The organism is Pseudomonas sp. (assembly GCF_049653025.1).
Lineage (GTDB): Bacteria > Pseudomonadota > Gammaproteobacteria > Pseudomonadales > Pseudomonadaceae > Aquipseudomonas.
In genome coordinates this window covers 54525-98997 of the sequence record NZ_JBASFM010000024.1, presented here as the reverse complement: position 1 = coordinate 98997, position 44473 = coordinate 54525, and the positions used below count along the sequence as shown (strand labels likewise).

Here is a 44473-nt window from a genome sequence, read left to right as displayed (position 1 = left end):
TGATGCATCAGATGAAGCAAGAGTTGTACGGACGTAAGTCCACCGACATGCAGCGGTAGTTCAGTCGGTTAGAATACCGGCCTGTCACGCCGGGGGTCGCGGGTTCGAGTCCCGTCCGCTGCGCCATATACGAAACCCTCAGGTAGCAATACCTGAGGGTTTTTTATTGCCTGCAATTCCTGCTCGCCTTCTGCAGGCTGTTGCGCGGCAAACTGTCATCTTGCGTTCATCTGTCTTCTCTAGCCTGATTGGCATGCTCTTTGTATTTGCAATGAGCAGTCGCCACGATATCGGCTGGGAGGAGCAGGCAATGGATGACTATCAAGAAGAACTGCTGGATGCGCGCGCCGTTGAGCAAGACCTGCCAGAGCGGGACGAAGATGCCACCGAGCTCTAAGAGCCTGCTGACGATCTGCTGCGCGTCGGCCATCCGGCGTTAGAAACAGCCTCGGAATGCTCATTTACAGCCAGTAAACTGCGCTTCCTCGGCTTTTTCTGCCTTGTCTGGCTCTAGCTCGCGAGATCGTAAACAGGCTCTAACCCGCTCTACGCTGCTCGCGGCGGTATTCACCTGGGGTTTGCTGGTTCCAGCGTTTGAATGCGCGCTGGAAGGCTTCAGCTGAAGCAAAACCGAGCAGATAGGCGATCTCGCCAAAGGCCAGCTCGGTATCACGGATATAGGCCATCGCCAGGTCGCGGCGGGTGTCGTTGAGGATGCTGCGAAACTGCGTGCCTTCTTCGGCCAGCTTGCGTCGTAGGGTCCAGGCCGGTAGTTGCAGGCGTGCGGCGACTTCCGTCAGATCCGGCTCGCGGCCATGCAGCAAGGGACCGAGCAACTGGGTGATGCGTTCGCGCAGGTTGCGCGTGCGGGTTAGCTGTGTCAGCTCCCGCTCACAGATTTCCAGCAGGTGTCGCCAGGTGCTCGGGCAATGCTCGGGGTTGCGCAGATTCAGGCTGTGCTGATCCAGGCGCAGCTGATTGTGCGTGCTGGCAAATTCCACCGGGCAGGCAAACAGCGCGGCGTATTGCGCGGCGTAGGCGGGGGCCTGAAATTCGATCTGCACCTTCTCCACCGGCATTGGCTGTTGCGCCAGTTTGCTGAGCTGTTGCGCCCAACTGGCCAGCACCGAATCGACCACAAAGCGGTTGTAGGCGTTGTACGGGCTGATCGAATAGAAGCGCAGCCAGGCACCGCGGGCATCTTCGTGCAGGCTCGACTGGCCGCGATAGTTGCTGGCATACAGCGGCTCGAAGCGAATCATCGCGCGCGCCGCCTCACGTACCGTCGGGGCCTGCGCGGCGGTGACGCCTGCCAGGCCCAGTTGGCTGAGGCGGCCGGTTTGGCCCATCAGCAGGCCCAGGCCGGGTTCGTGGCATTGTTGAATGGCGGCGTGGCCCAGGCGCATATAGCGGGGAATCGACAGTCGCGCACGGGGTTCGGCCAGGCGCGCGGCATCCAGACCGTAGCTGTCGAGCAGCGGTTGTGGGTTCTGTTCGAGCTTGCGCATGGCATCGGCCAGGCTGTCGACGAAGCCGACCGAGAGGTCGCCGAGTTTTACCCGAGACGCCTTCATAACCAGAGATTGACCAGGCGCGCGCCGGGGCCGTCCTCGGCGATTGCCTGTTGCCCGTCGTGGCTGAGCAGGCTGTGGCCGGCGCTGCCCATGTCCCAGAGTTGCCCGCGCATAAACACGGTGATGCCGGCGGCCGCGCCGCTACTGGCGAGTCGGGCGGGCATCGACAGGCGTTGCCAGGCTTGGCCTTCGCTCAGTTCGCCGGGTTTGAGCTGCACATCCGTTGGGGTTGCTGCGCCGTTATAGCCGCCCCAGGGTTTGTCCCAGTTGCCATTGCCGGTCAGGAAGGCCGGCACGGCGATCAGCTCGACCTGTTGCTGGGCCAGTTGCTGATAGCCAGCGGGGTACCAGCTATCGGCGCACACCAGCACGCCCAGGCGGCCGGCTGGGGTTTCGACTGTTTGCAGTTGAGCAGCGCTGGCGGCGGCCGTGAAGCCTTGTTCTTCACGTATCGGAAAGACTTTGCGTTGCGGCTGCCCGAGCGGTGCGCCGTCGCGGCCAAATACCAGGCTGACATTGAACAGCGGGCCGCTGCCGGTTTCGAGGCGGCCGTCGACCACCTGCGGTTGCGGCAGCACGATGGAGCCGGCGACCAGGGTGATGCCATATTCCTTGGCCAGGCCGCCAAACAGTGCCTGGTAGTCGCTGGCCATCTGCTGCGCCTTCATGCGAAACAAGGCGTCGCTCAGGCGCTCGCTGCCCTTAGCGGCAACCAGTGCACGCAACAGGCGTAAAGGGTTGCTGGCGGCCAGCCAGGCCATGGCCTGATTGACGCTGCTGGCCTGATACAGCTCGGGTTTTTCGCCGCTGGCCACCAGCCAGGTGCCGATATGTTCTGGCAGTACGGCAACGGTCTTGTCGTTCAGCAGGCCGGCGCTGCGTGCGTGCTCCAGGTACGCCGCCAGTTTCAGGCGCAGGCGCGCGCTGCTCTGGTAGTCGCTGGCAAACAACTCGGGTTGGATACCCAACAGGTTGCCGCGCCCGGATGGCTCGCCCTGGTTGGCGGCCAACTCGCTGCGCAGATCACTGAGGTGATGGCCGAGCGCCGGACGCTGCTGCGCCCAATACAGGTAGCCGCCCAGGCTGGCGATCAGCGGCAAGGTGATGCAGAGGTGGGCGAGTCTGGGCATGGGCGGGCCGGGCGCTGTAATAAGGCTGTCAGGTTAGGTGAGTGCTGAAAGCTTGCCAAGTGGCACTGTTCTTTATGATCAATAAGTTGTCACTTTAGGTCATTGAGGCGTTCGGGCTGGCTCTTTATCGTCTAGACCATATCGACTGCGGCCCATTAAGAGGCCGCAGCATTTTCCGTGAAATGCCAACGCCCGATGTGGAGACTTCCATGACTGCTCACTATCCAAACCTGCTGGCCCCGCTCGATCTGGGCTTCACCACGCTGAAGAACCGAACCCTGATGGGCTCCATGCACACCGGTCTGGAAGAGAAGCCGGGCGGCTTCGAACGCATGGCAGCCTACTTCGCCGAGCGTGCCCGTGGCGGTGTTGGCCTGATGGTCACCGGCGGTATTGGCCCGAACGAGGAGGGTGGCGTGTATGCCGGCGCGGCCAAGCTGACCACCGCCGAGGAAGCCGAGAAGCACAAGATCGTCACCAAGGCGGTGCACGAGGCGGATGGCAAGATCTGTATGCAGATCCTGCATGCCGGCCGTTATGCCTACAGCCCTAAATCGGTTGCGCCGAGCGCCATCCAGGCACCGATCAACCCGTTCAAACCGCGCGAGCTGGACGAGGAAGGGATCGAGAAGCAGATCCAGGACTTTATCAACTGCTCGTTGCTGGCCCAGCAGGCCGAGTACGACGGCGTCGAGATCATGGGCTCGGAAGGTTATTTCATTAACCAGTTCCTCGCCGCCCACACCAACCAGCGCACCGACCGCTGGGGCGGAAGCTACGAGAACCGCATGCGCCTGGCGGTGGAAATCGTCCGCCGCGTGCGTGAGGCCGTAGGTCCGAACTTCATCATCATCTACCGCCTGTCGATGCTCGACCTGGTTGAAGGCGGCAGCACCTGGGGCGAGATCGTCCTGCTGGCCAAGGCCATCGAGAAGGCCGGCGCGACCCTGATCAACACCGGTATCGGCTGGCACGAAGCGCGTATCCCGACCATTGCCACCAAGGTGCCGCGTGCGGCCTTCACCAAGGTCACCGCCAAGCTGCGCGGCGAGGTGCAGATTCCGCTGATCACCACCAACCGCATCAACACCCCGGAAGTGGCCGAACAGGTGCTGGCCGAGGGCGACGCCGACATGGTCTCGATGGCTCGTCCGTTCCTCGCCGACCCGGACTTCGTCAACAAGGCCGCCGCCGGCCGCAGCGACGAGATCAACACCTGCATCGGCTGCAACCAGGCCTGCCTGGATCACACCTTTGGCGGCAAGTTGACCAGCTGCCTGGTCAACCCACGGGCCTGCCACGAGACCGAGCTGAACTACATCGCCACCACCCAGGTGAAAAAGATCGCCGTGGTCGGTGCCGGCCCGGCCGGTCTGTCCGCCGCCACCGTGGCGGCCGAGCGTGGCCACAGCGTGACCCTGTTCGACTCGGCCAGCGAAATTGGCGGTCAGTTCAACGTGGCCAAGCGTGTGCCGGGCAAGGAAGAGTTCTACGAGACCATTCGCTACTTCGGTCGCAAGCTGCAAACCACTGGCGTCGACCTGCGTCTGAATACCCGTGTGTCGGCCGACGAACTGGCCAAGGGCGGCTATGACGAGATCATCCTGGCCACCGGTATCGCCCCGCGTACCCCGGCCATTCCGGGCATCGAGCACGCCAAGGTGATCAGCTACTTGGACGCCATCCTGCAGCGCAAGCCGGTTGGCCAGACGGTGGCGGTGATCGGTGCCGGCGGTATCGGTTTTGACGTGTCGGAATTTATCGTTCATCAGGGCGTTGCCACCAGTCAGGACCGCGAAGCGTTCTGGCACGAGTGGGGCATCGACGCCGACCTGGAAGCCCGCGGTGGTGTCGCCGGGATCAAGGCCGAAGTGCATGCGCCGGCGCGCCAGGTGTTCCTGCTGCAGCGCAAGAAGTCCAAGGTCGGCGACGGCCTGGGCAAGACCACCGGCTGGATCCACCGCGCCGGTCTAAAGAACAAGCACGTGCAGATGCTCAATTCCGTCGAGTACCTCAAGGTCGACGACGCCGGCTTGCACATCAGCATTGCCGGTGGCGAACCGCAGGTATTGCCGGTGGACACCGTGATCGTCTGCGCTGGCCAGGATCCGCTGCGCGAGCTGCAGGAAGGGCTGGAAAATGCCGGGCAGAGCGTGCACCTGATCGGCGGTGCCGATGTGGCCGCCGAACTGGACGCCAAGCGGGCGATCAACCAGGGCTCGCGCCTCGCCGCCGAACTCTGACCGATAAACGCCCCGCCTCGTGCGGGGCGTTTTGCATGTGGCTCACAACAATAAGGAGAAGCTCATGTCCAGCAACGTCCAACTTCAACCGGCCGCGGCGGCCACGCTCGCGCAGTGGCATGGCCTGATGCAGAACAACGACCTGCGTGCTCTGCCGGAGTTGCTGCACCCGCAGGCGGTTTTTCGTTCGCCCATGGCGCACAAGCCCTACGCCGGTGCGCCCATGGTGTCGCTGATTCTCAATACGGTTAGCAAGGTGTTTGTCGATTTCACCTATCACCGTGAGCTGGCCAGCGCCGATGGCCTCAATGTGGTGCTGGAGTTCAGCGCCAAGGTTGGTGAGCGCGAGCTCAAGGGCATCGACATGATCCGTTTCGACGAGGCCGGCAAGATCGTTGAGTTCGAGGTGATGGTTCGCCCGATGAGTGGCTTGCAGGCACTTGGCGACGAGATGGGTCGGCGCTTGGCACCGTTTCTCGCTGCCGCGAAAAACTAGGCGGTTGCAGCGAATCCATCACAGTTTTGCCCTGTAGGCGCTTTTTCTGCGGTTTCCCGGCGGGGCGACTGCCAACCCAGTCACATTGCTGCTCGCGGTTTTTCCCCTAGACTTGCCTGAACAAGGGTATAGCGCCTGAAACGCAGGCCTTGCTTGCCCCGTCAGAATGTTGGCAGTCTTGTGGTGTGTGCCATTTTTTGCGTAACGCACACAAGCCAGTCGTAAGCTAAGCGGATTGCCCCCGTTTCGGCCTAGAGGGAAACCGATGAGCATGCAGAACAAGCCGCAGATGGTTGAGGCCGTGATGTTCTTCAGTGAGCGCGGCGGTATCTGCAAGCAAATGTTTTTCACCGAATTCGAGGCCCTGCTCGATGGCGTAGTTAATATGCCCGAGTTCGCCGACCAGCAGATGCGGGTTGCTTATATCTCGATTAATCCGCGCTTGCTGATAAAGGCTGCGGTATTTTTCTATCTGGATTTCGATGAAAAGGGCGCGCCGGATTCCGGTTGGAATATCCCCTTGCAGGCCCTGGCCGAGCGCGCCGGGCGTGGTCCAGACCTGGGTGCCGGGCCGATTCGCCTGGCGTGTCGCAGCCAGTGCCCGGTGTCCTGGCACCAGATGCACCTGTGGGACCCGAGCCTGACCCCAGGCAACAATGACCTGGCCTTGCTGCGCGATGTGGTCAAGCGCAACAGCCTTGGCCTGCTGGTCGAAGATGACAATACCCAGGCTGTTGCCCTCGAACGCCTGCAAATGGCTTCGGAGGACAAGTGGCACGCCCCGGATCCGGCTCAGGATGAGGCGGTCAAGGCCGGCCAGAAGCTCGATCAGGAACACCGCCTGAAAACGGCTCAATTGATCAAGCAGCAACGCCTGCGCATCAGCAGCCTCGGCCAGCAGCGTGAAGAAGAACTGGCCAAGCTCAAGCTGGCCCACGAAGCGCACAACAAGGGCCTGCAAGGGCAGATTCAGGGCTTGCAGCAGGCCCTGCGTCAGCAGGAAGAACACAACGCCAGCCTGAAGGCGCAACTGGCCGTTCAGGCTGCCAGTTTCCAGACTGCACGTGAGGACATGACCGAGCAGCTGCGTGCGCTTGAACTCGATGGCCGCAGTGAGAGCGATAGCCTGCGCGCGCAGTTCGAAGGTGAGATGCAGGCCAAGATTGTCTCGGCGGTGGCCGAGTACAAGGAGCAGATCGCCATCCGTGATGTCGAGCTGGCCTATCGCAGCGAACAGGACACCCAGGCGCTGCAGGAGATCAATCGACTCAAACGCGCCTATGCCGACCTGGCCAGCCAGGGCGGTGACCAGATTCTCGAACGCCTGGCCAAACTCGGCGTGGTGTTCGTGGTGTATCACCCGGGTGCCGGGCACCTGACCATTCCCTTGCAGGATATTGCGGCCTATCAGGACAACCCGCAGGCCTATGCGGCGGCCAAGTGTTTTGTCAGCGAGGAGCAGTACCGTCACTGGTTGGCGCACTACCAGCAGCCGAGTTGCGAGGCGCTGCTGCCCAGCGGCGAACGCTGCGCCATCCCGATTGACCGCATCGACACGCCCAGCCGTTTTGCCCTGGGTGAATCCAATTGCTGCGCGCGACACAAGGCCAGTAGTCGTTTGCGCACTGTCAGTTAACCTTGCCTGTAGTCCTGCCTGACTGGGCTCCCCATGCGCCCTTGCAGCGCATGGCATTCGCGTGGTCGCAGCAAGCCGGGATCGAACTGGCGATGTTGCGCCTGGATCTGCTGGATCCACTGATCAGCGGCAACAAATGGTTCAAGCTGGTTCACCATCTGCTGGCGGCGCAAGCGCTGGCGGCTGAGGGTGTGATCAGCCTGGGCGGTGCCCACTCCAATCACCTGCATGCGCTGGCAGCCGCTGGCAAACGTTTCAACTTCAAGACGGTCGGACTGCTGCGTGGTAACGCGCAGGACACGCCGACTGTGCGCGATTTGCAGGCCTTCGGCATGCAGTTGCACTGGCTGGGTTATGGCGGTTATCGCGAGCGCCACGCGGCCGAGTTCTGGCCGCAGTGGCAGGCGCGCTATCCGGACTTTTATCCAGTGCCCGAAGGCGGTGGTGGCTTGCCCGGTGCGCAAGGTTGCATGGCTCTGATTAGGCTGGTGCGCGAGCAGCTTGCCAGTCTGGGCTGGAGCGATTACGACGCCTGGTGGCTGGCGGCCGGTACGGGTACCACCGCCGCTGGATTGGTGTTGGGCGAGGCGGGTGCGCATCCGGTGTATGCCGCGCTGGCGGTGCCGGCCAGCCACGGGGTTGCAGCGCAGGTGTCGGCCATTTTGCAGGAGGCCGCTGCGCCTGACGCCCATTACCAGTTGTTTGAGGCCAGTCGCGCAGGTTTTGCCAAGGTTGACCCCGAATTGCTGAGCTTTATGCACGCCAGCGAGGCGGCCAGCGGCGTCCCCCTGGAACCGCTGTATAGCGCCAAAGCATTAATGGCGTTGCGCCAGCAGGTCGAGGCCGGTTACTTTGCTCGCGGCAGTCGCCTGGTGTTTGTCCATACCGGTGGCCTGCAAGGCCGTGCGGCGGCTTTGTCGCAGCCACTACAGACGTGCTCGGCCAATTAACACGGCTACACTGACTTTCACCAGCGGAGCCTGGATATTCCATGAGCGAGCCCCTTAACCCCGAACAATTGCGCAGCCTGACGCCACTCAATGTGTTGTCTGAACAGCAGTGGCGGGAGTTGCGCGCGCAATTGGTTCCGCAGCCCTTGCTGGCCGGGCAGTTGCTGTTCCGCCTGGGCGATCAGGCACGGCTGACCTATTACCTGCTGGCGGGTGAGCTGCTGTTGCAGTCGGTCGACGGCCAGGAGCTGCGCCTGCAAGCGGGTAGCGAGGCCAGCTGTCATCCGCTGTCGCCCAGCTTGCCGCGCCTGCATGAGGCTCGCGCGCTGAGCGACGCCAGTGTGCTGGCGCTGGACAGCGCCACCCTCAACCGTCTGCTGACCTGGCGTCTGGCTTACCAAGACCTGCTGCTGGAACTTGGGCAGAGTCATGAAGAGGTCGAGTGGCTGGAGCGTCTGCTGGAAAACCCGTTGTTCGCCAAGGTGCCGCCATCCAATGTGCGGGCCATGCTCGAACGTTTGCAGCGAGTCGAGTTGCCAGCCGGCAGCACGGTGTTGCAGGAAGGTGAGGTGGGCGACAGCTGCTACTTCCTCAAGAATGGCCGTGCCGAGGTGATTCGTGGCGCGGGCAGTGCCCAGCAGGTGCTGGCGGAGTTGGAAATCGGCGCATGCTTTGGCGAGGAAGCGTTGCTGGCCGACAGCCCGCGTAATGCCACGGTGACCATGCTGGAAGATGGCGTGGTGCTGCGGCTGGACCGCCAGGATTTCTTCTCCCTGCTCAAGGCTCCGGTGGTGGATGAGGTGTCATTGGGTGAGGGCTCGCGCCTGCTGGCGGCCGGTGCGCAGTGGCTGGATGTGCGGCTGCAGGAGGAGTACGAGCGTGCGCATGCCTTGCAGTCACTCAACATGCCGTTGCAACTGCTGCGCTTGAAGGCGCGCCTTTTGGATAAAAGCCGCACCTATCTGTGCTATTGCGACAGCGGCAAGCGCAGCACCAGTGCGGTGTTTCTCCTGTCGCAGCTGGGTTTCAGTGCTTATGCCTTGCGCGATGGCGTCGATGCCTTGCCAGCGGTGCAGCGCGATGCCTTGCTCTGCGAAAGCGGCTCGGGTTATCTGGCACGCTCCGGTGGGCGGACCGAACGCAGCCTCTGAGAACCTGTTGACGATCTGCTGCGCGTCGCCCTGCTGCGTTAAAAACAGGCTCGGAATGCTCATGTACAAAAGTACACTCCGCTTCTTCACCTGCTTGACCAGCCGAAGGCTGTTACTAACGTAGCGCCTTGCATGGCTCTAGCTCGCGAGATCGTAAACAGATTCTGATAGGACAGGGCTGGCCACTCGCTAGCGAGCGGTTTGCAGTGGCCAGTCATCATTGACCAGAAACACCCGCTCGCGTTCTTGCCAGATCGCATTCTCCTCAACCATGCGCACCAGCAGCTGTGCGTTGGCATCCGGCGCTAACGCCGCGAGCCACTGCTCGAACTGCGTGCGCGTCCACAGCTCATTCTGTTCGATGCGCGCGTTGGCCAGCCAGGCCTGACGCGGCAGCGGTTGCCAGTTATCGGCACCCTGTTGGGCGGCAAACTGCGCCCAGTCCCGGCGGTGCAGCCAACACCCGCGCAGATGCTGCGGATTGCCGCCCTGTGGTGCGGTGCATGTCTGGTTCCATGGGTAGAACAGGTAACCGCCCAGCCAGAGCGCGGCCTGAACCTGCTGTATATCCAGTTCGGCCAGAGCGCTGCGCGCTTCGTCACGGGCGGACAGGGGCAGCTGGTGGCGGCCCAGGTGGTCGAGTTTGATATCCAGGCGGTCAAGGCTGCCGGGACCTAGCCAGTGCGCCGGGTCGACACCGCTGGCCTGCTGCGGGCCGAGGTACAGCTTGATCGCCAGTTCCAGGTGATGCACGCCTTGCTCGTCGCGCAGCAGCATGTCCAGTTCGCCCAGGGTATGGCCCTGCTGGCGGATCGGCAGGTTGGCGGCCAGCACCTCGATACCGGGTGCGGCATGCAGGGCGAATTGCCAGAGCCGCTCGTAATACAAACCCAGGCGGCGCACCGAGCTTTGGCTCAGCCAGTGCAGCAGGGCACTGCTATCGACATCCAGGCCCAGTAGCCAGTCGGCCAGTTCATTGGGTCTCAGGCTCCAGCCGCTGGCGCTCAGCGGGTGGCGTTGCGGCCAGGGTGTCAGCGCCAGCATGGGTGGTGAAAGTAGCGTCCAGGCCAAATCGCGCACTACGGGTTGGCGCAGTTGGGCGGGCAGGTCGGCGAGCGATGGAAAAGGCGTCATGCTGCGAGCATAGCGCTTAGCGCCTATTTACGATCTGCTGCGCGTCGGCGATACGGCGTTAGAAATGGCCTCGGAAAGCCGCTTGCGGCTAACGCGCTTTAGCGCGGCCCGACGGGCGAGTGAAACGAGTACTGCTCATTTACAACCGTAAACTCCGCGCCCTCGGCCATTCCTGCCTTGTCTCGCTCTAGCTCGCTAGATCGTAAACAGACTCTCCGTCGTTACCAGGGCAGGTCAGCGGTTTGCTGCTGCCGCCAGCTTTCGCCCATAATCGGGGCCTCTAGATCCAGAGCCTGGCGGGAGCACCATGGAGCAATTTCGTAATATCGGCATTATCGGTCGGCTGGGCAGTACCCAGGTGCTCGACACCATTCGCCGGCTGAAGAAGTTTCTGCTCGCTCGCCATCTGCATGTGATCCTCGAAGACTCCATCGCCGAGGTGTTGCCCGGGCATGGCCTGCAAACCAGCTCACGCAAGATTCTCGGCGAAGTGTGCGACCTGGTGATCGTCGTCGGCGGCGATGGCAGCATGCTCGGCGCGGCTCGGGCGCTGGCGCGGCACAAGGTGCCGGTACTGGGGATCAACCGCGGCAGCCTGGGTTTTCTCACCGATATTCGCCCCGATGAACTGGAGCTGAAGGTCGCCCAGGTGCTGGAAGGCCAGTACCTGACGGAAAATCGCTTTCTGCTGGAGGCGGAAGTACGCCGCCATGACGAGGCGATTGGTCAGGGCGATGCGCTCAACGACGTGGTGCTGCACCCGGGCAAGTCGACCAAGATGATCGAGTTCGAGCTGTATATCGACGGTCAGTTCGTCTGCAGCCAGAAGGCCGACGGCCTGATCATCGCCACGCCGACCGGCTCCACCGCCTATGCGTTGTCCGCCGGCGGGCCGATCATGCACCCCAAGCTCGACGCCATCGTCATCGTGCCGATGTATCCGCATACGCTGTCCAGCCGGCCCATCGTGGTGGATGGCAACAGCGAACTGAAGATCGTGGTGTCCAAGGACTTGCAGATCTACCCGCTGGTGTCCTGCGACGGGCAGAACCACTTCACCTGCGCGCCGGGCGACACCATCACCGTGGCGAAGAAGCCGCAGAAGCTGCGCCTGATTCACCCGCTCGATCACAACTACTACGAGGTCTGCCGTAACAAACTGGGTTGGGGCAGCCGGCTCGGCGGAGGCGACTGATGCAGCTCGATCCCGCTCGCGGTTACGACCTGATCGGCGATATCCATGGTTGTGCCAAGACCCTCGAACACCTGTTGGCGACCTTGGGTTATCGCCGCGAGGCCGGCGTCTGGCGGCATCCGCAGCGCATGGCGATCTTTCTCGGCGACCTAGTCGACCGTGGCCCACGCATTCGTGAGACCTTGCACCTGGTGCGCGATATGGTCGCCGCCGGGCAGGCGTACTGCATCATGGGCAATCATGAATTCAACGCCCTGGGCTGGAGCACGCCGGCCGCTCCCGGCAGCGGCCGCACCTTCGTCCGTGAGCACACGCCTCGGCACGCGCGGCTGATCAAGGAAACCTTGCAGCAGTTCGAGGCCTATCCGGCAGAGTGGCAGGAGTTTCTCGGCTGGTTCTACGAGTTGCCGCTGTTTATCGACGCAGGTCACTTTCGCGTGGTGCATGCCTGCTGGGATGACGGCCTGATCGAACCCCTGCGTGCGCAGTTTGCCGATGGCTGTATTGATGAGCCGTTTCTGCAGGCTGCGGCCGGGCCCGGCAGCTTTGCCAATATGGCTTTGGACCGCCTGCTGCGCGGCACCGATATGCGCCTGCCGCATGGCCTGACCCTGACCAGCGACGATGGCTTTACCCGCGCGCACTTTCGCACCAAGTTCTGGGAAGAAGACCCGCAAACCTACGGCGATGTGGTGTTCCAACCCGATGCCTTGCCGGAGTTGGCGGCGCAGGTGCCGCTTAGCGAAATGCAGAAAACTGAATTGCTGAAATACCCCGCCGACCAGCCGTTGCTGTTTGTCGGCCATTACTGGCGTAGCGGCAACCCCGCGCCGATTCGCGACAACCTGGCTTGTCTGGATTACAGCGCGGTGCTGAATGGCAAGCTGGTGGCTTACCGGCTCGACCAGGAAACGCGTCTGGAGGCCAGCAAGTTTGTCTGGGTCGATGTCGAGAGCCCGGAGGCACGGCCATGAGTGCAGTAGCGGCGATGCGCCTGCCAGAGCATGTCGACTTGAGCGGCTTTATCAGCCTGCTACAACGTTTGCAGGTACCCCACCGCGTTGCCGAAGAGGCGGGCGAGCAGGTGCTCTGGGTTCCAGAAGAACAATTGGCTGAGCAGGTGCGCGAGTTGTATGGGCGCTATCCGCAGGGCGATGCCGAGATGCTGGCCGCGCCGCCAGAGGCCGCTGCGAAGGTGCCTGGTTTTATTCAGCAACTGCGCGCGAGTGTGATGACCAGCGTGATACTGGCGCTGACCTTTGCCGTAGCGGCGCTGACCTTGTTGGGCGATCAACTGACTGCGGTGAGCTGGCTGAGCTTTGTCGACTACCGCGTGCAGGGCGACTACATCTACTTCGGCTACCTCAACGACACCCTCGCCAGCGGTCAGTGGTGGCGGCTGCTGACGCCGATGCTGATTCATTTCGGCATCCTTCACCTGGCGATGAATACCCTGTGGTACTGGGAGCTGGGCCGTCGGATTGAGGCGCGTCAGGGGGCCGTGATGCTCTTGGGTTTGACCCTGTTGTTCAGCCTGGCGGCGAATTTCGCCCAGTACCTGCATGCCGGCCCTTCGCTGTTCGGCGGCTTGTCCGGCGTGCTGTATGGCCTGCTCGGGCACTGCTGGATCTTCCAGCGCTTGGCGCCCACGCCCGCGTATCGGCTACCGCCAGGCGTATTGGTGATGATGCTGGCTTGGCTGCTGATCTGCATGACCGGCATCTTCGAGCTGCTGCAGTTCGGCGCGATTGCCAACGCGGCGCATGTCGGCGGGCTGCTGACCGGTTGCTTGACTGGGCTTGTGGGCGGTGCGCTGGCGCGTCGGCGACGCAGTTAGTTCTTCATCAGGCTGGTAAACTGCCACTTTGTATTTGGAGGCGCGTATGTCGTCCTTTCTCGAAGCGATTGAAAACATCACCCCGGAGATCTACCAGAGCCTCAAGCTGGCGGTGGAAATCGGCAAGTGGCCCGATGGCCGCAAGCTGACCCAGGAGCAGAAGGAGCTGACCCTGCAAGCCCTGATCGCCTGGGAAATCCACAACCTGCCGGAAGATCAGCGCATCGGTTATATGGGTCCGCAGGAGTGCAGCTCCAAGTCCGAGCCAGTGGCCAACCTGCTGTTCAAATCCTCGGAAACCCTGCACTGATGAGCGAGCTGGCCCGTGGTGCCCTGAGCAAAATGTCGGTGCAGCTGGATGCGCCGGTGCAATACAGCTTTCGCCTGGGCGATGCATTGCTGCCGGTCAATCCGCTGATCGGCAAGACCCTGCGCCTGGAGTTTCTCGGCGCGATCCACTGCAGCCATTGCGGGCGCAAGACCAAGAGCAGCTACAGCCAGGGTTATTGCTACCCCTGCATGCAGAAGCTGGCGCAGTGCGACATCTGCATCATGAGCCCGGAGCGCTGCCACTATGAGGCCGGCACTTGCCGCGAGCCGAGCTGGGGCGAGCAGTTCTGCATGACCGACCATGTGGTCTACCTGGCCAATTCCTCCGGGGTAAAAGTCGGCATCACCCGCGCCACGCAGATTCCCACCCGCTGGATCGACCAGGGCGCGAGCCAGGCCTTGCCGATTCTGCGGGTCGCCACCCGCCAACAGTCCGGTTTCGTCGAAGACCTGTTGCGCACCCAGGTGGCGGATAAAACCAACTGGCGCGCGCTGCTCAAGGGCGATGCGACCCCGGCCGATCTGTTGGCGGTGCGTAAGCAGCTGTTCGACAGCTGTGCCGACGGGCTGCACGAACTGCAACAACGCTTTGGTATCCAGGCCATTCAGCCGCTCAGTGATCAGTCGGTGGTGCAGATTGCCTACCCGATTGAGGCTTATCCGGCGAAGATCACCAGCTTCAACCTGGACAAGAATCCGCTGGCCGAGGGCACGCTGCTGGGCATCAAGGGCCAGTACCTGATGTTCGATAGCGGCGTGATCAATATCCGCAAATACACCGCTTATCAGCTGGCCGTCCACGAACTGGCCGCCTGACTTACCTATTCGCGAACCCGGCGCCCGCGCGCCGCAGACAAAGGGCCATAAGCCATGCGCACCGAACAGCCGAAGATGATCTACCTCAAGGACTACCAGGCCCCGGATTATCTGATCGATGAAACGCACCTGACTTTCGAGTTGTTCGATGACCACACCCTGGTGCATGCGCAACTGGTGATGCGCCGCAATCCGGCTGCCGGTAGCGGCCTGCCGCCGCTGGTGCTGGACGGTCAGCAGCTGGAACTGCTCAGCGTAGCGCTCGACGACCGCGAACTGAGTGCCGACGACTATCAGCTGAGCGACAGCCACCTGACCCTGCAACCGACAGCGGCCAGCTTTGTGATCGACAGCAGCGTGCGCATCCACCCGGAAAGCAATACCGCGCTGGAAGGGCTGTACAAGTCCAGTGGCATGTTCTGCACCCAGTGCGAGGCCGAGGGCTTCCGCAAGATCACCTATTACCTCGACCGCCCGGACGTGATGAGCAAGTTCACCACCACCCTGAGCGCCGAGCAGCATAGCTATCCGGTGCTGCTGTCCAACGGCAACCCGATTGCCAGCGGCAGCGATGAAGGCGGTCGGCATTGGGCGACCTGGGAAGACCCCTTTATGAAGCCGGCCTACCTGTTCGCCCTGGTCGCCGGTGATTTGTGGTGTGTGGAAGACAGTTTCACCACCATGAGCCAGCGTGATGTGGCGCTGCGCATCTATGTCGAGCCGGAGAATATCGACAAGTGCCAGCACGCCATGGACAGTCTGAAGAAGTCGATGAAGTGGGACGAAGAGGTGTACGGGCGCGAGTACGACCTGGACATCTTTATGATCGTCGCGGTCAACGACTTCAATATGGGGGCCATGGAGAACAAGGGCCTCAATATCTTCAACTCCAGCTGCGTGCTGGCCAAGGCCGAGACTGCAACCGATGCCGCGCATCAGCGTGTAGAAGCGGTAGTGGCCCACGAGTACTTCCACAACTGGTCGGGTAATCGCGTGACCTGCCGTGACTGGTTCCAGCTGTCATTGAAAGAAGGCTTTACCGTATTCCGCGACGCCGAGTTCAGCGCCGATATGCATTCGCGCACGGTCAAGCGTATTGAGGATGTGGCCTATCTGCGCACTCACCAGTTCGCCGAAGATGCCGGCCCCATGGCCCATCCGGTGCGCCCGGACGCCTTTATGGAAATTTCCAACTTCTACACCCTGACGGTGTACGAGAAGGGTTCGGAAGTTGTACGGATGATTCGCACCCTGGTCGGTGCCGAGGGTTTCCGCAAGGGCAGCGACCTGTACTTCGAGCGACATGATGGTCAGGCCGTGACCTGTGATGACTTCATCCGCGCGATGGAAGAGGTCAATGGCATTGACCTGACCCAGTTCAAACGCTGGTACAGCCAAGCCGGCACGCCACGCCTGGCTGTTAGCGAGGCCTATGACGCGAGCGCCAAAACCTACAGCCTGACGTTTAAACAGAGCTGCCCGGCAACGCCGGGGCAGAGTGAAAAGCTGCCGTTCGTGATTCCCGTGGAGCTGGGCCTGCTCGGTGCCAAGGGCCAGTCACTGCCATTGCGCTTGCAGGGCGAAGCTTCTGCGGGTGCTTCGTCGCGGGTTATTGCTATTACCGCCGCCGAGCAGGTGGTTACCTTTGTCGACGTGCTCGAGCAGCCACTGCCATCACTGCTGCGCGGCTTCTCCGCCCCGGTCAAGCTGAGCTTCCCCTACAGTCGCGATCAGCTGATGTTCCTGATGCAGCATGACAGCGATGGCTTCAATCGCTGGGAGGCGGGGCAGCAGTTGTCGGTGCAGGTGCTGCAGGAATTGATCGGCCAGCATCAGCGCGGTGAGCCACTGCTGCTCGACCAGCGCCTGGTCGTTGCGCTGCGCAGCGTGCTGGAAAACCAGCAACTGGATCAGGCCATGGTCGCCGAGATGCTCTCGCTGCCAGGTGAGGCGTATCTGACCGAAATCAGCGAAGTGGCGGATGTCGAGGCCATCCATGCTGCGCGTGAGTTTGCTCGCCAGCAACTGTCCGCAGCGTTGTTTGACCTGCTGTGGCAGCGCTACCAGGCCAATCGTGAGCTTTCGCGCAACAGTGCTTATGTGGCCGAGGCCGAGCACTTCGCCCGGCGTAGCCTGCAGAACATTGCCTTGTCCTATCTGCTGCTGAGCGGCAAGGCCGAGGTGTTGGCAGTTTGTCTGGAGCAGTTCGAAGTCGCCGACAATATGACCGAGCGTCTGACGGCGCTGGCGGTGCTGGTCAATTCGCCGTTCGAGCAAGATAAGGTCGCCGCACTGGCCAGCTTCGCCGACTTCTTCAAAGACAACGCGTTGGTCATGGATCAGTGGTTCAGCGTGCAGGCCGCTTGCGCCTTGCCTGGCGCGCTGCAGCGGGTCGAGCAACTGATGCAACACCCGGCGTTTACGTTGAAGAACCCGAACAAGGTGCGCGCGCTGATTGGCGCATTCGCCGGGCAGAACCTGCTGGGCTTCCACCAGGCCGACGGCAGTGGTTACCGTTTCCTCGCTGATCAGGTGATCACCCTGAATGCACTCAACCCGCAAATTGCCTCGCGCCTACTAGCACCATTAACGCGTTGGGCCAAGTACGGCAGTGCTCGTCAGGCACTGATGAAGGCTGAGTTGCAACGCATTTTGGCCTCTGGCGAGTTGTCCAGTGATGTCTTTGAGGTCGTGAGCAAGAGCCTGGCTGGCTAGATGTTTCAGTAACAGCTAGGTACTCGCGTATTTGGCCGCTGTGAGGGCTACCTCTCAGCGGCTGGCGCGGTATCAATCTTTGGTGTCATTTAGTTTGGCAGTAATCTGTCGGGCGCTATGTGCAATGCATAGTTGCCGCTAATGATGTTAATCGCTCACCTCCCTTGCCAATAGAAGTGTTACCCGTCTCGGGGCAGGTAACACTTTTGTGTTACCCGTCGAGAAGTAAGCAAAGTTTGCGCAAACAAGATTGGGCTGCTTGGCTTGACCTGGCTTTGATTGTTTGAAGCAGTTAATTGCTGTGCAAGCAGGGTGAGTGACGGATCGCGCCAGATGGTAGGACAAAAAAGGATAAAAACAACATTGCACGGCGCTATTTGTATGCGGAATGATCAGTCATAAAATGGATTGCTGGTTGTTTTGTCCGGGCTAATATTTTTTTATACGGTTGTTTGAATTGGCACTATGGTTGCAGGAGCTGTAAGGAATTGACCTCGCCATGGCATATGTCAGGCAGTGAGGTGCGTGTAAACGCGTTGGGGGATTGCCTTCCAATCAACATTTAAGGCCGTCATCAGTACGGTCATAACGTGCCTCGCCGGTTGAGGTGCAAAAAAGATGATCTGTCCACGGAGTAACGTTTCGATGGAAATTAAGTCCCGTAAGCCCGTATTGCGTTTTGCACCTGCCAAGGCAGGTTTTGCCTTTGTCGGCATTCTTCCGCTGTTGGTGGCTGCTCATGCCCAGGCTGTGGAATTCAGCTTCGCCGACAATGAAATCAGCGGCTCCATCGATACCACCGTTTCCTACGGCCAACTCTGGCGCGTACAGGGTCAGGACAAAACCAACAACGATATCAACACCAACGACGGTAATCGAAACTTCGATACCGGCCTGGCTTCTGAAGTATTTAAGGCCACTACCGATCTGGAAGTGACTTACCAGAACTACGGTGCCTTCGTTCGTGGCACAGCGTTCTATGACACCCAGATCATGGACAAACGCAACGACTACTACGACACCAGTCTGGCCTATCAGCCGAGCCAGAACGTGCCGAAGGACAACAGCTTTACGTACGAAACTCGTCATTCTGCCGGCCGCAACGCCGAAATTCTAGATGCCTATGTTTATGGCAACTGGGATGTTGCCGATATGCCGGTCGGCGTGCGCTTCGGTAAGCAAGTATTTAACTGGGGTGAAGGCATTTTCTATCGCGGCGGTGTGAACACCACTAACCCGGTGGATGCTGGTAAGTTCCGTTTGCCAGGTGCTGAAATTAAGGAAGTATTGGTCCCGGTTGAAGCACTGAGCTTTAGCGCTGGTTTGACTGATAGCCTGTCCATGGATGCCTTCTATCAGTTCAACTGGAAAGAGTCGGCGATTGATCCGGTTGGTACTTACTTCTCTGAAACCGACTTGTTCGGTGAGGGTGGTAATACTGCCTATAACAATTTTGAAGATACGGCGCTGGCACCAGCTATTACCGGTTACAGCGCAATTGCAGCCGGGAAAGGGCATCCCAACCCTATTGTTGCAGCGGGACTTTTGGCGGCTGCTAAAAATACTGGCTTGTATAAGAGTGGTGTTAATACGAGCTACGGCGACATCCTGAAAGTTGCTGATGTCACCAATGACATTAACGCCAAAAATGATGGTCAGTACGGTCTTTCGTTTAAGTATATTGCTGAAGAGTTGAATTCTACCGAGTTTGGCGCTTACCTGGTTAACTATCATGCCAAAGAGCCAACCATCTATGCTGATCTGAGTGGCTATGATGGTGTTGATATTACAACCCTTGCGCAGGTTGTGGGTGGTGGCCCTGGTTGCTTTTTGGTTGATGCAAACGCCAACGGCAAACCTGACTGTGTGGAAACTGCAGGCGGGCTAGCAACAGTCGATCTGTTAGGGTCTACTCAAGCTAAGCGCGAATATGCCGAAGATATTCGCATGTACGGCTTCAGCTTTAACACCACTTTGAATGAAACATCAGTTTTTGGTGAGCTTGCATATCGTCCAAATCTGCCTGTAGGTATTTCTGCAACCAACGATTTGCTTGGTGATATTGTTTTGCAAGGTGCTCAGCTTGCGGATACCTCAGGCCTCTTGCCAGGTGCCGGTACTGCACTTGTTGCGGGTCAAGAAGTTATGCTTGATGGCTCTGTAAGCAACTCGCGTCGCCTTGAAGCGTTTAACGCCTCGGTTGGTGCAATCCATAACTTTGGTACCGCCCTGAGTTTTGATTCGCTGTTCGGTGTTGCAGAACTTGCGTCCGAACATCTTCGCGGTGATAGCTTGAAGTATGACTCTGTCACTGGTGAACGTTGCATCGCCGGTCGTGGCAATACCTCTTATGCCAACGATGCGGCAATGGCCAAGCAAGATTGCGCTACCAGCGATTCCTACGGCTACACGCTGGTACTGTCCGGTACCTGGAACGACGTTTATGCGGGTGTAAACCTGTCGCCATTCACCGTGTTCAAGCATGACTTCCAGGGCAACTCGCACCAGACCGGCAACTTTATTGAAGACCGCAAGGCTTATACCCTGGGGCTGCGCGCCAGCTACCTGAACAGCCTGGAAGCCGAAATTCAATACACCGAGTTTATGGGCGCAGGTCAAAGCAACTCTGGCCGCGACCGCGACAACGTCGGTTTGAACGTCAAGTATTCCTTCTAAACATAACTAGAAAATATCGAGTGCCTACGGGCACTCGGTTGATGACTTATCACGGAGAATCAAGATGCTGAAAAAGCACACGCTGATTGGTGCCGCCATTGCGCTGGCGCTGTCTGCTGGCAGCGCGCTGGCTGCAGTTTCGCCTACGGAAGCGGCCAAGTTGGGCGCGAGCCTCACCCCGTTCGGTGCCGAGAAGGCCGGTAACGCGGCGGGCACCATTCCTGAGTGGACCGGTGGTATCACCCAGGCACCTGCTGCCTACAAGACTCCGGGCCAACACCATCCGGATCCCTTTGCTGATGACAAGCCGCTGTTCACCATCACCAAGGCCAACCTGGATCAGTACAAAGCCAACCTGACCCCGGGTCAGATTGCGATGTTCAACACTTACCCGAACAGCTACCAGATGCCGGTTTATCAAACCCGTCGTTCCGGTTCTGCGCCAAAGTGGGTGTATGACAACAGCATCAAGAACGCCAGTACGGCCAAACTGCTCGATGGCGGCAACGGTTTCTCCGACGCTTACGGCGGCATCCCGTTCCCGATTCCGCAGAATGGTGTAGAGGCGCTGTGGAACCACATCGCGCGCTATCGTGGTACCTACATCGTGCGCCGTGCCTCGGAAGTGGCCGTGCAGCGCAATGGCAGCTACTCCCTGGTGACCTCGCAACAGGAAGCCATGTTCAAGTTCTACAACCCGAAAGGGACTGCAGCCGACCTGAACAACATCATGTTCTACTACCTGTCCTTCACCAAGAGCCCGGCGCGTCTGGCGGGTGGTGCGGTGCTGGTGCACGAAACCCTGGATCAGGTTAAAGAGCCGCGTCAGGCCTGGGGCTACAACGCCGGTCAGCGTCGCGTACGTCGCGCACCGAACCTGGCGTATGACACCCCGATCGCTGCCGCTGACGGCCTGCGTACTGCAGACGACACCGACATGATCAACGGTTCGCCCGATCGTTATGACTGGAAGCTGGTAGGCAAGAAGGAAATCTACATTCCTTACAACAGCTACAAGGTCACCAGCCCAGAGGTTAAGTACAAGGACCTGCTGCAAGTCGGTCACTTGAACCCAGCCTTTACCCGCAACGAGCTGCACCGTGTGTGGGTTGTCGAGGGCACGCTGAAGTCTGGCGCTCGCCACATCTACTCCAAGCGCACCCTGTTCCTCGACGAGGACAGCTGGCAAGCAGCGGTGGTTGATCAGTACGACGGTCGTGGCGAGCTGTGGCGCGTATCGATTGCCTACCTGAAAAACTACTACGACCTGCCGACCACCTGGTCTGCACTGGATAGCTTCCACGACCTGCAGGCACGTCGCTACCACGTACAGAACCTGGACAACGAAGAGCCGAGCACCATCGACTTCAGCCAGCCAATTCCGGACGATGGCTACTTCAAGCCTGCCGCGCTGCGTCGTCGCGGCACGCGTTAATCGCCGTGTAGTTTCAGTGAAAGGCCGCTACTGTTGTAGCGGCCTTTTTCTATTTGTGGTCGAACAGGGCGGCAGGGCGCGGGCGGGTTTAACAAAACATAACGTCATGCGCATTGTCAGGCCTTTTGAAAGCTCAGTAGGATAGGTGGACTGCTATCAGGGTAGTGCTACCTATAAGAATAAGGGGGAAGGTATATGAGTGAGCCCATTATGCGGCGCACCCAGGCCGGTCATGCTGTGGGTTTGCCCCGCACGCCGGCGTTCCGCGTTCACTCGCCACTGGCTAAAGCGCTTTCGCTGTGCAGTGTGCTGTCCATGTTGATGCTTGCCAGTGTGCCTTTGCAGGCGCAAACCGCCACTGCCGAAACTGGGGTTTATTCTGTCGAGTCGGCCAAGGCCCAGCACAGCTCACTGCTGGATGTGGTCAGCCTCGGCAAGCGCCTGGTGACTGTTGGTGATCGCGGGCACATCTTGTACTCCGATGACAATGGCGATACCTGGACCCAGGCCAAGGTGCCGACCAAGCAGATGCTTACGGCCGTGTTCTTCCTCGATGAGACGCATGGCTGGGCCGTAGGCCATGACGCACAGATTCTTGCCAGCAGCGATGGCGGTGCCACCTGGGTCAAACAGTTCGAAGACCTGGAACGTGAAGCGCCGCTGCTCGACATCTGGTTCAAAGACCGCAACAGCGGTTTCGCGGTTGGCGCTTACGGTGCCCTGTTGGCTACCACCGATGGTGGTGTCACCTGGGAAGACGTCAGCGACCGCATGGACAACGAAGATGCCTACCACCTGAATGCCATCATCGAGGTCAAGGACTCCGGTCTGTTTGTCGTCGGTGAACAAGGCGTGATGTTCCGTTCTCCGGATTGGGGCCAGACTTGGGAACAGCTGGAAAGCCCATACGAAGGTTCGCTGTTTGGCGCACTCGGCACCGGCGAGCCAGGCGCTCTGGTGGTTTACGGCTTGCGCGGACATATGTTCCGCTCGGCTGATTTTGGCAACAGCTGGCAGCGTATTTCGCTGAAGGCAGCCAACAACGGTGAGCTGGAATTTGGCCTGGCCAATGGCAGCGTGTTCAAAGACGGCAGCATTGTCGTGGTTGGGCATGGCGGCAGCGTGCTGCGCAGCATCGACAAGGGGCATAGCTTCAGCGTGCTGAACCGCCCCGATCGTCTGTCTTTGGCGGGTGTGGCCATGGATAGCAATGGCCGTCTGATCCTGGTGGGTCAGGGCGGGGTGCATGTTTCTGCGCCGACTGATGCCAGTCTTGGCCAACAATAATAAGCTGGGGTAGCGTTTGATGAGTAACCATCACCAGGACAAGGCGAGCTTTCTTGAACGCCTGATTTTCAACAACCGGCCGGCGGTGATTCTGATCTGCTTGCTGGTGAGCATTTTCCTGTTCTATCAGGCCACTCAAGTCCGCCCTTCGACCAGCTTCGAAAAAATGATTCCGCTGAGTCATCCGTTCATTCAGAACATGATGAAGCACCGCAATGACCTGGCGAACCTGGGCAATACCGTGCGTATTTCGGTGGAGGCCAAAGAGGGCGATATCTTCACCAAGGAATACATGGAGACGCTGCGTCAGATCAACGACGAAGCCTTCTATATCCCGGGTGTCGACCGTTCTGGCCTGAAGTCGCTGTGGACCCCCAACGTGCGTTGGACCGAAGTGACCGAGGAAGGCTTTGCCGGTGGTGAGGTGATTCCGCAAACCTACGACGGCAGCCCCGAGAGCATGGAGGAGTTGCGCAGCAACGTGCTCAAGTCCGGGCAGGTCGGCCGTCTTGTGGCGAACAACTTCAAATCCAGCATCGTCGATGTGCCGCTGCTCGAGTCCTATCCTGATCCGAACGATCAGGGCAAGCTGATCAAGCTGGATTACCAGCAGTTCTCCCACCAACTGGAAGAGAAGATTCGCGAGAAGTACCAGGCACAGAATCCCAATGTGCAGATCCATATCATCGGTTTCGCCAAGAAGGTCGGCGACCTGATCGATGGCCTGGTGATGGTGGTGGGCTTCTTCGCCATCGCCTTGCTGATTACCTTCGTCCTGCTCTACTGGTTCAGCTGGTGTATCCGCAGCACCGTCGGCGTACTGGTGACCACCCTGATTGCAGTGGGCTGGCAGCTGGGCCTGATGAATCTGGTGGGCTTTGGTCTCGACCCGTACTCCATGCTGGTGCCGTTCCTGATCTTCGCTATCGGTATTTCCCATGGTGTGCAGAAGATCAACGGTATCGCCCTGCAATCCAGTGGTGCCGATAACGCCCTGATGGCCGCGCGGCGCACCTTCCGCCAGCTGTTCCTGCCGGGCATGATCGCGATCCTGGCGGACGCCGTGGGCTTTATCACCCTGTTGATCATCGACATTGGGGTGATCCACGAACTGGCCATCGGCGCGTCGATCGGTGTGGCGGTCATCGTGTTCACCAACCTGATTCTGCTACCGGTAGCCATTTCCTACCTGGGCATCAGCAAGAAGGCGATCGAGCGCAGCAAGAAAGACGAAGTGGCCGAGAAGCCGATGTGGCGCTTGCTGTCCAACGTTGCCCACCCGAATGTCGCGCCGTTTATGGTGGTGCTCGGTCTGGTTGCCGGGGTCAGCTGCTTCTTCTACCAGAAGGCCTACCTGCAGGTTGGTGACCTCGATCAGGGCGCGCCGGAGTTGCGTCCGGATTCGCGCTACAACCTGGACAACGACTTCATCATCAAGAACTACTCGACCAGTTCGGATGTACTGGTGGTCATGGTCAAGGCTGCACCTGAAGGCTGCTCGGCCTTCAAGACGCTGTCTGCCATGGATGAGTTGATGTGGAAGATGGACAACACCAAGGGCGTGCAGTCGGCCGTTTCCATGGTCACGGTGTCGCGCCAGATGATCAAGGGGATGAACGAAGGCAACCTGAAGTGGGAAACCCTGTCGCGTAACCAGGACGTGCTGAACAACTCGATTGCCCGTGCCGATGGTCTGTACAACGCCGACTGTTCGGTGGCTCCGGTATTGGTGTTCCTCGAGGACCACAAGGCCGAGACGCTGAAGCGTGCGGTGGGTGCCGTGCAGGACTTTGCCAAGGAGAACAACCAGGAAGACCTGGAGTTCCGCCTGGCTGCCGGTAACGCCGGTATTGAAGCGGCCACCAACGAAGTGATCTCCACCTCGGAGCTGACCATCCTGGTGCTGGTGTACGTGTGGGTCGCGGTGATGTGCATGATCACCTTCCGCTCCGTGCCGGCCACCATCTGCATCGTGCTGCCGCTGATCCTGACCTCTATTCTGGGTAATGCCCTGATGGCCTTCCTCGGCATCGGCATGAAGGTCGCGACGCTGCCGGTGATCGCGCTGGGTGTGGGTATCGGTGTCGACTACGGCATCTATATCTACAGCCGCCTGGAAAGCTTCCTGCGCGCCGGTTTGCCGCTGCAAGAGGCCTACTACCAGACGCTCAAGTCGACCGGTAAAGCCGTGCTGTTCACCGGCCTGTGCCTGGCCATCGGTGTCGCCACCTGGATCTTCTCGGCGATCAAGTTCCAGGCTGACATGGGCTTGATGTTGACCTTTATGTTTATCGTCAACATGTTCGGCGCACTGCTGATGCTGCCGGCCTTGGCGCGCTTCCTGATCAAGCCCGAGAAGCTGGTGGGCAAGACAGGTGGCTCGTTGCTCGCTCACTAAGCCTGGCTAACGGGATAGACCGCCAGCCGGTTTATCCCGAAAGCACGGCTTAGCTCGCATCAACGCGGTACCCAACAAACCCTCGGAGAAGCGATTCCCGAGGGTTTGTTGTTTCTGCCGTATACGAATCTGTGTGGATGAGTTCGACTCGGTGCTCAGGCTGCGTGGCCGGTCTTGCTTGAGTCGCGGCTGGACTGCGTACTAGCCGCATGAGGAAGCCCTGAGCGGCTGAGCTGTTGGGTTGCGAGGTGGCGGCCGCCGGGATGCTTGGCGGCGCGATCTGGGATTGGATGCCTGTGGTTTAGCGCGGATAGAGCGGCGGCAACGGGCTGGCTTCCTGGCTGACCTGTGCATCAAGCGCTTCAGGGGCGGGCAGGCTGCGAATCGCCAGCCACAAGCTGCGACCTTGCCAGTGCTGGCCGCTCTCGCTGTAGAGCGCGCCATTGAGGCCGTCGAGGGCATCCGACAACGGAGTAAAGCGCGCGGCCATATCGGCCAGGGTTTCCGGCTGTTGTCGCGCCCAGGCGTCGAGTGCATGTCGGGTGGCCTGCGAGTCGTTGGCCAGGCACGTGCGCTTGAGGTCATCGAGCAGGTTGCGCGGGCTCGGCCCGGCCTGCTGGCTGGGCAGCACGGCCGGCTGGCGACGGGCGCGCCACCACAGGGCAAAGCCGAGCAGAGTACTCAGGCCGAGTAGCACGGTGCTCAGTTGCCAAGGCCATAGCGCCGGGCCGGGCAAGTTGCTGGCGGGCAGCGTCTCGGATTCGGCTGGGGCGGCATCCAGCAGCGGGTTGGCCGCAACCTGCAGGTTACGGGCCGGCAGCCTGCTGCGCTCGAGCTGGTCGGTCTGGGTGTTCCACCACAGCACTTCGACCGCTGGCAGGGCAATCAGCCCTTCGCGGTTGGCCACCAGCGCCTCGCGCTCTTCGCGGCTGCCGATCAGCCCGCGCTCTTCGGCCTGGTCAGCCAGTTGCGGTTGATCCGGGTAACGACGCATATCCGTGACGCGGGTGGCCGGCAGCGGTGGCAGTTGTGCGCTGGCCAGCCCGTCGACCTTGAGCAGCAGGCTGCGGGTCAGTGAGTCGCCGACCCGGGCCTGTTCCGGTTGCGGGTTCCATCCCTCCGTCAGGCTCAGTGCGCGGGCCGGTAGCCAGGGGGCATCGGCCGGATAACTGGCTGGCTTGGCTTTCACCGTCAGCGGGATTTCCGGCGATTTGACCCGGGTGACTTTGCCGGGGCGCGGACCAAACGGCTGGTAGTCGTCGCTGCTGGTGCGATCAACCGCCGTGGCGGTAAACACCTGCGCGGGAATCAGCAACTCGCCGCTTTGCTGGGGGAAGATCGCGTAGCGCAGCTCAATCACGCCATGACGCACGCCGTTGATTTCCTTTTCATAGGTGCGCGGCTCGCCGAGTGATTCGACCAGCGCCTGGGGCATTTCCAGCTGGGTCAGGCTGCTGTCGTCATACAGCGATACGGAGTGGTAGATGCGCAAGGTCAGTACGGCCTGCGCCTGCACATAGACGCTTTCCTGGTCCAGGCTGGCGTCGATAAACACCGGGGCCAGGCTGTTGCCGTTGCCGGACTGGCTGTCCTGCACGTGCAGGGTAATCGGCGCGCTGCGCAACTCGCCAAGGCTCAGTGGCGGGATCACTACGTAGCCGCTGTGCTTGGGTTGCAGGGTGATGATCCAGCGAGTGCTGGCTTGCGCGCCATTGCTGCCACTGGTGAGGCGGTTGACCTGACGCGTACCCAGTACCTCGAAGAGTTCGTCCAGCGCGCGTAGGTCGGGCTTGCCGAACTGGGTGACATCATCCGATTCGAGGGTCAGCTCGATGCTTTCGCCCGCATTCAGGCGGGCGCGGTCGACGCCGGCATTGAGGCCCTGCGCGCTGGCATGCAGGGTCAGCAGGCTGAGCAGGAGGGTGCAGAGCAGACGGCTCATTGGGCTTGTTCCTGGCGCTGTTGTTGTTCCAGCCTGAATTTGCGTCGCAGCAACTCACCTGGGTCATCGGGAATCTGTCGCAGCCATTGTTCCAGGGCCTGGCGGCGCTCGCCATCGAGGCCCGGCTCGGCAGTGGCCAGCTGTTCTTCGCCGTCGGCGTTGTCGTCTTCACCGGGTTGCGGCGCAGGCTTGGCCGGCTGTTCGCTCGGTGGCTGCTGCTGCGGGTCGTCTTGGCTATCCGTAGGCGTTGCCGGTGTAGAGGGCTGCTGCTCGGGCTTGGTATCTGCGGGCTGCGCCGCGGCTCCGGCTTGCTGTTGCTCGGGTGGCGAGTCCTGCGCCTTGGTTGAGTCTTCCGGGTTGGCTTGCTGGTCCTGTTGTTGATTGTTGCGCAGCAGTTCCTCGACCAGGGCTTTGTTCTTCGCCGCCTGGGTCAGTTCAGGTTGCAACTCCAGCGCCTGGGTGTAGGCGTCCACGGCCGCTTCCAGCTCATTGCTGCGGGCCAGAGCGTTGCCACGGTTGTAGTGATCACTGGCGGCTTCGCCTTGGGCGAAGCGCTCGGCAGCCGCGGCATAGTCGCCAGCCTGGTAGAGCGCCAAGCCCTGCCATTGCGGGTCCTCGAAGCGCTCAGCGGCTTGCTTCGGTTGCTGTGCTTGCAGCAGGCGCTGGCCCTGCTGGTCGGCGCGCCACCAGAGGTCGTCGAAGTCGAAGGCGTAGCTGTTCTGCGGCAGGCCTAGCAGCAATAGCGGCAGGCACAGCAGCCAGCCGCGGCGGGCGGCGCAGGCGGCGAGCAGCAGCAAGGGCAGGAGCAGCCAGTGGCCTTGGTCGGACCAGGCTTGCAGGCGCGTGAGCCCACCGTCGCGGCGCACCTGTTGCGGCGCGTCGAACAGGCCGAGGTTGCGCAGGTCGCGCTCATCCAGGGTGGCGGCCTGGTACTGGCCACCGACCGAACGGGCAAACTGGCGCAGGCCGGCGCTGTCCAGACGTGGTATCAGGATCGCGCCTTGTGCGTCCTTGAGAAAGGAGCCGTCCTCCTGAATGATCGGCGCGCCCTGGGCGCTGCCAATGCCGAGGATATGCAGACGTCCGCCACGACGGCCCAGGGCCTGGGCAATGGCCTGGCGCTGCGGCTCATCCAGGGCGCTGGTGAGCAGCAAGAGCCGGCCTTGGCCCTGGGCACCCTGTTCGAGCAGTTGCAGCGCCTTGGCCACGGCCAGGTCGGCGCGCTGGCCGGCTTCCGGCATGATCGTCGGGCTCAGCGCATCGAGCAGGTTGCGGCTGGTGCTCAGGTCATCGGACAGCGGTACCAGGGTGTGGGCGCTACCGGCGTACACGACGACGGCGGTTTGCGCATCCTGGCGCGCCTCGAGCAGGTCGAGCAGCTTGCGCTTGGCTTGTTCTAGGCGATTGGGTGAGGCATCACTGGCGAGCATCTGCGGGGTCAGTTCCAGCAGCACCACCAGCGGATCGGCGGGCTTGGGGTTGCTCTGCTCGACGCGCTGCCAGCTGGGGCCGAGCAGTGCCAGCAACGTCAGTAACCAGGCCAGACCGAGTATCAGCCATGGCCAGCGGCTGCTGCGGCCACGCGTGGCGGTCAGCAGGGCAGCCTGGAACGCAGCGGGAATCAAGGCCTGCCAGCGGCCGCTGCGTTTTTCGCGGTGCCACAGCTGCCACAGCAGGGCTCCGAGTAGGGGTAGTAGCAACAGCCAGAAGGGCCGCTGCCAGTGCGGCCACAGGTTTGCCAGTTCGCTCATCAGCGGTTGCCCCACAGGCGTGCGGCGTGGGTGCGCCAGCGTTGTGGCAGGCTAGGCCAGAGCGTCTGCACCACCAATAACAGACTCAATAGCAGGGCGGCGCTCAGTGGCCAGGGATAGAGGGCGAGCGTCGGCCGCGCCAGGGTCGGTTTCTGCGCTACTGGTTCGAGGCGGTCGAGGCTGGCTTCGATGGCTTGCAGCTCTTGACTGTCGCGGGCACGGAAGTATTCACCGCCGGTGGCCTCGGCAATCGCACGCAGGCTCGGTTCGTCCAGTTCGATGCCAGGGGTGAAGCCGAGCATGCCGAGCACGCCGCCTTGCTCGGGATCGGCACCGATGCCAATCGGGTAGATCTTGATGCCTTCCTCGGCGGCCAGGCGCGCGGCGGTCAAGGGCTCGATTTCGCCGCCGTTGTTGGCACCGTCGGTGACCAGTACCAGCACGCGATTCTCCGCCGGGCGCTGGCGTAGGCGTTTTACCGCCAGGCCGATGGCATCGCCGATGGCGGTCTGCGGCCCGGCGATATTGATCTGCGCTTCCTCCAGCCAGGTGCGCACGGTCTGCCGGTCGAAGGTCAGTGGCGATTGCAGGTAGGCGCGGCTGCCGAACAGGATCAGGCCGACCCGGTCACCCTCGCGGCCGCTGATAAATTCGCCGAGCAGGTGTTTGACCAGGGTCAGGCGGCTGACTTCCTGGTCTTCCCAGAGCATGTCGGCGTAGTCCATCGAGCCGGAGACATCCACAGCCAGTAGCAGGTCGCGGCCGCTGGCTGGTAGTGGCAAGGGTTCACCCAGCCATTGCGGACGGGCGCAGGCCAGTAGCAACAGCAGCCAGATCAGCACAAAAGGTGCCTGCTGTCGGAAGGCCGGCAGGCGCACCCGCGCGCGGCGGCCGCTAAGGCCTTCGAGTTCCGCCAGAAAGCTGATCTTCAGCGCCGCCTCGCCACTGTCGGCCGCGGGCAGCCAGGTGCGCAGCAGCCAGGGCAGCGGCGCGAGGAGAAACACCCAGAGCCAGGCGAACTCAAACATGCTTGCGAATCCAGATCGATACCGCCTGGCTAAGCCCGGCAATCGCTTTGTCATCCAGGCTGCAGTGCGGGCGATAAGCGCCTTCGACCAGGATCATCCAGCGGGTCAGGCCGGCGGCCGGGCAGCGGCTGTCGAGGAAGGCCAGCCAGGCACGGCTGCTCAGAATATGGCTGTGGCTTTGCGGGTAACGCTCGCGGCACAGGCGCTTGAGGATGGCATTGAGTTGCTGCAGCCAGGGGCCGGCATCGGCGCCGTCGTAGGGTTTGCTCAGGCGTTCCAGTTCGTTGAGTGCGGCTTGGCGCAGCGGGTCCATGGTCGGCTCGGCGTCGACAGCGGCCTTGCGTGGCAGGCGTTTAAGCAATTTGAAGCCGCCCCATAGCAGCAGAGGCAATAGCGCGGCCAGCAGCCACCAGCCGGGTGCCGGCGGCCACCCGCTGATCGCGGCAGGGGGGATCAGCGGTTCGAGCTGGTCCAGCGGGTTCACAGGGCTTTCCTCAGGCGCTGGGCGTTCAGGTGTTCGCGCAGCTGTTCGATCATCTCGCTCTGGGTGTTCAGGGCCAGCAGCGGTACGCCGAGTTTCTGCGCCAGGCGCTGCCAGCGCGCCTGACGCGCCTCGCCGAGGGCGCGATAAGCCTGGCGCAGCTCGGCATCCTGGGTGTCCAGTTCCAGCTGCGCGCCCGGTTCGGCGAAACGCAGCAGGCCGGCGGCGGGCAGGGCATGGTCGAGCGGGTCGGACAGCGGTAACAGCAGCAGGTCGGTGTGCCGCGCCAACAGCAGCAGTTGCTGTTCGCTGCTGTCGCTGAGCGTGCGTTCATCGCACAGCACCACCACCAGACTGCCGGGGCGTAGCACTTCGCGGGCGCGGCGCAGGGCCAGGCCGAAGCTGTCGCGGTTGCCCTGGCTGTCGCTGTTCAGCGCTTGATTGGCCTTGGTTAGGCGGCTGAGCAGTTGCAGCAGGCTCTGCTTGCTGCGCCGCGGCTTGACCTCGTGGTGTTCGTTGTCGCCGAATACCAGACCGCCGATGCGGTCGTTGTGGCCCAGGGCCGCCCAGCCAATGAGGCTGGCGGCCTGGGCGGCGAGCACCGACTTGAACATCAGCCCGGAGCCGAAGAACAGCCGTGCGCTCTGCTCGACCAAGAGGTAGATCGGTCGTTCACGCTCTTCATGAAACAGCTTGGTGTGCGGTTCCTGGGTGCGCGCGGTCACCCGCCAGTCGATGGTGCGCACATCGTCACCGGCCTGATACACGCGCACCTGGTCGAAGTCCACGCCGCGCCCGCGCAGCTTGGAGTGATGCAGGCCAATCAGCGGGCTGCGCCGCGCCGGGGTGGAGAACAGCTGCACTTCACGCACGCGGTGGCGCATCTCGATCAGTTCACCGAGGCTGACGCGGATACCGGGCTGCGTGGGTTGGGTGTGCATGGTGGTTAGGCGACCGCCACGACGTCGAGAATCCGTTGCACCACGCGGTCCTGGTCGATGCCGGCGGCTTCCGCTTCGAACGACAGGATGATGCGGTGGCGCAGCACGTCGAACAGCACCGCCTGGATATCTTCCGGGCTAACGAAATCGCGTCCGGCCAGCCAGGCGTGGGCGCGCGAGCAACGGTCCAGGGCAATCGAGCCGCGCGGGCTGGCACCGTAGGCAATCCACTCGGCCAGCTCGGGGTCAAACTTGGCCGGGGTGCGCGAGGCCATCACCAGCTGCACCAGGTATTCCTCCACCGCATCGGCCATATACAGGCCAAGGATCTCCTGGCGCGCGGCAAAGATCGCCTGCTGGCTGACCAGTTGCTCGGGCTTGGTTTCACCGTTGAGCGCTTCACCACGGGCCTGGGCGAGGATCTTGCGTTCCACGCTGGCGTCCGGGAAGCCGATCTTCACGTGCATCAGGAAGCGGTCGAGCTGGGCTTCGGGCAGCGGGTAGGTGCCTTCCTGCTCGATCGGGTTCTGCGTGGCCATCACCAGAAACAGCGGCGACAGATGATAGGTGCTGCGCCCGACGCTGACCTGGCGCTCGGCCATGGCTTCGAGCAGCGCCGATTGCACCTTGGCCGGGGCGCGGTTGATCTCATCGGCCAGCACCAGGTTGTGGAAGATCGGCCCCTGTTGGAACACGAAGCTGCCGGTTTCCGGACGGTAGATCTCGGTGCCGGTGATATCCGCGGGAAGCAGGTCGGGGGTGAACTGAATGCGGTGGAACTCGGCCTCGATGCCTTCGGCCAGCTCCTTGATCGCCTTGGTCTTGGCCAGGCCGGGAGCGCCCTCGACCAGCATGTGGCCATCGGCGAGCAAGGCAATCAGCAGCCTTTCGATGAGTTTTTCCTGGCCGAGGATCTGGCTTGAAAGAAAATGTCGCAGCGCGACAAGCGCTTCACGGTGTTCCATCGTTAAGCTCATCCGGCAAATGTGACCAGCGAGTCGAAGACGTCGCCAGGGGTAAGAGGCAGCCACTTTAATGCAATCGCTGCCTCCTAGACTAACGTTGAACTGAAACGTTGTGTCGTCAGTCATGACCCGCGACTGCCTTTGCCAAATCTCAAGCCAAATGGAGCACTACCATGGCGTTCTTCACGGCGGCCAGCAAAGCCGATTTCCAGCATCACCTGCAAACGGCGTTGGCGCAGCACGTCAGCGAACAGGCTTTGCCACAAGTAGCCCTGTTCGCCGAGCAATTCTTCGGCATCATCGCCCTGGAGGAGCTGACCCAGCGTCGCCTCTCCGATCTGGTCGGCTGCACCTTGTCGTCCTGGCGAGTGCTGGAACGTTTCGAGACGAGCAAACCCGAAGTGCGGGTGTTCAACCCTGATTACGAGAAGCACGGCTGGCAGTCCACCCACACGGCGGTGGAAATCCTGCATGGCGACATCCCGTTCCTGGTCGACTCGGTGCGCATGGAGCTGAACCGCCGTGGCTACAGCATTCACACCCTGCAAAACAGCGTGTTCAGCGTGCGCCGCAACAAGAAGGGCGAACTGCAGGAAATCCTGCCCAAGGGTGCCCAGGGCAAGGATGTGCAGCAGGAAGCGCTGATGTTCCTGGAGATCGACCGCTGCTCGAATGCCGGCGAATTGAAGACCCTGGAAAAAGCCCTGCATGAGGTGTTCAGCGATGTGCGCCTGAGCGTCGCGGATTTCCAGCCGATGAAGGCCAAGGCCAAGGAACTGCTGGCCTGGCTGGATAAAGCCAAGCTCAAGGTCGAAGGGGCCGAGCTGGCAGAGATCAAAGTGTTTATGAGCTGGTTGCTCGATGATCACTTCACCTTCCTCGGTTATGAAGAATTCACCGTCAGTGACAGCGCTGGCGGCGGCAACATGCTGTATGACGAGAAGTCCCTGCTGGGGCTGTCCAAGCGCCTGCGCACCGGGCTCAAGGCTGATGAGCTGCATATCGAGCCGGAAGCGGTGGCCTATCTGCGCGAGCCGCAGCTGCTGTCCTTCGCCAAGGCTGCCGTGCCGAGTCGTGTGCACCGTCCGGCGTACCCGGACCTGGTGTCGATCCGCGAGCTGGACGCCAAGGGCAAGGTGATCAAGGAATGCCGCTTTATGGGCCTGTACACTTCGGCGGTGTATGCCGAGAGCGTATGGAATATTCCCTATATCCGCCGCAAAGTGGCGGTGATCAAGGAACGCTCTGGCTTCGACAGCAGCGCCCACCTCGGCAAGGAGTTGGCCCAGGTGCTGGAAGTGCTGCCGCGCGACGACCTGTTCCAAACCCCGGTGGATGAGCTGTTCAACACCACCATGGCCATCGTGCAGATTCAGGAACGCAACAAAATTCGCGTGTTCCTCCGTCGCGATCCCTATGGCCGCTTCTGCTACTGCCTGGCATATGTGCCGCGTGATGTCTATTCCACCGAAACCCGCATGAAGATCCAGCAGGTGCTGATGGAGCGCCTGCAGGCTACCGATTGCGAGTTCTGGACCTTCTTCTCCGAGTCGGTGCTGGCGCGGGTGCAGTTCATCCTCAAGGTCGACCCGTCCAAGCGCGTGCAGATCGACCCGCTGCGTCTGGAAAAAGAAGTGATCCAGGCCTGTCGTTCGTGGAAGGACGATTACACCAGCCTGATCGTCGAAAGCCTTGGCGAGGCCCAGGGCACCGAAGTGCTCAGCGAATTCCCCGGCGGCTTCCCGGCCGGTTACCGCGAGCGTTTTGCCCCGCACTCGGCGGTGGTGGACATGCAGCACCTGCTTAGCCTGAACAGCCAGCGCGCGCTGGTGATGAGCTTCTACCAGCCGTTGACTCAGGGTGAGCAGCAACTGCATTGCAAGCTGTACCACGCCGACACGCCGTTGCCGTTGTCGGACGTGCTGCCGATTCTGGAAAACCTTGGCCTGCGCGTGCTCGGCGAATTCCCCTACAAGCTGCGCCGCGCCGATGGCCGCGAATTCTGGATCCACGACTTCGCCTTCACCTATGCCGAAGGCCTGGATGTGGATATCCAGCAGCTCAATGACACCCTGCAGGATGCCTTCGTCAATATCGTCGGCGGTGCCGCGGAGAACGACGCCTTCAATCGCCTGGTGCTGATGGCGGCCATGCCGTGGCGCGACGTGGCGCTGCTGCGTGCCTACGCCCGTTATCTCAAGCAGATTCGCCTGGGCTTTGACCTCAGCTATATCGCCAGCACGCTGGTCAATCACGCCGATATCGCCAAGGAGTTGGTGCGTCTGTTCAAGACCCGTTTCTACCTGGCGCGCAAGCTCACCGGCGATGATTTGGACGACAAGCAGCAGAAGCTCGAGCAGGCAATTCTCGCTGCCCTAGACAACGTCGCGGTGCTCAACGAAGACCGCATCCTGCGGCGCTACTTGGACCTGATCAAGGCCACCCTGCGCACCAACTTCTACCAGACCGATGCGGCTGGGCAGAACAAGTCCTACTTCAGCTTCAAGCTCAACCCGCGGGCGATTCCGGAGATTCCACGGCCGACGCCGAAGTTCGAAATCTTCGTCTATTCGCCGCGTGTCGAAGGCGTGCACCTGCGCTTCGGCGACGTAGCGCGTGGTGGCCTGCGCTGGTCGGATCGCGAGGAAGACTTCCGCACCGAGGTGCTGGGCCTGGTCAAGGCGCAGCAGGTGAAGAACGCGGTGATCGTGCCGATGGGGGCCAAGGGCGGCTTTATTCCACGGCGCTTGCCGCTGGGCGGCACCCGCGATGAGGTGTTGGCCGAGGGCATTGCCTGCTACCGCATCTTTATCTCGGGTCTGCTGGATATCACCGATAACCTGAAAGACGGCGCGGTGGTGCCGCCGCAGAACGTGGTGCGCCACGACGGCGACGACCCCTATCTGGTGGTGGCGGCGGACAAAGGCACTGCGACCTTCTCCGACATCGCCAACGGCATCGCCCAGGATTACGGCTTCTGGCTCGACGACGCCTTTGCCTCAGGCGGTTCGGCCGGCTACGACCACAAGGGCATGGGTATCACCGCCAAGGGTGGTTGGGTTTCGGTGCAGCGCCACTTCCGCGAGTGTGGCATCGACGTGCAGAAGGACAACGTCACCGTGATCGGCATCGGCGACATGGCCGGTGACGTATTCGGTAACGGCCTGCTGCTCTCGGAAAGCCTGCAGATGGTCGCGGCCTTCAACCATATGCATATCTTTATCGACCCCAATCCGGATGCGGCTTCGAGCTTCGTCGAGCGCCAGCGCCTGTTCGACCTGCCGCGCTCCAGCTGGGCCGATTACGACAGCAAGCTGATCTCCGAAGGCGGCGGGATCTTCCTGCGCAGCGCCAAGAGCATCGCCATCAGCCCGCAGATGAAAGAGCGCTTCGACATCAGCGCCGACAAGCTGGCACCGACTGAACTGCTCAATGCCTTGCTCAAGGCACCGGTGGACCTGCTGTGGAACGGCGGTATCGGCACCTATGTGAAATCCAGCAAGGAAAGCCACGCCGATGTTGGCGATAAGGCCAATGACCTGCTGCGTGTGGATGGCCGTGAACTGCGCGCCAAGGTGGTGGGCGAGGGCGGTAACCTCGGCATGACCCAGCTGGGCCGCGTCGAGTACGGCCTCAATGGCGGCAAGAGCAACACCGACTTTATCGACAACGCCGGTGGTGTGGACTGTTCCGACCACGAGGTGAATATCAAGATTCTGCTCGGCGAAATCGTCGGTGCAGGTGACATGACCGGCAAGCAGCGCAACAAGCTGCTGGTGGAAATGACCGATGCGGTCGGCGGCCTGGTGCTGGGCAATAACTACAAGCAGACCCAGGCGCTGTCGCTGGCCGAGCGCCGCGCCCGCGAGCGGGTGGGTGAGTACAAGCGGCTGATGACGGCCCTGGAAGCGGCCGGCAAGCTGGATCGGGCGCTGGAGTTCCTGCCCACCGATGATGAGCTCAACGAGCGCGCCACCAATGGTCTGGGCCTGACTCGGCCGGAGCTGTCGGTGCTGATTTCCTACAGCAAGATCGACCTCAAGGAATCGCTGCTGAAATCCCTGGTGCCGGACGATGAGTACCTGGCGCGTGAGATGGAAACCGCCTTCCCGCCGCTGCTGGCGAAGAAGTTCGGCGAGCAGATGCGTCGTCATCGCCTCAAGCGTGAAATCGTCAGCACGCAGATCGCCAACGATCTGGTCAACCATATGGGCATCACCTTCGTGCAGCGCCTGAAGGAGTCCACGGGCATGAGCGCGGCGAATGTCGCCGGGGCGTATGTGATAGTGCGCGACCTGTTCCGCCTGCCGCACTGGTGGAAGCAGATCGAGGCGCTGGACTACAAGGTGCCGGCCGAGCTGCAGCTGCAACTGATGGATGAGCTGATGCGCCTGGGCCGCCGCGCTACCCGCTGGTTCCTGCGCAGCCGTCGCAACGAGCTGGACGCGGCCCGCGATGTGGCGCATTTCGCGCCGCGCATCGAGGCCCTGGTCGGCCGACTCAACGAGTTGCTTGAAGGCCCGGCCCGTGAGCAGTGGCTGGCGCGCTTCCAGGCCTATGTCGAAGCTGGTGTGCCGGAAGAGTTGGCGCGGGTGGTGGCTGGTACCAGTCATCTGTACACCCTGCTGCCGATTATCGAGGCGTCCGATGTAACGGGGCAGGAGCCGGCTCGGGTCGCCGCAGCGTACTTCGCCATTGGCGGTTCGCTGGAGCTGTCCTGGTACCTGCAGCAGATCACCAGCCTGCCGGTGGAAAACAACTGGCAAGCGTTGGCTCGTGAAGCCTTCCGTGATGACTTGGATTGGCAGCAACGCGCCATCACCGTCTCGGTACTGCAAATGGCCGAAGGCCCGGCGGATATCGAGGAGCGCGTTTCTGTGTGGCTGGATCAGCACCGTCGCCTGGTTGATCGCTGGAAGGTCATGTTGGGCGAGCTTCGTTCGGCCACCAGCATTGATTACGCCATGTATGCGGTGGCGAACCGTGAGCTGATGGACCTGGCGCAAAGCGCTTAAAAGGAATCGGCGCAGGCCTGCGCCTGCGCTGTTTCTGAGCCAATAAAAAGCCCCGCCTAGTGCGGGGCTTTTTTATGGGTTCAGATCTGGTGTCGGCGTAGATGCACTTGTTCTAGATCTCGCGAGCTAGAGTCCTGCAAGGCAAGAACAGGCGAGGAAGCGGAGTGTACTGTTGTACATGAGCATTACTCGTTTCACTCGCCCTTCGGGTCGCGCTGAAGCGCGTTAGCCATAGCGGCATGCCGAGTTTGTTCTTAACGCAGCAGAGCCGACGCGCAGCAGATCGTTGACGTGCACTTACTTAGTCGTCGAAGTCCATCCAACCGCCCATCTCCTTCCAGCGGTTGACGATGCCGCAGAACAGCTCGGCAGTCTTCTCGGTGTCGTAACGGGCCGAGTGTGCTTCCTTGCCGTCGAACTCGATGCCGGCGGCCTGGCAGGCCTTGGCCAGTACGGTCTGGCCGTAAGCAAGGCCGGCCAGGGTGGCGGTGTCGAAGCTGGAGAACGGGTGGAACGGGTTGCGCTTGATGCCGGTACGCGTCACCGCAGCATTGAGGAAGCCCAGGTCGAAGCTGCTGTTGTGGCCGACCAGGATCGCCCGCTTACAGCTATTGGCTTTCAGCGATTTGCGCAGGCCACGGAAGATTTCCGTCAGCGCATGCTCTTCGGTGACGGCCATGCGCAGTGGGTGATCGAGCTTGATCCCGGTGAAGTCCAGCGCCGCCTGCTCGATATTTGCGCCCTCGAACGGCTCGATACGGAAGAACTGGGTGTGCTCCGGGTAAAGGAAGCCGCTCTCGTCCATGCCGATGGTGGTGGCAGCGATTTCCAGCAGGGCGTCGGTGGCGCAGTTGAAACCGCCGGTTTCCACATCCACGACTACCGGCAGGTAGCCGCGAAAACGTGCTGCCATCGGGTGGCGCGGACTAGAGTGGCCGCTGCTTTCTAGTTCGTCGTCGTACAGGTCTTCGCTCACGCGTTGTCCTCCAGCAAGCGCCAGCGCAGGGTTTCACCGGCGCGCAGCGGGATAACGGTTTGCTCGCCGAGCGGCAGGCTGGCCGGGGCGGTCCAGTCTTCACGCACCAGGGTGATGCGGTCGCTGTTGCGTGGCAGGCCGTAGAAGTCCGGGCCATTCTGGCTGGCGAAGGCTTCCAGTTTGTCCAGCGCATTGCGCTGCTCGAAGGCTTCGGCATACAGCTCGATGGCTGCATAGGCGGTGTAGCAACCGGCGCAGCCACAGGCGGCTTCCTTGGCATGCTTGGCGTGCGGCGCGGAGTCGGTGCCGAGGAAGAACTTGGCGTTGCCGCTGGTGGCCGCATCCAGCAGGGCGTCCTGGTGGGTGTTGCGCTTGAGGATCGGCAGGCAATAGAAGTGCGGGCGGATGCCGCCGACCAGCATGTGGTTGCGGTTGTACAGCAGGTGGTGGGCGGTAATGGTCGCGCCGACGTTGGCCGATGCGCCCAGCACGAACTCCACCGCATCACGGGTGGTGATGTGCTCGAATACCACTTTCAGGGTCGGGAAACGCTCGACCACACGACTCAGGTGTTCGCCGATAAAGAGTTTCTCGCGATCGAACACATCGACCTCGCTGCGCGTCACTTCGCCGTGTACCAGCAGCGGCAGGCCGACTTCGGCCATGGCTTCGAGCACCGGGAAAATCTTGTCGATGCTGGTCACGCCGGAGTCGGAGTTGGTCGTCGCGCCGGCCGGGTAGAGTTTGGCCGCATGCACAAAACCCGAGGCCTTGGCCGTGCGCACATCTTCAGGCTGGGTCAGGTCGGTGAGGTACAGCACCATCAGCGGCTCGAAACGGCTACCGGCCGGGCGAGCGCTGAGAATGCGCTGGCGATAGGCATCGGCTTCGCTGGCGTTGCGCACCGGCGGTACCAGGTTGGGCATGATGATGGCGCGGCCAAAGGTACGGGCTACATCGGCAACCGTGTGCGGCAGGACGCCACCGTCACGCAGGTGGATGTGCCAGTCGTCGGGACGCAGCAGGGTAAGGCGGTCAGTCATGGAAGCTTCCAGGCGGGCAAAACGTGGCGGGAATGCTACCGGAAAAGCCCCGTGGCGGCACGCTGAAAGCTAGCTCGCCAGGCAAAGCCGGATGGTTGGACGCGCAAGCCGCTATTGCCATTTCAGCATCAGGCACATGTGGTGGCTCAAGTTTTTCCGCGCATCACCGATAGACAGAGGGTAAGCCGTATTCCCTGGAGCCTGTAGTGCGACCCTATCCACTCGCGATGCTTTGCCTGTTGGCGAGCCAGCCCGTCCTTGCGATCAGTTTCCAGACCCGTCTGGAGAAGATCGAGTGGCAGGTCGAAGGCGATCAATTCGAGTGCCGCCTGTCGCAACCGATCACCGATTTCGGGGCAGGGGTGTTCGTGCGCCGAGCTGGCGAGCAGGTGACCTTCAGTCTCAAGGCCCGCGAGCGCTGGCTGGGTACCGGCAATGCAACCTTGCTGGCGGCAGCTGCGCCCTGGCAACCGGGGCGTGGCGATATCAACCTGGGTTCGGTCAGCGTGCTGCCGGCCGAGGTGCTGTTCAACAGTTCTCAGGAGCAGGGTATACGTCTGCTGACCGGCTTGCTCGAAGGGCGTAGCCCGCTGGTGCGGCATCGCGCGGCGCAGGGCGGCGATGCGGTGGAGGTACGCCTGCTGCCGGCCAAGTTCAACAAGGCCTACAACGACTACCTCGATTGCACCGCCAAGCTGCTGCCGGTGAACTTCGACCAGGTGCGCAAGACCCAGGTCGGTTTTCCGGGCGGTGGTGTGGTGCTCGAACCACTGGCCCAGGCCAAGCTGGATATCATCCTGAGCTTTCTCAAGGCCGACCCCAGCGTCAACCGCATCCAGCTCGATGGGCATGCTGACAATGGTGGCAATCGTCTGACCAACCGCGACCTGTCGCGCCGGCGTGCCCTGGCAGTGATGGAATACTTCAAGGCCAATGGCATTCCGGCGGAACAGATCACCATGCGCTTTCATGGCGAACGCTACCCGGTTGCGCCGAACACCAGCGAAGCCAATCGGGCGAAGAATCGCCGGGTCAGCATCCTGCTCGACCGGGTTCCCGAAGCGGCCGTGCCACCTGCTGCCGAGCCCGAACCCACACCTGCCCCCGCCGCCGAGCCAGCAGCGCCAGCGGCTACCTCTTAGTAAGCCGTATTCACCTCTGTTTCTGCCGTATTGCGGCGCTTATCCTGAGATTCCCCCGCGAACTGTTCGTCGGTTGTCCAACAATTATCCGTCGCTTGGTCGTCACAAGCTGTCGCGCCTCTGTAAATCGGTCGGCGTGGGCAGTAGAATCGTCGGTTTTCCCGCACAACCCCGTGGAGTTGATGGCATGGCCGACGTAAACAAGGTAGTCCTGGCATATTCCGGTGGCCTGGACACTTCGGTGATTCTCAAGTGGCTGCAAGATACCTATAACTGCGAAGTGGTGACCTTCACCGCTGACCTTGGCCAGGGTGAGGAAGTCGAGCCGGCACGCGCCAAGGCCAAGGCCATGGGCGTCAAGGAAATCTACATCGACGACCTGCGCGAAGAGTTCGTGCGCGACTTCGTCTACCCGATGTTCCGCGCCAACACCGTTTACGAAGGCGAATACCTGCTGGGCACCTCGATTGCCCGCCCGCTGATCGCTAAGCGTCTGATCGAAATCGCCAACGAAACCGGTGCCGATGCCATCTCCCACGGGGCCACCGGCAAAGGCAACGACCAGGTGCGTTTCGAGCTGGGTGCCTACGCACTCAAGCCCGGCGTGAAAGTGATTGCCCCGTGGCGCGAGTGGGATTTGCTGTCGCGCGAGAAGCTGATGGACTACGCCGAAAAGCACGCCATCCCGATCGAGCGGCACGGCAAGAAGAAGTCGCCATACTCCATGGATGCCAACCTGCTGCACATCTCCTATGAAGGCGGCGTGCTGGAAGACACCTGGACCGAGCACGAAGAAGACATGTGGCGTTGGACCAAGTCGCCGGAGACTGCGCCGGACACTCCGACCTATATCGAGCTGACCTATCGCAAGGGCGACATCGTTGCCATCGACGGCAAGGAAATGAGCCCGGCCACCGTGCTGGCTGAACTGAACCGCATCGGCGGCGCGAACGGCATCGGTCGTCTGGACATCGTCGAGAACCGCTTCGTCGGTATGAAGTCCCGTGGCTGCTACGAGACCCCGGGCGGCACCATCATGCTCAAGGGCCACCGCGCCATTGAGTCGATCACCCTGGACCGTGAAGTCGCTCACCTGAAAGACGAGCTGATGCCGAAATACGCCAGCCTGATCTACAACGGCTTTTGGTGGAGTCCTGAGCGTCTGATGCTGCAACAGATGATCGACGCCTCCCAGGCCAACGTGAACGGCGTGGTACGCATGAAGCTGTACAAGGGCAACGTGATCATCACCGGGCGCAAGTCCGATGACTCGCTGTTCGACGCCAATATTGCCACCTTCGAAGAAGATGGCGGTGCGTACAACCAGGCTGACGCCGGTGGTTTTATCAAGCTCAACGCTCTGCGCATGCGTATCGCGGCGGGTAAAGGGCGCAAGATGCTCTGATAGACTTGAGCACCTGAGCCACAACAAACCCCGGCCATAAGCCGGGGTTTGTATTTATAAGCCTGAAAAGGAGAGATTTGATGAGACTGCTGCACACCATGCTGCGCGTCGGCGATATGGACAAATCCATCGCGTTCTATACCGAAGTGCTTGGCATGACCCTGCTTCGGCGCAAGGACTATCCGGAAGGGCAGTTCACCCTGGCGTTCGTCGGTTACGGCGATGAGGCGCATAACAGCGTGATCGAACTGACCCACAACTGGGGCGTGGAGAGCTACGAGCTGGGCAGCGGTTATGGCCATATCGCCCTGGAAGTTGGCGATGTGTACAAGGCCTGCGAAGACATTCGCGCCCGTGGCGGCAAGATCACCCGTGAGCCGGGCCCGATGAAACACGGCACCAGTATTCTGGCCTTTGTTGAAGATCCGGACGGTTACAAAATCGAGCTTCTATCGCCTTCGCGTGCTGACTGACAGCTGCTATCTTTGTAAGTAATGGCTTACAAGCTCAATGGCTGTTTCGCTCGGCCGCGCGAGGTGCTCCATGGCTAATCCTGACTATGCACAGCGACTTATCCAGGCTGTGCAGGAGTTATCCATGGCCAGAAGCCTGGATGCAGTGGCAGACATCGTCCGCCATGCGGCGCGTGAGTTGGTCGGTGCCGACGGTGCCACCTTTGTATTGCGCGATGGCGAACAGTGCTTCTACAAGGACGAGGACGCCATCAGCCCGCTGTGGAAAGGTCAGCGTTTCCCTCTGCAGGCCTGCATCAGCGGTTGGGCCATGCTCAATCGCCAGGCCACGGTGATCGAGGATATCTACCAGGATGCGCGTATTCCCCACGCGGCCTACCGACCGACCTTCGTCAAAAGCCTGGTCATGGTGCCGATTCGTGCGCTCGAACCCATAGGGGCGATCGGCACTTACTGGGCCAGCCAGTATCGGGCCAGTGCAGAGCAGATCGAGATGCTCCAGGCCTTGGCGGATTCCACCTCGGTCGCTCTGGAAAACGTACAGGTGTATGCCGAGCTGGAGCAGCGGGTCGAGGAACGCACTGCGCAACTGGCCGAGGCCAACCAGCGACTGCAGGATGAGATGGCGGTGCGCGAGCAGGCCGAGCAGGCGGTACGTCAAATGTCGCTGACCGATGAGCTGACCGGGTTGTACAACCGGCGCGGCTTTCTGTTGCTGGCCGAGCGCGAGCTAGAGTCGGCGCAGCGCCGGCTGGGGCGTAGCCTGCTGCTGTATGCCGACCTGGATTACCTCAAGCAAGCCAACGACCGCTTTGGTCACGCGGCGGGCGATCGCATGTTGATCGACGCAGCCCAGGTGCTCAAGTCGCTGTTCCGTTCCACCGATGTGGTGTGTCGCCTGGGCGGTGACGAGTTCGTGGTGCTGGCCTGTCATTACAACAGCAGCGAAGACGTGCTGCAGCGTCTGGACAAGGCGCTGGATGAGTTTCGCCGCCGTAGCGGCCGGCCGTTGTCGCTGAGTGTCGGGATTGCCGAGTCTTCGCTGCAAACCGACGAAAGCCTGGAGCATTTGCTGACCCAAGCCGATGCCGCCATGTACGCCAACAAATGTGCGAAGCGCAGCCTGCTGGCGGCCAGTTGAAGAACATTTAGCCACTAAAAAGCCCCGCAATAGCGGGGCTTTTTAGTTGGATTGAGGCTTAGAGGTCGAAGTCGTATTCGGCCAATTGCTTGTGCAAACGACGCTCTTCGAGGAAGTTGTCGATGATGCGGCGCTTGGTCAGGTTGGTTTTGGCAACCTCTACCGGGGCTTCGGCGTCGTCAGCTTCTTCAGCGACAAATTCTTCATCGAGCTCAAGATCTTCTTTATCAGTGCTCATCTGCTTCACTCCTGGCTACAAGGGCCATTTGCGCACCTTATAGCGACAAAACCAGAGCGGGTAAAAAAGATTTTTTCAATCAGATGATCTATTTACTGAATAGCCGCTCAATCGTCGGAGTTTTTCTCCTTGTAATCGCACAGGTCTTCGATCCGGCAACTGCCGCAACGCGGCTTGCGCGCCTGGCAGACATAGCGGCCATGCAGGATCAGCCAGTGGTGTGAATCCAGCAGAAACTCCTTGGGCACAAACTTCAACAACTGCTTTTCCACCTCAACCACGTTCTTGCCGGGGGCCAGGCCGGTGCGGTTGCTGACGCGGAAAATATGCGTATCCACCGCCATGGTCGGCTGACGAAACGCCGTATTGAGCACCACGTTGGCGGTCTTACGACCGACCCCCGGCAGGGCTTCCAGTGCCTCGCGAGTCTGCGGCACCTGGCTGCCGTGCAATTCGACCAGCAGTCGGCAGGTTTCGATAACGTTCTTCGCCTTGCTGTTGTACAGGCCGATGGTCTTGATGTATTCGCTCAAGCCATCCACGCCCAGGGCATGGATGGCCTCCGGTGTGTTGGCCACGGGGTAGAGCTTGGCGGTGGCCTTGTTGACGCTGACATCGGTGGCCTGGGCCGAGAGGATGACCGCGATCAGCAGCTCGAAGGGCGAGTTGTAGGCCAGCTCGGTCTTCGGCTCGGGGTTGTCTTCACGCAGGCGGCGGAAGATCTCGTAGCGTTTAGCGGCGTTCATGGTCGCTCGTCGTGGTGAAAGAAGCTCGCGGCTGCCAGTAGCAGGCCGAGCAGGATAAGGGCTCCGGGTGCCAGCGTCAGCAGCTGGACGCCGTTGAGGCTGGCCAGCGACAGTTGCCAGCCGGTCGCCGTCGGGCCGAACAGCCAGTCGGCATGGTGCAATAGCGTGGCCTGGCCAAAACCC

The 44473-nt window shown here is 61.2% G+C and carries 35 protein-coding genes and 1 tRNA gene (1 of these 36 running past the window's edge); 22 read left to right on the top strand and 14 right to left on the bottom strand.

Going from position 1 to position 44473, the window contains the following annotated elements:
* Window positions 1-49: 49 nt before the first annotated feature.
* Both WBK23_RS19415 and WBK23_RS19410 read left to right on the top strand, forming a co-directional pair.
* A tRNA-Asp gene (locus tag WBK23_RS19415) sits at window positions 50-126 on the top strand.
* A 145-nt stretch (window positions 127-271) separates the two neighbouring features.
* Entirely contained in the window at window positions 272-397 is a 126-nt protein-coding gene (locus WBK23_RS19410; protein WP_424485567.1) for a hypothetical protein, read from the top strand.
* Between the two features lie 139 nt (window positions 398-536).
* On the opposite strand, the gene WBK23_RS19405 is transcribed toward WBK23_RS19410, so the two are convergent.
* Entirely contained in the window at window positions 537-1574 is a 1038-nt protein-coding gene (locus WBK23_RS19405) for an AraC family transcriptional regulator (RefSeq protein WP_424485566.1), read from the bottom strand.
* The gene (locus WBK23_RS19400) at window positions 1571-2704 is read right to left on the bottom strand and encodes a carbon-nitrogen hydrolase family protein (RefSeq protein ID WP_424485565.1); all 1134 of its coding nucleotides are present in this window, start codon (window positions 2702-2704) and stop codon (window positions 1571-1573) included. The genes WBK23_RS19405 and WBK23_RS19400 overlap by 4 nt, the downstream gene beginning before the upstream one ends.
* 209 nt (window positions 2705-2913) lie before the next feature.
* Between WBK23_RS19400 and WBK23_RS19395 the strand changes: the two genes are divergently transcribed.
* The 5 genes from WBK23_RS19395 to WBK23_RS19375 all read left to right on the top strand — a co-directional run bounded on the left by WBK23_RS19395 (window position 2914) and on the right by WBK23_RS19375 (window position 9180).
* A complete protein-coding gene (locus WBK23_RS19395; RefSeq protein ID WP_424485564.1) occupies window positions 2914-4947 on the top strand; it encodes an FAD-dependent oxidoreductase in 2034 nt (677 codons plus the stop codon).
* Window positions 4948-5011: 64 nt separating this feature from the next.
* Entirely contained in the window at window positions 5012-5443 is a 432-nt protein-coding gene (locus WBK23_RS19390) for a nuclear transport factor 2 family protein (protein WP_424485563.1), read from the top strand.
* Between the two features lie 265 nt (window positions 5444-5708).
* Complete coding sequence (locus WBK23_RS19385; RefSeq protein ID WP_424485562.1) at window positions 5709-7079, top strand: chromosome partitioning protein ParA; 1371 nt, start codon at window positions 5709-5711, stop codon at window positions 7077-7079.
* A gap of 50 nt (window positions 7080-7129) precedes the next feature.
* Complete coding sequence (locus WBK23_RS19380; protein WP_424485561.1) at window positions 7130-8029, top strand: 1-aminocyclopropane-1-carboxylate deaminase/D-cysteine desulfhydrase; 900 nt, start codon at window positions 7130-7132, stop codon at window positions 8027-8029.
* A gap of 41 nt (window positions 8030-8070) precedes the next feature.
* Window positions 8071-9180 carry a cyclic nucleotide-binding domain-containing protein gene (locus WBK23_RS19375; RefSeq protein ID WP_424485560.1) on the top strand — a complete coding sequence of 370 codons (1110 nt, stop codon included), beginning with the start codon at window positions 8071-8073 and terminating at the stop codon, window positions 9178-9180.
* Window positions 9181-9369: 189 nt separating this feature from the next.
* Here the strand turns inward: WBK23_RS19375 and WBK23_RS19370 are convergent, their stop codons facing one another.
* The gene (locus WBK23_RS19370; protein ID WP_424485559.1) at window positions 9370-10314 is read right to left on the bottom strand and encodes a DUF1853 family protein; all 945 of its coding nucleotides are present in this window, start codon (window positions 10312-10314) and stop codon (window positions 9370-9372) included.
* A gap of 307 nt (window positions 10315-10621) precedes the next feature.
* Here WBK23_RS19370 and WBK23_RS19365 point away from each other — a divergent pair, with 307 nt between their 5' ends.
* From WBK23_RS19365 to WBK23_RS19320, 10 genes are all read left to right on the top strand, one after another.
* On the top strand, window positions 10622-11509 hold the full coding sequence (locus WBK23_RS19365) for an NAD(+) kinase (protein WP_424485558.1): 888 nt from the start codon (window positions 10622-10624) through the stop codon (window positions 11507-11509).
* Window positions 11509-12483 carry a metallophosphoesterase gene (locus WBK23_RS19360; RefSeq protein WP_424485557.1) on the top strand — a complete coding sequence of 325 codons (975 nt, stop codon included), beginning with the start codon at window positions 11509-11511 and terminating at the stop codon, window positions 12481-12483. Before WBK23_RS19365 ends, WBK23_RS19360 begins: the two co-directional genes overlap by 1 nt.
* Window positions 12480-13346, top strand: a complete 867-nt coding sequence (locus tag WBK23_RS19355) for a rhomboid family intramembrane serine protease (RefSeq protein ID WP_424485556.1) — start codon at window positions 12480-12482, stop codon at window positions 13344-13346. Before WBK23_RS19360 ends, WBK23_RS19355 begins: the two co-directional genes overlap by 4 nt.
* A gap of 46 nt (window positions 13347-13392) precedes the next feature.
* Window positions 13393-13656 carry a YeaC family protein gene (locus tag WBK23_RS19350; protein WP_424485555.1) on the top strand — a complete coding sequence of 88 codons (264 nt, stop codon included), beginning with the start codon at window positions 13393-13395 and terminating at the stop codon, window positions 13654-13656.
* Window positions 13656-14492 (top strand): DUF2797 domain-containing protein, encoded by an 837-nt coding sequence (locus WBK23_RS19345; RefSeq protein WP_424485554.1) that lies wholly within the window; start codon window positions 13656-13658, stop codon window positions 14490-14492. The genes WBK23_RS19350 and WBK23_RS19345 overlap by 1 nt, the downstream gene beginning before the upstream one ends.
* 54 nt (window positions 14493-14546) lie before the next feature.
* Window positions 14547-17207 carry an aminopeptidase N gene (gene pepN / locus WBK23_RS19340; RefSeq protein ID WP_424485553.1) on the top strand — a complete coding sequence of 887 codons (2661 nt, stop codon included), beginning with the start codon at window positions 14547-14549 and terminating at the stop codon, window positions 17205-17207.
* A gap of 645 nt (window positions 17208-17852) precedes the next feature.
* The gene (locus WBK23_RS19335) at window positions 17853-19883 is read left to right on the top strand and encodes a DUF1302 domain-containing protein (RefSeq protein ID WP_424485552.1); all 2031 of its coding nucleotides are present in this window, start codon (window positions 17853-17855) and stop codon (window positions 19881-19883) included.
* A gap of 64 nt (window positions 19884-19947) precedes the next feature.
* Complete coding sequence (locus WBK23_RS19330; protein ID WP_424485551.1) at window positions 19948-21318, top strand: DUF1329 domain-containing protein; 1371 nt, start codon at window positions 19948-19950, stop codon at window positions 21316-21318.
* A gap of 195 nt (window positions 21319-21513) precedes the next feature.
* Complete coding sequence (locus WBK23_RS19325) at window positions 21514-22605, top strand: WD40/YVTN/BNR-like repeat-containing protein (protein WP_424485550.1); 1092 nt, start codon at window positions 21514-21516, stop codon at window positions 22603-22605.
* Window positions 22606-22624: 19 nt separating this feature from the next.
* Complete coding sequence (locus WBK23_RS19320; RefSeq protein WP_424485549.1) at window positions 22625-25003, top strand: efflux RND transporter permease subunit; 2379 nt, start codon at window positions 22625-22627, stop codon at window positions 25001-25003.
* A gap of 301 nt (window positions 25004-25304) precedes the next feature.
* Here the strand turns inward: WBK23_RS19320 and WBK23_RS19315 are convergent, their stop codons facing one another.
* Genes WBK23_RS19315 through WBK23_RS19290 form a run of 6 tightly spaced genes read right to left on the bottom strand, consistent with a single transcriptional unit; the run spans window position 25305 to window position 32111 of the window.
* Complete coding sequence (locus WBK23_RS19315) at window positions 25305-26945, bottom strand: BatD family protein (protein ID WP_424485548.1); 1641 nt, start codon at window positions 26943-26945, stop codon at window positions 25305-25307.
* Window positions 26942-28687, bottom strand: coding sequence for a VWA domain-containing protein (locus WBK23_RS19310; protein WP_424485570.1), 1746 nt, complete (start codon window positions 28685-28687; stop codon window positions 26942-26944). Before WBK23_RS19310 ends, WBK23_RS19315 begins: the two co-directional genes overlap by 4 nt.
* An 8-nt stretch (window positions 28688-28695) precedes the next feature.
* The gene (locus tag WBK23_RS19305; RefSeq protein WP_424485547.1) at window positions 28696-29724 is read right to left on the bottom strand and encodes a vWA domain-containing protein; all 1029 of its coding nucleotides are present in this window, start codon (window positions 29722-29724) and stop codon (window positions 28696-28698) included.
* Window positions 29717-30208 (bottom strand): DUF4381 domain-containing protein, encoded by a 492-nt coding sequence (locus WBK23_RS19300; RefSeq protein ID WP_424485546.1) that lies wholly within the window; start codon window positions 30206-30208, stop codon window positions 29717-29719. Before WBK23_RS19300 ends, WBK23_RS19305 begins: the two co-directional genes overlap by 8 nt.
* The gene (locus WBK23_RS19295; protein ID WP_424485545.1) at window positions 30205-31146 is read right to left on the bottom strand and encodes a DUF58 domain-containing protein; all 942 of its coding nucleotides are present in this window, start codon (window positions 31144-31146) and stop codon (window positions 30205-30207) included. Before WBK23_RS19295 ends, WBK23_RS19300 begins: the two co-directional genes overlap by 4 nt.
* 5 nt (window positions 31147-31151) lie before the next feature.
* On the bottom strand, window positions 31152-32111 hold the full coding sequence (locus WBK23_RS19290; RefSeq protein ID WP_136662503.1) for an AAA family ATPase: 960 nt from the start codon (window positions 32109-32111) through the stop codon (window positions 31152-31154).
* A 173-nt stretch (window positions 32112-32284) separates the two neighbouring features.
* Between WBK23_RS19290 and WBK23_RS19285 the strand changes: the two genes are divergently transcribed.
* Complete coding sequence (locus WBK23_RS19285; RefSeq protein ID WP_424485544.1) at window positions 32285-37126, top strand: NAD-glutamate dehydrogenase; 4842 nt, start codon at window positions 32285-32287, stop codon at window positions 37124-37126.
* Between the two features lie 301 nt (window positions 37127-37427).
* On the opposite strand, the gene rnt is transcribed toward WBK23_RS19285, so the two are convergent.
* Window positions 37428-38102, bottom strand: a complete 675-nt coding sequence (gene rnt / locus WBK23_RS19280; protein WP_424485543.1) for a ribonuclease T — start codon at window positions 38100-38102, stop codon at window positions 37428-37430.
* Complete coding sequence (gene pyrC / locus WBK23_RS19275; RefSeq protein WP_424485542.1) at window positions 38099-39145, bottom strand: dihydroorotase; 1047 nt, start codon at window positions 39143-39145, stop codon at window positions 38099-38101. The genes rnt and pyrC overlap by 4 nt, the downstream gene beginning before the upstream one ends.
* A 206-nt stretch (window positions 39146-39351) precedes the next feature.
* On the opposite strand from pyrC, the gene WBK23_RS19270 reads away from it, so the two are divergent.
* The 4 genes from WBK23_RS19270 (at window position 39352) to WBK23_RS19255 (ending at window position 43306) form a co-directional block, all read left to right on the top strand.
* Window positions 39352-40287 carry a flagellar protein MotY gene (locus WBK23_RS19270; protein ID WP_424485541.1) on the top strand — a complete coding sequence of 312 codons (936 nt, stop codon included), beginning with the start codon at window positions 39352-39354 and terminating at the stop codon, window positions 40285-40287.
* 187 nt (window positions 40288-40474) lie between these two features.
* Entirely contained in the window at window positions 40475-41692 is a 1218-nt protein-coding gene (locus WBK23_RS19265) for an argininosuccinate synthase (protein ID WP_424485540.1), read from the top strand.
* Window positions 41693-41772: 80 nt separating this feature from the next.
* Entirely contained in the window at window positions 41773-42165 is a 393-nt protein-coding gene (gloA, locus tag WBK23_RS19260) for a lactoylglutathione lyase (protein ID WP_424485539.1), read from the top strand.
* A 124-nt stretch (window positions 42166-42289) separates the two neighbouring features.
* Complete coding sequence (locus WBK23_RS19255; protein ID WP_424485538.1) at window positions 42290-43306, top strand: GGDEF domain-containing protein; 1017 nt, start codon at window positions 42290-42292, stop codon at window positions 43304-43306.
* 58 nt (window positions 43307-43364) lie between these two features.
* Here WBK23_RS19255 and WBK23_RS19250 read toward each other — a convergent pair whose 3' ends face one another.
* The 3 genes from WBK23_RS19250 to WBK23_RS19240 all read right to left on the bottom strand — a co-directional run.
* Window positions 43365-43544: a PA3496 family putative envelope integrity protein gene (locus tag WBK23_RS19250; protein WP_424485537.1), complete on the bottom strand. Its 180-nt coding sequence runs from the start codon at window positions 43542-43544 to the stop codon at window positions 43365-43367.
* A 107-nt stretch (window positions 43545-43651) separates the two neighbouring features.
* Window positions 43652-44290, bottom strand: coding sequence for an endonuclease III (gene nth, locus WBK23_RS19245; RefSeq protein WP_424485536.1), 639 nt, complete (start codon window positions 44288-44290; stop codon window positions 43652-43654).
* Window positions 44287-44473: the 3' portion of an Rnf-Nqr domain containing protein gene (locus WBK23_RS19240; protein WP_424485535.1), read on the bottom strand. Its footprint extends 389 nt past the window's final position; 187 of the gene's 576 nt are visible here — the last part of the coding sequence; its start codon lies off the right edge, out of view — the gene reads right to left on this strand; its stop codon occupies window positions 44287-44289. Before WBK23_RS19240 ends, nth begins: the two co-directional genes overlap by 4 nt.

Bases quoted from the DNA above. Each gene is read 5' to 3' on its own strand.
- WBK23_RS19410 (WP_424485567.1), top strand. From the start codon at position 272: ATGAGCAGTCGCCACGATATCGGCTGGGAGGAGCAGGCAATGGATGAC.
- WBK23_RS19405 (WP_424485566.1), bottom strand. From the start codon at position 1,574: ATGAAGGCGTCTCGGGTAAAACTCGGCGACCTCTCGGTCGGCTTCGTC.
- WBK23_RS19400 (WP_424485565.1), bottom strand. From the start codon at position 2,704: ATGCCCAGACTCGCCCACCTCTGCATCACCTTGCCGCTGATCGCCAGC.
- WBK23_RS19395 (WP_424485564.1), top strand. From the start codon at position 2,914: ATGACTGCTCACTATCCAAACCTGCTGGCCCCGCTCGATCTGGGCTTC.
- WBK23_RS19390 (WP_424485563.1), top strand. From the start codon at position 5,012: ATGTCCAGCAACGTCCAACTTCAACCGGCCGCGGCGGCCACGCTCGCG.
- WBK23_RS19385 (WP_424485562.1), top strand. From the start codon at position 5,709: ATGAGCATGCAGAACAAGCCGCAGATGGTTGAGGCCGTGATGTTCTTC.
- WBK23_RS19380 (WP_424485561.1), top strand. From the start codon at position 7,130: ATGGCATTCGCGTGGTCGCAGCAAGCCGGGATCGAACTGGCGATGTTG.
- WBK23_RS19375 (WP_424485560.1), top strand. From the start codon at position 8,071: ATGAGCGAGCCCCTTAACCCCGAACAATTGCGCAGCCTGACGCCACTC.
- WBK23_RS19370 (WP_424485559.1), bottom strand. From the start codon at position 10,314: ATGACGCCTTTTCCATCGCTCGCCGACCTGCCCGCCCAACTGCGCCAA.
- WBK23_RS19365 (WP_424485558.1), top strand. From the start codon at position 10,622: ATGGAGCAATTTCGTAATATCGGCATTATCGGTCGGCTGGGCAGTACC.
- WBK23_RS19360 (WP_424485557.1), top strand. From the start codon at position 11,509: ATGCAGCTCGATCCCGCTCGCGGTTACGACCTGATCGGCGATATCCAT.
- WBK23_RS19355 (WP_424485556.1), top strand. From the start codon at position 12,480: ATGAGTGCAGTAGCGGCGATGCGCCTGCCAGAGCATGTCGACTTGAGC.
- WBK23_RS19350 (WP_424485555.1), top strand. From the start codon at position 13,393: ATGTCGTCCTTTCTCGAAGCGATTGAAAACATCACCCCGGAGATCTAC.
- WBK23_RS19345 (WP_424485554.1), top strand. From the start codon at position 13,656: ATGAGCGAGCTGGCCCGTGGTGCCCTGAGCAAAATGTCGGTGCAGCTG.
- pepN (WP_424485553.1), top strand. From the start codon at position 14,547: ATGCGCACCGAACAGCCGAAGATGATCTACCTCAAGGACTACCAGGCC.
- WBK23_RS19335 (WP_424485552.1), top strand. From the start codon at position 17,853: ATGGAAATTAAGTCCCGTAAGCCCGTATTGCGTTTTGCACCTGCCAAG.
- WBK23_RS19330 (WP_424485551.1), top strand. From the start codon at position 19,948: ATGCTGAAAAAGCACACGCTGATTGGTGCCGCCATTGCGCTGGCGCTG.
- WBK23_RS19325 (WP_424485550.1), top strand. From the start codon at position 21,514: ATGAGTGAGCCCATTATGCGGCGCACCCAGGCCGGTCATGCTGTGGGT.
- WBK23_RS19320 (WP_424485549.1), top strand. From the start codon at position 22,625: ATGAGTAACCATCACCAGGACAAGGCGAGCTTTCTTGAACGCCTGATT.
- WBK23_RS19315 (WP_424485548.1), bottom strand. From the start codon at position 26,945: ATGAGCCGTCTGCTCTGCACCCTCCTGCTCAGCCTGCTGACCCTGCAT.
- WBK23_RS19305 (WP_424485547.1), bottom strand. From the start codon at position 29,724: ATGTTTGAGTTCGCCTGGCTCTGGGTGTTTCTCCTCGCGCCGCTGCCC.
- WBK23_RS19295 (WP_424485545.1), bottom strand. From the start codon at position 31,146: ATGCACACCCAACCCACGCAGCCCGGTATCCGCGTCAGCCTCGGTGAA.
- WBK23_RS19290 (WP_136662503.1), bottom strand. From the start codon at position 32,111: ATGGAACACCGTGAAGCGCTTGTCGCGCTGCGACATTTTCTTTCAAGC.
- WBK23_RS19285 (WP_424485544.1), top strand. From the start codon at position 32,285: ATGGCGTTCTTCACGGCGGCCAGCAAAGCCGATTTCCAGCATCACCTG.
- pyrC (WP_424485542.1), bottom strand. From the start codon at position 39,145: ATGACTGACCGCCTTACCCTGCTGCGTCCCGACGACTGGCACATCCAC.
- WBK23_RS19265 (WP_424485540.1), top strand. From the start codon at position 40,475: ATGGCCGACGTAAACAAGGTAGTCCTGGCATATTCCGGTGGCCTGGAC.
- gloA (WP_424485539.1), top strand. From the start codon at position 41,773: ATGAGACTGCTGCACACCATGCTGCGCGTCGGCGATATGGACAAATCC.
- WBK23_RS19255 (WP_424485538.1), top strand. From the start codon at position 42,290: ATGGCCAGAAGCCTGGATGCAGTGGCAGACATCGTCCGCCATGCGGCG.
- WBK23_RS19250 (WP_424485537.1), bottom strand. From the start codon at position 43,544: ATGAGCACTGATAAAGAAGATCTTGAGCTCGATGAAGAATTTGTCGCT.
- nth (WP_424485536.1), bottom strand. From the start codon at position 44,290: ATGAACGCCGCTAAACGCTACGAGATCTTCCGCCGCCTGCGTGAAGAC.